General features: G+C 60.0%; 51 protein-coding genes (2 of these 51 cut by a window edge). 27 read left to right on the forward strand and 24 right to left on the reverse strand.

What is annotated here, in order from left to right:
• The 4 genes from BMH52_RS17620 to BMH52_RS17635 form a co-directional block, all read right to left on the reverse strand.
• Positions 1 to 1176, reverse strand: the beginning of a protein-coding gene (locus BMH52_RS17620) for a SpvB/TcaC N-terminal domain-containing protein (protein WP_073844484.1). It extends 3255 nt beyond the left edge of the window; the window shows 1176 of its 4431 coding nt (coding positions 1-1176); the start codon lies at positions 1174 to 1176; the stop codon falls past the left edge of the window.
• Complete coding sequence (locus BMH52_RS17625; protein ID WP_073844486.1) at positions 1173 to 5852, reverse strand: neuraminidase-like domain-containing protein; 4680 nt, start codon at positions 5850 to 5852, stop codon at positions 1173 to 1175. Before BMH52_RS17625 ends, BMH52_RS17620 begins: the two co-directional genes overlap by 4 nt.
• A 34-nt stretch (positions 5853 to 5886) precedes the next feature.
• Positions 5887 to 8523 (reverse strand): Tc toxin subunit A, encoded by a 2637-nt coding sequence (locus BMH52_RS17630; protein WP_073844488.1) that lies wholly within the window; start codon positions 8521 to 8523, stop codon positions 5887 to 5889.
• 183 nt (positions 8524 to 8706) lie between these two features.
• A complete protein-coding gene (locus tag BMH52_RS17635; protein WP_014718797.1) occupies positions 8707 to 9183 on the reverse strand; it encodes a hemerythrin domain-containing protein in 477 nt (158 codons plus the stop codon).
• A 298-nt stretch (positions 9184 to 9481) separates the two neighbouring features.
• On the opposite strand from BMH52_RS17635, the gene BMH52_RS17640 reads away from it, so the two are divergent.
• A complete protein-coding gene (locus BMH52_RS17640) occupies positions 9482 to 9688 on the forward strand; it encodes a hypothetical protein (RefSeq protein WP_003191730.1) in 207 nt (68 codons plus the stop codon).
• Positions 9689 to 9748: 60 nt separating this feature from the next.
• Here the strand turns inward: BMH52_RS17640 and BMH52_RS17645 are convergent, their stop codons facing one another.
• Both BMH52_RS17645 and BMH52_RS17650 read right to left on the reverse strand, forming a co-directional pair.
• Entirely contained in the window at positions 9749 to 10309 is a 561-nt protein-coding gene (locus BMH52_RS17645; RefSeq protein WP_014718796.1) for a type 1 glutamine amidotransferase domain-containing protein, read from the reverse strand.
• A gap of 30 nt (positions 10310 to 10339) precedes the next feature.
• Positions 10340 to 10843: a DUF4142 domain-containing protein gene (locus tag BMH52_RS17650; RefSeq protein ID WP_020303039.1), complete on the reverse strand. Its 504-nt coding sequence runs from the start codon at positions 10841 to 10843 to the stop codon at positions 10340 to 10342.
• A 196-nt stretch (positions 10844 to 11039) separates the two neighbouring features.
• Between BMH52_RS17650 and BMH52_RS17655 the strand changes: the two genes are divergently transcribed.
• The 3 genes from BMH52_RS17655 (at position 11040) to BMH52_RS17665 (ending at position 15415) form a co-directional block, all read left to right on the forward strand.
• Entirely contained in the window at positions 11040 to 11249 is a 210-nt protein-coding gene (locus BMH52_RS17655; protein WP_057977469.1) for a hypothetical protein, read from the forward strand.
• A 176-nt stretch (positions 11250 to 11425) separates the two neighbouring features.
• On the forward strand, positions 11426 to 12220 hold the full coding sequence (locus tag BMH52_RS17660; protein WP_058410543.1) for a class II aldolase/adducin family protein: 795 nt from the start codon (positions 11426 to 11428) through the stop codon (positions 12218 to 12220).
• A gap of 198 nt (positions 12221 to 12418) precedes the next feature.
• On the forward strand, positions 12419 to 15415 hold the full coding sequence (locus tag BMH52_RS17665; RefSeq protein WP_073844490.1) for an amino acid adenylation domain-containing protein: 2997 nt from the start codon (positions 12419 to 12421) through the stop codon (positions 15413 to 15415).
• Here BMH52_RS17665 and BMH52_RS17670 read toward each other — a convergent pair.
• Positions 15395 to 16240, reverse strand: coding sequence for a helix-turn-helix domain-containing protein (locus tag BMH52_RS17670; RefSeq protein ID WP_038452182.1), 846 nt, complete (start codon positions 16238 to 16240; stop codon positions 15395 to 15397). The two genes, BMH52_RS17665 and BMH52_RS17670, sit on opposite strands and share 21 nt — an antisense overlap.
• Positions 16241 to 16349: 109 nt before the next feature.
• On the opposite strand from BMH52_RS17670, the gene BMH52_RS17675 reads away from it, so the two are divergent.
• The 3 genes from BMH52_RS17675 to glsB all read left to right on the forward strand — a co-directional run bounded on the left by BMH52_RS17675 (position 16350) and on the right by glsB (position 18142).
• Positions 16350 to 16760 carry a hypothetical protein gene (locus tag BMH52_RS17675; protein WP_038450419.1) on the forward strand — a complete coding sequence of 137 codons (411 nt, stop codon included), beginning with the start codon at positions 16350 to 16352 and terminating at the stop codon, positions 16758 to 16760.
• 73 nt (positions 16761 to 16833) lie between these two features.
• A complete protein-coding gene (locus tag BMH52_RS17680; protein WP_014718790.1) occupies positions 16834 to 17178 on the forward strand; it encodes a hypothetical protein in 345 nt (114 codons plus the stop codon).
• Between the two features lie 55 nt (positions 17179 to 17233).
• A complete protein-coding gene (gene glsB, locus BMH52_RS17685; RefSeq protein WP_014718789.1) occupies positions 17234 to 18142 on the forward strand; it encodes a glutaminase B in 909 nt (302 codons plus the stop codon).
• Between the two features lie 103 nt (positions 18143 to 18245).
• Here the strand turns inward: glsB and BMH52_RS17690 are convergent, their stop codons facing one another.
• From BMH52_RS17690 to BMH52_RS17720, 7 genes are all read right to left on the reverse strand, one after another.
• Positions 18246 to 18569: a hypothetical protein gene (locus BMH52_RS17690; RefSeq protein WP_032900699.1), complete on the reverse strand. Its 324-nt coding sequence runs from the start codon at positions 18567 to 18569 to the stop codon at positions 18246 to 18248.
• 404 nt (positions 18570 to 18973) lie between these two features.
• Entirely contained in the window at positions 18974 to 19213 is a 240-nt protein-coding gene (locus tag BMH52_RS17695; RefSeq protein ID WP_032900698.1) for a DUF6124 family protein, read from the reverse strand.
• Positions 19214 to 19657: 444 nt separating this feature from the next.
• Entirely contained in the window at positions 19658 to 20425 is a 768-nt protein-coding gene (mddA, locus tag BMH52_RS17700) for a methanethiol S-methyltransferase (RefSeq protein WP_073844492.1), read from the reverse strand.
• Between the two features lie 121 nt (positions 20426 to 20546).
• Positions 20547 to 21815 (reverse strand): FAD-binding oxidoreductase, encoded by a 1269-nt coding sequence (locus BMH52_RS17705; RefSeq protein ID WP_034135756.1) that lies wholly within the window; start codon positions 21813 to 21815, stop codon positions 20547 to 20549.
• Complete coding sequence (locus BMH52_RS17710) at positions 21812 to 22564, reverse strand: amino acid ABC transporter ATP-binding protein (protein WP_003191712.1); 753 nt, start codon at positions 22562 to 22564, stop codon at positions 21812 to 21814. Before BMH52_RS17710 ends, BMH52_RS17705 begins: the two co-directional genes overlap by 4 nt.
• Positions 22561 to 23229, reverse strand: coding sequence for an amino acid ABC transporter permease (locus BMH52_RS17715; RefSeq protein WP_003191710.1), 669 nt, complete (start codon positions 23227 to 23229; stop codon positions 22561 to 22563). Before BMH52_RS17715 ends, BMH52_RS17710 begins: the two co-directional genes overlap by 4 nt.
• Complete coding sequence (locus tag BMH52_RS17720) at positions 23226 to 24008, reverse strand: ABC transporter substrate-binding protein (protein ID WP_073844494.1); 783 nt, start codon at positions 24006 to 24008, stop codon at positions 23226 to 23228. Before BMH52_RS17720 ends, BMH52_RS17715 begins: the two co-directional genes overlap by 4 nt.
• Positions 24009 to 24223: 215 nt before the next feature.
• Between BMH52_RS17720 and BMH52_RS17725 the strand changes: the two genes are divergently transcribed.
• Positions 24224 to 25003 (forward strand): IclR family transcriptional regulator, encoded by a 780-nt coding sequence (locus BMH52_RS17725; RefSeq protein WP_003191707.1) that lies wholly within the window; start codon positions 24224 to 24226, stop codon positions 25001 to 25003.
• 213 nt (positions 25004 to 25216) lie between these two features.
• On the opposite strand, the gene BMH52_RS17730 is transcribed toward BMH52_RS17725, so the two are convergent.
• Together BMH52_RS17730 and BMH52_RS17735 are read right to left on the reverse strand one after the other, a co-directional pair.
• Complete coding sequence (locus BMH52_RS17730; RefSeq protein ID WP_019817179.1) at positions 25217 to 26461, reverse strand: saccharopine dehydrogenase family protein; 1245 nt, start codon at positions 26459 to 26461, stop codon at positions 25217 to 25219.
• Between the two features lie 28 nt (positions 26462 to 26489).
• Complete coding sequence (locus BMH52_RS17735; RefSeq protein ID WP_019817180.1) at positions 26490 to 27587, reverse strand: carboxynorspermidine decarboxylase; 1098 nt, start codon at positions 27585 to 27587, stop codon at positions 26490 to 26492.
• 344 nt (positions 27588 to 27931) lie between these two features.
• Between BMH52_RS17735 and metE the strand changes: the two genes are divergently transcribed.
• Positions 27932 to 30220: a 5-methyltetrahydropteroyltriglutamate--homocysteine S-methyltransferase gene (gene metE, locus BMH52_RS17740; RefSeq protein WP_072434045.1), complete on the forward strand. Its 2289-nt coding sequence runs from the start codon at positions 27932 to 27934 to the stop codon at positions 30218 to 30220.
• A 249-nt stretch (positions 30221 to 30469) separates the two neighbouring features.
• On the opposite strand, the gene BMH52_RS17745 is transcribed toward metE, so the two are convergent.
• Positions 30470 to 31624, reverse strand: coding sequence for a DUF1624 domain-containing protein (locus tag BMH52_RS17745; RefSeq protein ID WP_038450415.1), 1155 nt, complete (start codon positions 31622 to 31624; stop codon positions 30470 to 30472).
• Between the two features lie 71 nt (positions 31625 to 31695).
• On the opposite strand from BMH52_RS17745, the gene BMH52_RS17750 reads away from it, so the two are divergent.
• Positions 31696 to 32238, forward strand: coding sequence for a DUF924 family protein (locus BMH52_RS17750; RefSeq protein WP_072434047.1), 543 nt, complete (start codon positions 31696 to 31698; stop codon positions 32236 to 32238).
• Here the strand turns inward: BMH52_RS17750 and BMH52_RS17755 are convergent.
• Positions 32235 to 33674: a hypothetical protein gene (locus BMH52_RS17755; RefSeq protein ID WP_014718783.1), complete on the reverse strand. Its 1440-nt coding sequence runs from the start codon at positions 33672 to 33674 to the stop codon at positions 32235 to 32237. The two genes, BMH52_RS17750 and BMH52_RS17755, sit on opposite strands and share 4 nt — an antisense overlap.
• A gap of 146 nt (positions 33675 to 33820) precedes the next feature.
• Here BMH52_RS17755 and yfcF point away from each other — a divergent pair, with 146 nt between their 5' ends.
• Complete coding sequence (yfcF, locus tag BMH52_RS17760; RefSeq protein WP_058410523.1) at positions 33821 to 34453, forward strand: glutathione transferase; 633 nt, start codon at positions 33821 to 33823, stop codon at positions 34451 to 34453.
• Here the strand turns inward: yfcF and BMH52_RS17765 are convergent.
• Positions 34412 to 34696: a hypothetical protein gene (locus BMH52_RS17765; RefSeq protein ID WP_073844496.1), complete on the reverse strand. Its 285-nt coding sequence runs from the start codon at positions 34694 to 34696 to the stop codon at positions 34412 to 34414. The genes yfcF and BMH52_RS17765 overlap by 42 nt on opposite strands.
• A gap of 137 nt (positions 34697 to 34833) precedes the next feature.
• On the opposite strand from BMH52_RS17765, the gene BMH52_RS17770 reads away from it, so the two are divergent.
• Together BMH52_RS17770 and BMH52_RS17775 are read left to right on the forward strand one after the other, a co-directional pair.
• A complete protein-coding gene (locus tag BMH52_RS17770; RefSeq protein ID WP_014718780.1) occupies positions 34834 to 35478 on the forward strand; it encodes a hypothetical protein in 645 nt (214 codons plus the stop codon).
• Positions 35479 to 35523: 45 nt separating this feature from the next.
• Positions 35524 to 35865, forward strand: coding sequence for a hypothetical protein (locus tag BMH52_RS17775; protein ID WP_014718779.1), 342 nt, complete (start codon positions 35524 to 35526; stop codon positions 35863 to 35865).
• A gap of 74 nt (positions 35866 to 35939) precedes the next feature.
• Here the strand turns inward: BMH52_RS17775 and BMH52_RS17780 are convergent, their stop codons facing one another.
• Together BMH52_RS17780 and BMH52_RS17785 are read right to left on the reverse strand one after the other, a co-directional pair.
• Positions 35940 to 36686 carry a creatininase family protein gene (locus BMH52_RS17780; protein ID WP_014718778.1) on the reverse strand — a complete coding sequence of 249 codons (747 nt, stop codon included), beginning with the start codon at positions 36684 to 36686 and terminating at the stop codon, positions 35940 to 35942.
• 30 nt (positions 36687 to 36716) lie between these two features.
• On the reverse strand, positions 36717 to 37445 hold the full coding sequence (locus BMH52_RS17785; protein WP_019817186.1) for a murein L,D-transpeptidase catalytic domain family protein: 729 nt from the start codon (positions 37443 to 37445) through the stop codon (positions 36717 to 36719).
• A 39-nt stretch (positions 37446 to 37484) separates the two neighbouring features.
• On the opposite strand from BMH52_RS17785, the gene BMH52_RS17790 reads away from it, so the two are divergent.
• On the forward strand, positions 37485 to 39086 hold the full coding sequence (locus BMH52_RS17790; protein ID WP_020301790.1) for a murein L,D-transpeptidase: 1602 nt from the start codon (positions 37485 to 37487) through the stop codon (positions 39084 to 39086).
• 7 nt (positions 39087 to 39093) lie between these two features.
• Here BMH52_RS17790 and BMH52_RS17795 read toward each other — a convergent pair whose 3' ends face one another.
• Positions 39094 to 40485, reverse strand: coding sequence for a HAMP domain-containing sensor histidine kinase (locus tag BMH52_RS17795; protein WP_014718775.1), 1392 nt, complete (start codon positions 40483 to 40485; stop codon positions 39094 to 39096).
• Positions 40463 to 41146, reverse strand: a complete 684-nt coding sequence (locus tag BMH52_RS17800) for a response regulator transcription factor (RefSeq protein WP_003191687.1) — start codon at positions 41144 to 41146, stop codon at positions 40463 to 40465. The genes BMH52_RS17795 and BMH52_RS17800 overlap by 23 nt, the downstream gene beginning before the upstream one ends.
• A 375-nt stretch (positions 41147 to 41521) precedes the next feature.
• On the opposite strand from BMH52_RS17800, the gene BMH52_RS17805 reads away from it, so the two are divergent.
• Entirely contained in the window at positions 41522 to 42427 is a 906-nt protein-coding gene (locus BMH52_RS17805; protein WP_034125701.1) for a hypothetical protein, read from the forward strand.
• A gap of 214 nt (positions 42428 to 42641) precedes the next feature.
• Here BMH52_RS17805 and BMH52_RS17810 read toward each other — a convergent pair whose 3' ends face one another.
• Positions 42642 to 43550 carry a MurR/RpiR family transcriptional regulator gene (locus BMH52_RS17810; protein ID WP_043050572.1) on the reverse strand — a complete coding sequence of 303 codons (909 nt, stop codon included), beginning with the start codon at positions 43548 to 43550 and terminating at the stop codon, positions 42642 to 42644.
• A 284-nt stretch (positions 43551 to 43834) separates the two neighbouring features.
• Here BMH52_RS17810 and iolC point away from each other — a divergent pair, with 284 nt between their 5' ends.
• The 12 genes from iolC to BMH52_RS17865 form a co-directional block, all read left to right on the forward strand.
• Positions 43835 to 45772 carry a 5-dehydro-2-deoxygluconokinase gene (iolC, locus tag BMH52_RS17815; RefSeq protein WP_073844498.1) on the forward strand — a complete coding sequence of 646 codons (1938 nt, stop codon included), beginning with the start codon at positions 43835 to 43837 and terminating at the stop codon, positions 45770 to 45772.
• Positions 45773 to 45920: 148 nt separating this feature from the next.
• Positions 45921 to 46808, forward strand: a complete 888-nt coding sequence (gene iolE, locus BMH52_RS17820; RefSeq protein ID WP_019817189.1) for a myo-inosose-2 dehydratase — start codon at positions 45921 to 45923, stop codon at positions 46806 to 46808.
• A 3-nt stretch (positions 46809 to 46811) separates the two neighbouring features.
• On the forward strand, positions 46812 to 47600 hold the full coding sequence (gene iolB, locus BMH52_RS17825) for a 5-deoxy-glucuronate isomerase (protein WP_073844500.1): 789 nt from the start codon (positions 46812 to 46814) through the stop codon (positions 47598 to 47600).
• A gap of 26 nt (positions 47601 to 47626) precedes the next feature.
• A complete protein-coding gene (locus tag BMH52_RS17830) occupies positions 47627 to 48448 on the forward strand; it encodes a TIM barrel protein (protein WP_073844502.1) in 822 nt (273 codons plus the stop codon).
• A 149-nt stretch (positions 48449 to 48597) separates the two neighbouring features.
• The gene (gene iolD / locus BMH52_RS17835) at positions 48598 to 50529 is read left to right on the forward strand and encodes a 3D-(3,5/4)-trihydroxycyclohexane-1,2-dione acylhydrolase (decyclizing) (protein WP_073844504.1); all 1932 of its coding nucleotides are present in this window, start codon (positions 48598 to 48600) and stop codon (positions 50527 to 50529) included.
• Between the two features lie 19 nt (positions 50530 to 50548).
• Positions 50549 to 51559 carry a Gfo/Idh/MocA family protein gene (locus tag BMH52_RS17840; protein WP_073844506.1) on the forward strand — a complete coding sequence of 337 codons (1011 nt, stop codon included), beginning with the start codon at positions 50549 to 50551 and terminating at the stop codon, positions 51557 to 51559.
• 150 nt (positions 51560 to 51709) lie between these two features.
• Positions 51710 to 52738, forward strand: a complete 1029-nt coding sequence (locus BMH52_RS17845) for a Gfo/Idh/MocA family oxidoreductase (RefSeq protein ID WP_032901667.1) — start codon at positions 51710 to 51712, stop codon at positions 52736 to 52738.
• Positions 52739 to 52864: 126 nt separating this feature from the next.
• On the forward strand, positions 52865 to 53041 hold the full coding sequence (locus BMH52_RS29310; RefSeq protein WP_003191673.1) for a hypothetical protein: 177 nt from the start codon (positions 52865 to 52867) through the stop codon (positions 53039 to 53041).
• A gap of 49 nt (positions 53042 to 53090) precedes the next feature.
• The gene (locus tag BMH52_RS17850) at positions 53091 to 54026 is read left to right on the forward strand and encodes a sugar ABC transporter substrate-binding protein (protein WP_014718766.1); all 936 of its coding nucleotides are present in this window, start codon (positions 53091 to 53093) and stop codon (positions 54024 to 54026) included.
• A 65-nt stretch (positions 54027 to 54091) separates the two neighbouring features.
• Positions 54092 to 55645: a sugar ABC transporter ATP-binding protein gene (locus tag BMH52_RS17855; RefSeq protein WP_072434053.1), complete on the forward strand. Its 1554-nt coding sequence runs from the start codon at positions 54092 to 54094 to the stop codon at positions 55643 to 55645.
• Between the two features lie 26 nt (positions 55646 to 55671).
• Positions 55672 to 56694, forward strand: a complete 1023-nt coding sequence (locus tag BMH52_RS17860; RefSeq protein WP_003191668.1) for an ABC transporter permease — start codon at positions 55672 to 55674, stop codon at positions 56692 to 56694.
• 407 nt (positions 56695 to 57101) lie between these two features.
• Positions 57102 to 57309: the 5' portion of a TraR/DksA C4-type zinc finger protein gene (locus BMH52_RS17865; RefSeq protein ID WP_003191666.1), read on the forward strand. It continues 197 nt past the right edge of the window; only the first 208 of its 405 coding nucleotides appear in the window; the start codon lies at positions 57102 to 57104; its stop codon lies off the right edge, out of view.

Raw genomic sequence — 57309 nt, forward strand, 5'->3', positions numbered from 1 at the left:
ATCGTTGACGCCCGCCATGGCGTCGAACGCTTGGTATCGCGCGGCGTCCAGCGTCGGCATGAAGGCGCTGTAGGCCAGTTCCAGGGGCGGCCAGGCACTGGCGTTCCCTTGGGCGTCAAAGGCCTGGTTGTGCACGGCGTTCAGGCAACTGCCGATGGCGTGGCGATGGGTGTACTCCAGCAACAGACGCCGCGTCAGCACCGGCTCGGCGCCCAGGCTCGGCTCGTCGGGGAAGTAATGAAACATCAGCACTTGCTGGCACCGCCGCAGGGTGCCGAGTTCAAAGCCATAGGCATAACTGCTGATCGGGTCGTTGCGGACCGGCCAGGCGTGTTGTTCGGCATAGGTCGGCACTTGGCTCAGGCCAGCGTCGCGTTCGCCATAATCCAGCAGCAGTTCGAAGTGCCATTGCTTGTCAGCGAGGGCGTCCGCGCGCCACAGCGCCAGGTGCTCAAGGGGCTTGAGGTTGCCGTAGCACACCCGCGCCAGATAACGCTGGGCGCGATAGTCCCTGGTGGCGCTTGGTGGCTGGTCGTCGTGTTTGTAGTGGTAATAGATCTGCTCACCCAGCGGGTTGAGGCTTTCCTGCAACAGCCATTGGGCAACACGTAGGCCGTCGTTCGGGTCTGCACAGCGCGCGATCAGGGTCTTGCCGAACAGGTGCACGCAGCCGTCGGCCCCCTGAACCAACCAGAACCCGGCCTTGTCGCTGTCGCAAGACCAATGCTCGATACGGTCGAAGCGCGCTTCTATCACCGGAAAATAGCGCACCACTCGGTGGGGTTCGTCCAGGACCAGGCCGTTATAGTGGTCCCAGGTCGTGGCCTGAATTTCGCCGTCGGCAGCACGCTCAGGGATCATGTCGATGCCTTGGGGGCTGATGAAGCGGTCGTCATCACCGTAGGCCGGTACGCCTTTGCGGGTATCACGGCTGATGGCGCCTGCCGACATCGCCCAGCCGAGGCCGAAGGGCCCGTTGCCTTGGGCGCTGCGATAACCCAGGCTCAGGGCCGGCGTGAAGCCACGGCCCGGCGAAATGGGCAAGGGCACCTCCAGGCACGCCTCACCCCGTGTGCCCACGGCGCCCCATTGCGCGCCGGGGCCCTGGATGGCGCCACCGCCCTTGGGCAGCGCAGGAATCTTCGGTTCCAAGAGTTCGGGCGGCTGCACGCTCATCGTTGACCTCCGGTGTTTTTAGCGGTGTAGCGCAGGTGCACGATGATATCGGTGAGGGATTCGAGCAGGGCGTTTTGCCGGGCATGGTTGGGAAAGGTCAGTTGCCAGGTGGAGATCGCTCCTGTGTATTCGAACGGCAGGTAACGCTCGTCGCTGTCGAAGTTCAAGGTGAACAATCCGCTGTCGTTGAGCCCGCTGGACAGGGCGATTTGCTGTTTGGCGCGCAGGTCTTTTTTTACCGCGGCTTCGGTGTGTCTGGTCGCGGGGGTGAGGTGCGTGGTATTGGCGGTTTGGGTCAGGATGGCCTTGATGTCTTCATAGGGCCCCAGCGTGGCGGGCAGGGACACACTGACGTGCTTGATACGCCGCAAGTAATGGCCTGGGTAGTCGTCGTCAAACAGCTTGAGGGTCAGTTCAAAGGTCAAGGCGCCGGTTTTTACCAGGTCGGCTTTAAGCGCGGCCCAGGGCATGTCACGCGTGGCCACAGGGTCTTGGCTGTGCAGATGGCGCAGCGACACGGTTTTAGTGATCTCCAGCAAACGTTCGTTGTGGGTGAGGTAGGCGTTACTCATGCTCAGTAGGTTTTGCTTGAGCGCTTCCCCGGCGCTGAAGCCGCGATATTGATGGGTCCAATGCTGGGTTTGAATGAAGTGCTTGTCCCACTGAGCCCGTTCTTCCTGCCAGCAGGCCTCGGCCGCCAGGCACAGCGACAGGGTCGAGTCATAGGCTTGGTAGTAGAAAGTGGAAAGTTGGCCATTGAGCCATTGATACAGTTGGGCGTTGGTAAAGCGTTTGCCGAGCTGGTCGTACAGGCTTCGTGCTTGGGCCAGGCTGGTCTGGGCCAGGCCCAGTTGCAAGCGGGTATGGGCTTGCTGTTCGGTGTAAGCCTGCAGCTGGGCGTCGACCTGGGCCAGCTCAAGGCGTGCCTGTTCCAACGAATGGGCCCATTCGGCGGCGCGTCGGGCAAACAGGTCGGTGCGGTCCAGGTGGGCAGCGTTGGCGCGCTTGTCATTGGCAATGCCTTGGGCCGTCGCGTGCAGGGCGTGAAAAGCGCCCTCGTAGCGCACGCCGCCGTTGGAGGTGCCAAAAATATTCGGTATCAGCATCGCCAGCCCCGCGCCGGCTTGTGCCACGGCGGCAGCGGTGTCCCAGCGCGCACTGTCCTGGTACTCCTGGGTGGCCTGGGCCTCGGCCGGGCTGATGCCTCGCTTGAGCTGCTGTTCGAAGAACGCCACCCGCGCTTCGACCATGCGGCGTCCTGCCAGCAGCGCTTGCTGGTTCCTCGCATCGAACTGTACGGCCTGGGCCTGTTGCTCGACGGCCAGCCTCGCCAAGTCCCAGGCTTGCTGCTGCTGGGTTTCCAGGTACTGGGCCTGCTCTTTGCGTTCGAACAACGACAGTAAGGTCGCCCCCAACTGGATCAGGTTGTCGACCGCTTGCAAGGCGTGTCCCAGCAATACCTGGAAGCGATAGTGCGCGGCCTGGGCGGTGCGCAGCGACGGGCGCAGGCTGGCGCCGACCGCCCCTTGCTGGTACGCGGCAAGCAGCGTTTGAGGCGTCAGGGTCGCGGCGTACAGCGGCAGGCTCAAGGGCTTGCCGGTCAGGTCCAGGTGATGGCGCAGGTTGTGCAGGCGAGATTCGATTTTGTCCCAGCGCAGCAGCAGATCAGGGCTCAGGGATCGACACAGCCGCGAGGTGCCCGCAGGTACTGTCGTGCTGTCGAGCGTGGAAGGGTTTTGCAGTTTGTCCAGGGTCGTGGCTGCCCAGGGATCGACCGGGTTGAGCGGCGGTCTTGGCCCGAGCAAGCCCTTGGCGCGGATGTACCACAACTTGGCGTCGGCCAGGCCGTCACGGGTCATTTGCCGGTACGCTGCATCCCCGCGATTGAGCAGGATGTCGACGTACAACAGGTACAGCGCCTGACGAAAATGTACCGCGCTGCTTGTCGCCAATGGGTGGGGCAGGGCAGAGGCGTTGTGGCGTTGTGGCGCACTGGTAAGCAGCGCAGGCAGGCGCCAGAACCCGGATGGGTGTACGGGATCGAACACGTAGCGTATCCACGTTTCGGCCTCGGCGTATTGCTGCTCCTGGTTCAGGCGTTGTGCCAACAGCCAGGGCAGGTAAAGAAACAACTCCCAGTAATAGGTGCCATGGGGGCCGTGGAAGTCCAGTGGACTGGGCTTTTCCTCGCCTGGCAATGGCGGCTCGCGCCAGGCATCCGGGGCCAAGGCAAACAGCTCATGCAAACCTGCGCCCGCGGTTTTTGCCAGCAGCCCGGCCACGCAGGTGTTGGTGCGTATGGGCGCTCGTTTGTTTTCAGGCTTATCGATCGACTCGATCGTGGACCCGTCGAAGTCAATGAATTCTGCCGCGCCATAGGGCGGGGTTGCGAGTCGCCGGATAAACGGAGCCAGTGGAATGATGGGGGTGCTGTTATCGGGCGGCAGGGTGAAGGTCGCGGTTTTCAGCGCGTAGCCCAGGATGATGGGGTCGGGGTAATGCACATCGCTTTCCAGCAGCAAGACGCCGTGAATCAGCGTCAATGTGGAAGCCGTCGTATCAGTGAAGTCCTCGTCGTAGGGGTGTAAGGTCGTGGGGGAGAGTTCGATCTGCGCCTCAAGCGTGTGCGTTTCGGAGAGTTCAGTGAACGTGTCGCGCAGGGTGCGCCGAGAAGCGTCTGCCAGGCCGACGAGTACCGTGTTATTGCGGTGAGGGCTTTCCGGTAAAGCGCTGTGTCCTTGTTTGGGATACATCAACACGGGTTTGTACAGGCGTTGTTTCTGCTGGACCTGGACCTTGTCCAGTACTAAGTCGTAGGCATGGCTGCTGGTCTGCGCCTGATTGTTGTAGAACGACAGGGTGACGGTATAGGTGGCGTCTGGCGTATTGAAAAAATAGTCGAAGGCTTCTTGGCTAATGCGTTGGTCGCGCAGATTGAATGTCGTGCTTTTCGGGTTTTCTTCATCTTTTTCAATTTGCGGCAGGGTAAAGGTCGTCGGCTGATTCGCAGCATTTTTTATAAGTTGGGCATAGCTGACGCCGGTCTCATTGCACTTGAGGGTCAAGTCGATGCGCACGTTGGAGAAGGTTGCCAGCTTGGCGCCCTCCAGGAAAATCTCGGCGGTGGGGCCTAACGCCAGCGTCTCGTTCTGGGCAGGACCGCTGCTGCTGAGGGTGATGGTCAAATTGACCAGTGCGTCTGCCTTGCTGAACCTGACGGTGCGGTGCGGTTCGAAGCGTTTCGCCAGGCGGGTGGTGACCTCCAGTACTGACGTTGTTCGGTTGAACCGAATATCGCTCTCAGCCGAAAGACTGCGGATATGCTGTTGATTGTCTTCGTAGTTCCAGCCATGGGTGGTGCCATGGGGCGCGTCGTTGGTCAGGGAGTGGACTTTGACCTGGACCGTGTCGGGCGCCCTGAATTGAAATCTGGCCCTGTTGTGGTGCCCGAACAGGGCCAGGTAGCGCCCGGCCAGTTCAGCCTCTTTATGCCAGTAGAACATCCGCCGAGTGCTGCCCTGGGTTTCAAGCCAATGGACGTTGAAGTGCTGATCCAGCCGTACCGCTTGAAAGAAATGCCGATGCACGCCGTTGTGCGGGGAAGCCGTTTGATGGTTCGGCTGTGCGCTCAGGCCCAGGAACAGTGACGGCGGTTGGCTTTTTGAATCGAGTACGGCGATGGACGCAGTGGCGCTCATCAGGTCTTCCGAGCTCAAGTCATCCAGGCCCTGTGCCAGGCTGTATTCCTGAATGCAGGCCTGCGGCACGCTCCAACTGTCATCCAGTTTTTTATAGGAAAAGTACAAGCGCAACTGTAGATAGGTGGTCTTTATCCGGGTTTCCAGCCGTTGCTGGTATTCCTTCTCCGATTCAACATCACCGCGCCCGATCCGGGTGATGTCCCTCGACGACGACGTCGGGTTGATGCATTGGGCCCACACCACGAAGAGGCGCCCGTTGAACACCACCGGGCGAATCGTCTGTTCGGGGACGTTATCGTCAATCGACAGCGGGATCTTTTGCCAGGAGGACCAGGCTGGCGGAGTGGTCGCGTCGCCCGAGGCCATTTTCAGCGTGCGCCAGTAATAGGTGTTTTCCGAACTGGGCTTGCCGGTGAAGTAATAAGTGCTGCTGGCAAAGCTGTCTTTATCACCATCGATATAACCATTGAGGGTCTTGATGTTGGCAAGTGCTTCGAAGCGGCTGAGGTAACTGTGGACGGCTGTCTGCAGCGGCGCAGGCTCGATACGAAATTGGTTGAGCTGGTTCTCCAGTTGCCTGAAGTTGTCGCTTTTGCCATGGCGCAATGTAGGGCTCAGGTAGGTGGCCGGGTAGTGCTGAAGTTGCTGGTGGGCACGCCACAGTGAATAGGACAGCAACTGGTCTCGCCACTCGATCTGCTCGACAGCGCTCATGCCCTGTTCGTCGTAGCCGGGCTCCAGGCCCAGGTAAATGCCAGTGATGTACTGCTGCAGGCTGGCAATGGCGCTGGCGACACGGGTGGTGGGCACCGTATGGCGGACCTGGGGGTCGAGCAGCCAATAGGTATAGACATCGTCGACGGTCTTGACGGTATCGGCCACTGCCGTGTCTTCAGGCAGCACGCTGTTGAGGTAGAACCCCAGCATCGCGTCGCGCAGGTGTTCGTTGAGGTGTTGGGTGAGGGTGTCAGACATGGTCATTCCTTGAACCAGGCGAAATACAACGGGGTTAGGGGGCTGTGGCGATCAATGCCGAGCCAACGTGTTGCCAGTCTTCATTCATCAAGGTGGCATGCAGGTCGGCAGCCTTGAGCAAGGCGTTGGCGGAGAGGCCGGTGAGCCTGACGGCTTCATGGCAACGCAGGAGCCAGTCCAGGTCGGCCAGGGTCTTCACCTGTTTGGCAGGCAGGGATTCAACGAGCAGGTTGATTTCATCGACATCCCACTTGAGCAATGCGGCCAGTTGCGAAGTGCAAGCCCCATCGTGAGATACGGCGGAGCCTTCAACGGAGGATGAATTGGCGCGCTGCAAATAAGCGAGCACGCTGTCCTGGGCCAGTCCGTAGGTGCTGAGGCAATGGGCAAAGCGTTGCAGCAGGTACAGCGTGCTCAGCGTCAGCTTGAGCAGCGAGGCCGCGGTGTGGTCCGGGCTCAGCCAGTGCGGATGGAGCACAAAGGCCTGCAAGGCCTCACGGCTCACTGCCAGCCCCAAGGACACTTCGGCATCCGGTAGGCTCAGCAGTACATTTTTGTGCAGCTCCGTGGTGGATTCGGCAGTGGCGGTTCGGGCAATTTGTCGAACCACGAGTTTGCGCCATTGCAGGTACGCGGCGGTGTCACCGGCAAGGTGTGAGGGGGCGTTGAGCAGCGTGTCGATGTTTGCTTTAAGCGGCTGCATTTGTTGGTAGAACGCGCCGAGCTTCTTGGTCACTGCCTGTTTGGCATCGCTGTGCAGAGCCGTGTTGCGTTCTGGGTTGAGGCTCAGCGTCTGGGCTTCGATAAGCTGTACCAGCCCATTGGGCAATTCTTTGGGCGGCGCGGGCTTGAGCAGCGGTTGGCTGTGCAGCAGCCCTTGTACGATGAGGGCATGCCAGGCAATGGGCGCCGCTTTGGTGTCAGGCTCGGGCTGGGGCAATGACAGGTCAGCGAGGTCTTCTTGCGCCAACAGGCCATGCTGAGTCAGTTCGACCACCTCATCGAGTTGGGTGATGTACGTCTGCACGTGGGGCGGTGGGGATTGGGCATCCAATAGCAGTTGACGACGAAGCTGATCAACCGTTTGACCCGTGTCGTTGAGCCAGCGGACCAGCCAGTCCATTTGCATCAGCACATCGAGCAGGTCGGCAGGGGCATTGACGCCCGAGCGACGCAGGCTCGGGTTGACCAGTTGGGTGGTGTAATCCTTACCGCCCAGCAGCGCCGCCATATGGTAGCTGTCGAGCACTGACAGCCCGAACATCCGCGCGATCCGGGTTTGGCGATACAGCGCGCTATAAAACGTCAGCGTCGGGCAAGCAGCGGGTAGATGCAGGCGGGCCTGCTTGATCAGCCAGTGCAACGAGGCCGGGGTGTCGCTCAGGTGCAGGCCGGTGCAGAGCTGGTGGCGCAGGGTTGTCGGGATTTCCTCCCTCAACGCCAGGGTCGGCCTGTCCAGCGTCAATGCCTGGCCTGGCAACGGGCCGGGGTTGAACAACTGGTCGTACAGCGACAGGCGAGTACCGGGTGCCCACACCGGTATTTCATCCAGCACGGCGGCAAAGGCTTGCAATGACAGGCTGTAGCGGCGTTCCAGATAGCGATAGACGCCCAGTGCGCGCAGGGTATTGTCGTTGGCGGGCCGCGCCGGGTCGCCCTCGTGTTCACGCCGCACGACGCTCGTTGACAGGGCGTCGAGTGCGTCGAAGGGCAATTGCGTCCAGCGTTGCAGGCGGATCATTCGGTGCAGGCGCTGGTAACGTTCCCATGAGGTATTGCGCAGGCGCGCAGCACCCTTGTCCTGTGTAGTGATCGACAGGGGCGACTGGGTCGCGCCAGCCTCGGTGATCGGCCCGTTCACGTACGCGGCACCGTCGTGCAGGCGCAGCTTGGCCGGCGGCGTTGGCAGGGCGCTTGCCAGAACATTGCTCGACAGCACCGGCACATACTTGCCGCAGGCCAGTAGCGCTTCGGTCTGATCGGCGGTGAGTCCGGTTTTTTGCAACCAGTGGGGCAACTCCTCAAGGGGCTGCTGCTGGGTGCCATAGTGCTGGGTAAAAAAATCCTCTGCCTGTACGTCTCCTGATCTTTTTAAAAAAGGCTCGGTCAATAACACCTGCTGGGCAGGGCTCAGCCCGGACAGCAAACGTTGCGCTTCATAGGCCTCGTGCCTGACCACGCCGTAAGTGTTTTGCGCGCGCTGGCTGGTGGGCAGCTTGAGGCTGATGCGGTAACTGAGTTCGCCCAATTGTGGCTTGTTGCCGGACAAACCGAGCCAACACTGCCGATGCGCACGTTCGAACGGCAGCACGAAGGGGAAACGTTGCTTGCCGAGCACCTCATCAAGTGAGCGACCGCGGTATTCACGAGGGGTTTTTTTGAGGTGAGCGTCAATCTGGCGGGACAGGGTTTCGTTGATCATCGAGAGTTGAGGAATCACAGCGCTGAGGCTGCGTTCGTCCAGGGGCAGCGTCTTGAGTTCGGGGCGTCGCTGGTCGAGGGTGACCTTGGGCTGTTTGCCTTTACCGCTTTTTTCCAGCGCTTGGGCAAATAGGTATAACGCCTTCAGGTAGGCGATCGGGGAGTCGATTGCCGCCATGGAAGAGGCCGAACACAGCAGGTGCCAGTCCTCTTTGAACAGGTGGGTATAGGTGGGGGAGTGCGTGTCCATTGTGATGAATCTCCTGAAAGCCCCCGGCCACTGCCAAGGGCAATGGCACGCTAGCATGGGGCGCCAGGCCGGCTCGGTCGGCCGGATCGCTGAGTGAGCGAGGAGAAATCATCGGTGCAAATCGATAGCGCGACAGGGCCTGTGGGTCACTGTCGCGCGAACTTTGCTGCGAGGAGGTAGCCGTTACGCGGCCAGCGGTTTTTTCACCATGGCTTTTTTGTGCGCGGCCTTCATCGCTTCCATCTCGGCCCCCAGCTCTTCGAGCAGCGCTTTACCCAGCAGTTTCTTGGCCTGGGGGAACATCTCGGTTTCTTCTTCTTCGATATGGTGCTCAAGCAGCTCCTTGACCACTTTGACGCGACCGGAAAACTCGGTGGAAGATGGGTCGGTCTTTTTCAAGTCCGGCAGGACCAGCGAGTCGACGGTACGGTGCTCTTCCTTGGCTTCGTGGTACATGATGTCCTGTTCCTTGCCACCCGCTTTCCTGAACGCGGGGTAGAGGATTTCTTCTTCAAGTTGGGTGTGCAGGGTGACTTCCATTTCAAGTTTGGCCAGCAACTCGGTGCGCTTTTTCACCCCGCGTTCAGTGGATTCGCTCAACTGGGTCAGCAGGGTCTTGACGCGTTCATGGTCGGCTTTGAGCAGGTCGATGGCATTCATAGGTAACCTCACGGGGGTGTGCGGGCGTGTCGAAGTGCACGCCTCGTGGTGAGGGAGGTTGCATCAGGCGTACCAACTTTTATGGTTATAAATCATATTTAAAATCAGATGGTTATATTTTCATGTGCGCTTGTCGGTCGTGCAGCTTGCATGGTCGGGCCGCGTTGAGGTTGCACAACGCACAGCCGGTTGCTGACACTCCAGCGCAACGGGGGGCCATAAAGTGGGGCCAGGAAAATTCTAATGGAACCCTTGGGGCATCTGCTTGACCTAACGCTTAGACTTCAGGAGGTGAATCATGCAAATTGAATATATCTGGATCGTATTGGCGGTGGTTCTGCTGCTCTTGGAACTCTGGGCGATCAATATAGTGTTGCGCAGCACTGGCGGATGGGAGACCAAGGGGTTGTGGGTTGTGGTGCTGGTGTTCGTGCCGCTGCTGGGGTTGATTGCGTGGGCAATGTTCGGACCCAAGCGTGAAATGGCGCAGCAGCGTAAAAGCTGAAGCGGTGAGTGATAAAAAACAGGCGCCCATGGGGCGCCTGTTTTCATTGCGCTAAGCCGATCAGCCGCCGATGGCCTTGGCAATCGCCTGATTGAACGCCGGTAGGTCGTCCGGCGTGCGCGAGGTGATCAAGGTCCAGCCATTGGCCTGGCACTCTTTAACCTCCGCATCCACTACGCTGGCCGCGCCGGCGTTTTCAAGGTCGATGCGCACGCTTTTATAGGCGGTCAGGGTTTTGCCCTTGACCACGCCAGCGTCGATCAGGGTCCATGGCCCGTGACAGATCGCCGCGATGGTCTTGCCGGCCTGCACGAACTCATTGATCAGGCGCAGTGCGGCAGTATCCTGGCGCAGCGTATCGGCATTCACTGTGCCGCCCGGGATGACCAGCGCATCGAAGTCGGCGCTGACAACATCCGACAGTTGCACGTCTGATTCCACGGTCTGGTCCTTTTCCGTGTCGCCGACAAATGTCTGGGTAGTGCCGCCTTTGCTGGAGGCGTGCGTCACGGTCGCGCCGTAGCCACGCAGCGTTTCCAGAGGCTTGAGCAACTCGTCGCGCTCGATGCCGGTGTTGGAGGTGATGACGAGGATGTGCTTGCCGTTGAGTTGCGAGCTCATGGTCGAGTGTCTCCTTGGGTCATGGATGGTTTAATGGGCGTATTTGGTTTGCAGTTCCTTGGCCATTTTCAGGTGGGCTTCAAGGGTGGGCAGGGTCTTGGTGGCGAAGGCTTTCAGCTCGGGATTGTCCGAGGAGGCCGCTTCTTTCTTGAACAGTTCGACGGTTTTTTCATGGGCCGCTACCTGGTTGTTGGCATAGGCCTTGTCGAAGGATTCATCGCGCATTTCCAGGATGGCTTTCTTCGCCTGGTCGGTGAGCGCGGCGTCATCGGGTACTTCGATATCGAGTTTTTTCGCCAGGGCCATCAGTTCCTGATTGGCCTTGGTGTGGTCTGTGACCATATGCTGGGCGAAGGTCTTTACGTCCGCCGAGCTGCTTTTTTCCAGGGCCAGCTTGCCCGCTTCCACCTCGGTGATACCGCCCTCGGCGGCGTTGTCGACAAAGTCGTTGGAGGTCGCCGCCATCGCGGTGGAAATCGAGCCTGCAATCAGCATGAAGGTAAGGCCCATCGGTTTCATCAGTCGAGTTTTCATGGTGTCTCTCCTTGGAAATGGCGGGATGCCGTTACCTGACTGTTGAATCGAGAGGTGGGTAAAAGGTTTAAATTTTTTTGCGCTTTTTTGCCCAGTGGTGAGGCGAGGCAATTGACTTGAACCAATCCGGATTCCCAGGGTTCTGCTGCATAGGGCCGCCATCTCAGGGGCCTGCCACTGCCAGGAGGATTGCACTGTGACTGATCGTAAAACCGCCGATAAAACCCCCGACCCCGTCAGCTCTGAAGATGCGCAAAAAGGTAATGCCCAGGCCACCAAAGGGCAGACGCTTGAACCTGCGAACCCCAAGACTGACACCATTGACAAAGTCGTGACGCCGACCTCGATCAAGGACATTGAACGGCAAACGGATGCAATCAACGAAAAGCTCAACAACGGGCGTTGAACCTGCTGAGTTGATTGGCGGCGAGGGAGCTTGCTCCCGTGGTGGCGAAAGCTGCCACTGCTGCTTTTTATAAATAAATATAATAATTAGCTTAGATTAAAATGTGCTTTTTATTATTTATGACCATCCCCTAGTCTTGCCTGGAAGTCCCCTAAGGCCATCCAGGAAGATTTGCCATGAGTAGCGTCACGCCGATTTCCAGTGTCTTGAGCAATGTGCGCCAGCGGGTCACACCGCAAGAGTGGGAGGTGCGGGTCAAGTTGGCCGCGGCCTACCGACTGGCGGCGTTGTACAAGTGGACCGATCATATCTACACGCATTTCTCAGCGCGGGTGCCAGGGCCCGAGGCGCATTTCCTGATCAATGCTTTCGGGCTGTTGTTCGACGAAATCAGCGCCTCCAACCTGGTCAAGGTCGATCTGGACGGCACCATCGTCGATGACCCAACGGGCCTGGGGATCAACTACGCCGGCTATGTGATCCACAGCGCCATCCACGGCGCACGCCATGATTTGCAAGCGGTGCTGCACACCCACACCCGCGACGGTATTGCGGTGTCGGCGCAGAAGCAGGGGTTGTTGCCGATCTCCCAGCACGCTATCGCATTCTCGGGGCGTGTGGCTTATCACGGTTACGAAGGGGTGGCGCTGGACCTGGACGAGCGTGAACGGCTGGTGGCGGATTTGGGCGACAAGAGCGTGATGATCCTGCGCAACCACGGCTTGTTGACGGGCGGCGTCAGCGTCGAGCATGCCTTCCAGCAACTACAAAGCCTGGAGCGGGCCTGCAACATCCAGATTGCGGCACAGGCAGCGGGGAATGCCGAGTTGATCTTCCCACCCGCAGAGGTGGTGGCCAAAGTCGAACAGCAGGCCAAGGTGTTCAGCAATGGCGAAGGCCCGGGCGTGGCGCGGCATTGGAATGCGCTGGTGCGCCAGCTTGAGCGTACCGATACCGACTACAAGAACTGAGTCGGATGTGGATTGTTCCCACCCGGAGCGTGGGAGCAATCACTGTAAGGTCGTGATGGGCCACCTTTGGTATCAGAGGCGCATCTCATATAGTAAAAATATATAAAAAACTGTCATTTCCTACAGTTATTCATCTCGGCCAATAAAGAAAAAATAGCCTCTCATTTTTTGGCGTACCCCGTAAAAGAGGTGCTTGAGATGCTGACGGACACGGTGCTGGATTTATTTGCAGATCGTCTCGCTCAGGACGCTACTGCTCTGGCAGTCGTGACCGAGACAGAATGTCTTACTTACGCAGAGCTGGATTACAGAAGCTCTAAAGTTGCGGCCTTTTTGCAGTCCCGCACTATCGGGCGGGGTGACTACGTGCTGGTGCAGGGCGAGCGCTCCATTGAGTTGATCGTTGCATTCCTGGGCGTCATCAAGCGCGGTGCGGCGTTTGTTCCGATGGACCGCCAACTGCCCTATAACCGTAAAGCCTATATCGCCAGGCAATGCGCGGCCTCAATCATCCTTTCCACTCAACGCCATGATGTCGAGCCCTTGCCGGCAACCGAAGTCATAACCGTCAGCGAGCTGCTGAACTCCAGTCAAGTGTTGAGTTATCAGCCTGTTGGTGTCCGAGGCGATGATGCGATTTATGTGATTTTTACCTCGGGCACTACGGGCGAGCCCAAAGGCGTAGTGATCGAACATCACAGCGTCGCGCAATTGATGATGCAGCACAATCGAGATTTGGGTGTGACGTCTTCCAGTCGTTGCAGTTTCATGGCCGCAGTGGGGTTTGATCTTTGCCAACTTGAGATCTGGTCCGCGCTGACGGCAGGGGCCTGTCTGTATGTTCCGGGTCAGGATGCGCTGCTCAATAGCGATGACTACTTGTCATTCTGTGTCGCGAAACAGATCACCCATGGCTTTGTACCCACGTTGAGAATTTATGACGTGCTGAACGCCAGGCAGCCGCAAGGATTAGCCTTGAGCTGTCTTTACACCTGCGGTGAAAAACTCCATCCCGTGGAAGTCGACCATCTGCCTTATCGTGTTTTTGACTGCTATGGCCCCACCGAAACCACTATTTACGTCACTCGTAATGAGGTTCAGAGCAAACGCTTACAAAGGCCTGCATCGATTGGTTATGCGATAGATCACTGCCGCATTCATATTCTGGATGAACACCTCAACGAGCTTGTAGCTGGCGAAGTGGGGGAACTTTGTATTGCCGGGCCGGGCCTTGCTCGGGGTTATTTGGGTGCGCCTGAATTGACTGCGCAGCGCTTTATTTATTCACCCACGCTCAAATGCCGGTTGTACCGCAGCGCAGACCAGGCCCGAGTGTTGGCGGATGGACGGATTCAGTTTCTGGGCCGCATGGATGGGCAAACAAAGATTCGTGGCTACCGTATCGAAACCGGTGAAATAGAGACGCGCCTGCTCAAAGAGCCGAGCATCAACAGCGCGGCGGTGGTGGTGCAAGACACCGGTACACAAGCGCAAAAACGCTTGGTTGCTTTTGTCGTACCGCGCAACAGGCAGGTGCATAGCGGGCGATTGGTTGCAGAGCTGCGACGTAGCCTTGCTATGGATTTGCCTGATTATATGGTGCCCGAGTTATTCCATCGCCTTGACAGGCTACCTGCCAATGCCAATGGCAAGATAGACAGGCCAGCTCTGTTGACTCTATTGCAGGCGATGCCGACCGTAGCGTTGGATATACAACGCTTTACGCCGGGCCCACAAGTTACGTTGGCGAGGGCGTGGTTTGAGGTGTTGGGTCACGCTGATTTTGGCCCCCAAGACAACTTTCTGAAGGTCGGTGGGCACTCCCTGGGCGTGGCAGGATTGGCGGAGAAATTGTCAGTACAGTTCAATATTCACGTGGCGGTGCGCGACATATATGAACATCTGCTATTTGAGGATCTAGCGGCCACATTACACCGACGCACTCAGTCTTTACATGGAGAAAAAGGGGCCGAGCGTGTGCACGCTTTCGAAGCCGATGCGGCGCTCCCGCTGGACATGTGTTTCGCGCCAGGCTTCGAGTCGATGCAATTGAAGAGTCCCGAGCATACCTTACTGACTGGCGCGACCGGGTTTGTCGGTATTCATCTCTTGCACCAACTATTGGCCACCTCAATCGCCCATATTCATTGCCCGATTCGTTGTGACAATACGCCGGCTGGGCTGGTGAGGCTGCAGCAAGTCAGCGAGCGTTACCAAGTGCCCATCAGCGAAAGCGATTGGAAGCGCATTCACGTGTACGTAAGTGACTTGGCGGATGAGCAATTAGGTTTAGGGAAAGAAATGTTCACCCATTTGGCGCGCTGCGTGGATGTGGTCTATCACTCGGCAAGCGCAGTGAATTTCATCATGCCTTACAGCTATATGAGGCGAGATAACGTAGAGGGCCTCAAGCAAATCCTCCATTTTTGCGGTGCGCAAAAGACAAAGGCATTGATGCTGATGTCGACCATCTCAATCTATAGCTGGGGCCATCGTTTCACCCATAAGAGCCATGTGTACGAACAGGATGATATCGACGAAAACTTACCGGCTATTCGCGATGACCTGGGTTATGTACAGAGTAAGTGGGTGATGGAAAAACTCGCAGATCTGGCCGCGTCCCGAGGTCTGCCGTTAATGACCTTTCGGTTGGGTTATGCCACCTGTCATAGCGTGACTGGCGAGTGTGCTCACTACCAATGGTGGGGGCGCTTTATCCGCACCTGCCTGGCGTATGGCGCGGTACCCGATCTGGAGCGTATGCGGGAAGGCTTGACCACTGTGGATTTCATGGTTGAGGCGGTGGCCCATATTTCCCGCGACCCCCAAGCGCTGGGGTTGAAGTTTAACCTGTGCCAACCAGAATCCACCAATCTGGACCTCAAAGCATTTTGTGAGCGGGTGGGCGAGCATTATGGCCGAACGCTTTCGGTTGTCCCGTATAAAAATTGGCTCGCATTGTGGGAACACAACCCCGAAGCATTACTTTACCCATTGCTTGGAATGTTCAAAGACCCGATGCACGCAGATCAGTCCATCCTTGAGCTTTACCAAGAAAATTATTCCTGGGATCGCAGCAACACCGTGCGGTTTCTTGAGGGTAGTGGTATTCGCGAGGCCCAATTCTCTGGCGAAGTATTGGCGCGTTATCTCGACAAGTTAGATCCAAACAGCTCACGTCAAGGCGATAGTTGACGCGTTGCTGTGCGGCCCGACGGTACTGGCACGGTCCGCCAGGTAACGCGCCGGCGGTTGGCCCATGGCCTTGCGGAACATGGTGATAAACCCGCTGGCATTTTCATAACCCAGGTCCAGCGCCACGCTCTGCACACTTTCGCCGTTGGCCAGGCGCTGCAGTGAAAGGATTACATGCAACTGCCGGCGCCAGCGACCGAAGCTCAGGCCGATCTCTTCCAACAACAGGCGGGTCATGCTGCGTTCGCTCATGCCGATGCGCACGGCCCATTCGCCCAGGGTGGATTTATCGCCGGGGTTGGCCAATAAGCTGTTGGCCAGCCGATGCAAGCGGGGGTCTTGGGGCATCGGCAAATGCAGGGCTTCGATGGGGGCCTGGGCCAGCTCGTCGAGTAACGTCGCCACCAGGCGGCCCTGGGCGCCGTCTTCGTCGTAGAGCTGCGGGAAGCTGACCGCCTTGCCGATCAATTCGTGCAGCAATGGCGACACCGACAGCGTGCAACATTGCCGGGGCAGGGCGCTGGCGGCGTTCGGGTTGATCAACAGGCAGTACACATCCGCTTCGCCGGCACCGCGTGCCGCGTGGGTTACTCCGCCGGGAATCCACAACGCGCATTGCGGCGGCACGATCCAGATACCCGCCTCGATCACACAATGCACCACGCCGCGCAAGGTGTAGATCAATTGCCCGTGTTGATGGTGGTGAGGGGTATGTTCCCAGCGTTCGGACGTACTCGAGGCGCCCACTGCAACAATCGAGCGAGGGATCGCGGCGGCGTCGCGGACCCGGCAGGGGTCGTACTGGTCGAGGCGGTGATGAACCATGGTGAGAACTGCCTTGGCTGGATTGCGAAACATTCTGGCTATTCTGTGCAATGCTGTCCAGCGCCACGCGCCCTATGATGAGAATCAATCTCATCAAAGGAGCTTTGCCATGCGACTCGACAGTTCAACTTTCCCGGTGGTGAAAATCTTTTTCGACGCGCCTAGCGAAGGTGCGCCGGAAGACGCCTTCCTGACCTTCGAACGTCTGCTGGCCCGTGAGCAGCCCTTCTTGCTGCTGCACGAAAAAGCCGTGGATGAGAACAATCACGAACACGCCCACGAAGAGCGCAAGCGCGCGTCTATCTGGATGAAGAAAAACAAGGCTGCCTTGCGTGCCTACGTCAAAGGCATGATCCAAGTGGAGCCCAGCGCTGCCAAGCGCCTGGCCCTCAAGCCCTTTGCCGTGACGTTCGGCAAGGCCTGGGGTTACCCGCTGCTGGTGGTGGAGTCCAAGGATCGCGCCTGGGCGTTGGCCCAGGATGTGCTGGATACAGAAGTGTCGGATGTGGCGCATTTCTGAGCCTGGCCAAAGCTCGACAGCGTCCACAATTGAACTACCTTGATTGACGAGCCTTCCCACTCGGTATTCAAGCATGCGCACTTTATGGACGCGGTACCTGGCGTTGCTGGAAAACGACCTGAGCACGCAGATTTTCGACAATGTTAAAAATCTGTTGGTCTGCGCATTGTTGTTTGCGGCGGGGACCAACGCGCTGGTGGGACCGCGCGAGTTGCTGATCGGTATCTTCGCCTCCAGCGTCGCGGGCTGGGGCTTGATTGTGCTGTCGACGGTGCTGATGCTGTTGAACGTCAGCGACGGCATTCGCCGCCTGGCCAAATTGCGTTATCACTTGGCGTTGCAACTGTTGTTGATCCTGATCTACGTGGTGATTGCCGAGCGGGTGGTAGAGATTGTGTGGGTGTTGCGCGCCCATTGACGTATCCTCCGCGCCTCGTTTACCACTGATTCGAACAAAGATGACAGGACAAGCTATGCAGGCGCTGCTGGAGTCGATCCTCGACGAAGTGCGCCCCTTGATCGGCCTCGGCAAAGTCGCCGATTACATTCCCGCGCTGGCCGACGTGCCCGCCAACCAACTCGGCATCGCGGTATACGGCAACGACGGCACGGCCTACTGCGCTGGAGATGCAGACACGCTGTTTTCGGTGCAGAGCATTTCCAAGGTCTTCAGCCTGGTGCAGGCCATCGACCATGGCGGCGAATCCATCTGGGAACGCCTGGGCCACGAGCCCTCGGGGCAGCCGTTCAACTCCATGGTGCAGCTGGAATTCGAACGTGGCCGCCCGCGCAACCCTTTTATCAACGCTGGCGCGCTGGTGATCTGCGACATCAACCAGTCACGCTTCGCCGTGCCTATTCTGTCGATGCGCGACTTTGTACGGCGCCTGTCGGGCAACCCGCAGATCCTGGTCAATAGCGTTGTGGCCGAGTCGGAAGCCCAGCACGGTGCGCGCAATGCGGCCATGGCCTACCTAATGAAGTCTTTTGGCAACTTCCACAATGATGTGGACGCGGTGCTGCACAGCTACTTCAACTATTGCGCGTTGCAGATGAGCTGCCTGGACCTGGCCCGAGCATTCAGCTTTCTGGCCAATGAAGGCGTGAGTGCCCACAGTGGCGAGCAGGTGCTGACGGCGCGCCAGACCAAGCAGGTAAACTCGATCATGGCCACCAGCGGCTTGTACGACGAGGCGGGCAACTTTGCCTACCGCGTGGGCCTGCCGGGCAAGAGCGGGGTCGGCGGCGGGATCGTCGCGGTAGTGCCGGGGCAGTTTACGGTGTGCGTGTGGTCGCCGGAGTTGAACGCGGCGGGCAACTCGCTGGCGGGGATGAAGGCGTTGGAGTTGTTGAGTGAGCGGATTGGGTGGTCGGTTTTTTGAGATCATTCTCACGGGCATGGGGACGAGCATCAGACTGAAGTCGAATCGGCGCTCAAAACGCAGTGCACCAAACTTCATCTCGTTCAGTCTGGGTCGTCATAAATTAGGCGGTCTCTTTGTAGAATTCAGTTTCGATGTCCCCGGTACTGGACGTGCGTTTGGCTGTCCATTTCTCAAAAGAGGGGGATCCGTTAACGTAATCCGCTTCCCAGCGCCACGAACCGCCACTGGTTTCAAACCAGAGCACGGTCTCGTCTCGACCATCTCCGTAAAGGTGATAGTGGCCACTGACGGGCTCCGATATGCTGGTAAGCAAATAATGAAATTCTCCACTGAAGGAACCTGCTGACTCATCGAACTTTTTAATAGCCAGACGGAATACGTTACTGGATCCGCCGTCGTAGTTTCCGGATAGAGAGTAGGTCATGGGCATTTCCTGATAAGTAGCGAGAGAGTAAAGTCATACTGAGTGAAAGTTCTCTTACGAGAACCTGTAGGAAATGACAGTTTTTTATAACGTTACTTCATAAGAATCGCCTTCAGGCTCCCTTTACTGAATGCTTGCGTGGCATATTTCAGTATGTAGATGCCGCTATTCGGTCGGTCCCACGCTCTGCGTGGTAATGCATGCAGCGACGCTCGGCGTCACCTCGCACAGCCTGACGCAGAGCGCCCGGGCATGCAGAGCTTGGGAACGGTCACTGTAGGAGCGAGCTTGCTCGCGAAAAACGCCCAGGCTCTGCGGTCTTCCAGGTTGCCCGCGTCATCGTTGACGATCTTCGCGAGCAAGCTCGCTCCTACAGTGGGTAAGCGCGCGGCGCGAGCATCAGGTCAAGTGGCTGGATGGGTGTCATCCAGCGCCTTGTCCACGAGCAACTGCACACCTTCGAGCATGCGGCAGATGCCCAGCGCTACGTTGCGTTGGGTGCCGTCGATTTCAAAGGCGAGATGAGTAGCGATGTCACTGATGGAGGCTAGATCCTGGGAGGCGTTGATCAACAATGTTTCTGTGCCTAGCTCGGGGCGCACGGTGAAGAGCGTATCTGGGGGATTTGGGGTGTCTTTGATCACGGTGAAACTCCGTCGACAAGTGGAGCCGCCAGCGTTCGCGGTCAAGCGAAGAGGGTGGCAGCTGTACGCGGGTTGACCGACCGGTTGTCAACGAACCCGGCATACCCGAAGGTATCCCGCGCACAACTGCCGCGACACAATACCTCAGGCACAAAAAAACGCCTAAAGAGGTGCAGGGCGTAGCAGTTCGTTAACAAGGTCGGACGGTCAAATCCGGCCGCTGAATTGGCAGCGACGGCCCAGAGGTTAGTCAGTGAAGTTCTGAGCGACAACCTGAAACAGCTGTGGGAAATATCCTAACGCCGCAAATCCTCTGTGGGAGCTGGCTTGCCTGCGATAGCGGTTTTTCAGTGCCGGATGTGCTGGCTGACACAGCGCCATCGCAGGCAAGCCAGCTCCCACATTTTGATCTTTATTGTTCGTGGGAACGATCAGGACAGTGGGTTAGTGGCGGGGCCTGTTGAGACGCGGCACGATCATGCCTACCTCACGCTGATAACGCCGATACCGCTCACCAAACAGCGCCACCAAATCCCGTTCTTCGAAACGGGCGCCGATGAAGAGATACACCGACATCCCCAGCGCAAACAGCAGATGCCCCACAGTCATATGCGGCGTTGCCCAAAAGGCGATCAGGAAGCCCAGGTACAGCGGATGACGCACGACTTTGTAGAGCAGCGGCGTCTTGAATGTCAGGCCCGGCAGTGGGGCGTTGCGCCAGCGATCAATGGCCTGCTTAAGCCCGAACAACTCGAAGTGACTGATCAAGAAAGTTGCCAGCACCACGATGCCCCAGCCCAGCCAGAACAGGCCGGTTAGCAGTGCCTTGGCCCAGGCGGCGTCAACCTCCCAAACGGTGTGCCTAATGGGCCGCCATTGCCAGAACAGCAGCGCGAGCATCAGGCTGGAGAGCAGCACATAGGTGGAGCGCTCCACCGCTGCCGGGGCGAAGACTGCCAGCCAGCGCTTGAAGCGTTTACGCGCCATGGCGCTGTGCTGGACGCCAAACACAATAATCAGTGACGTATTGATCATGAGTGCCAGCGCCCAGTCGATGCGCGCGCCGGAGTCGATGTGTTTGGGTACGACCACAGCCCCCATGAAGCCCATCATGTAAAGCAAGGTGAATAAGAAAACCAGATAGCAGCAGGTGCTATAGACCAGGCCAGCCAAGCGTGCCGTGAAGTTGTTTGAAGAGGTCTGCCGTTTCATGGACGATTCCTTTCGCACATGGTGAATGGGTGAGCCAATCGAGGACTGGCTCGCTCAGACTAACGGCATTCAAGTAGGCGGTAACCTGTTGGAATTGACAGTTTCAAGAGCGATTGGCGATTTAACCGACGTTCAACCGATCCAACAAGCTATACCAGGCCACGCCCGCGCCAATGTAGAACCGCTGCAAGCGATGCAAGGGCAAGCGCTGCAACGGCGTTATCGGGTAGGCGAAGTCTGCCGTGCTGTCGCACAACCGCCCGGCTAATTGCTGGCCCAGGCTGGTACACAACGCGATCCCGCGCCCATTGCAACCCAACGCCAGGGTGAGCCCCGGCGCCGGTTCGTGGACATGGGGCATGAAGTCCCGCGTGATTGCGATGCGCCCGGCCCAGCGGTAGTCGAATTCCAATGGCCCCAGTTGCGGAAACAGCAGCGCCAGGGAGCGCTCCAGGTGGGCAAAGTCGGCCGGTCCGGTGGGGTCGTTGAACAGGCCGCGGCCGCCCATCAGCAGGCGCCCATACGCGTCTTTGCGAAAATACAGCAGCAAGCGTTGCGCGGTCGACACGGTTTCCTGGCCTGGCAAAATGCTTTCGGCTGCGCGGCCACTCAATGGCTTGGTGGCGACGATAAAACTGTTGGCCGCAAGGACGCTCTGGGCCATGCCGGGCCATAAGTGATCGCTGTAGCCATTGGTGGCCAGCACCACTTGATCTGCCGTGACCTGCGCACCGCCGGCTGTCTGCAGTTGCCAAGCCGAACCCTGGCGCTGCAGGCCTGTCACCGCGCTGTGGCCATGCACCCGTGCGCCGGCCGCCAACGCCGCTGCCACCAACCCGCGGGCATACGCCAAGGGTTGAATGGCCCCGGCACGGCCATCCAGCCAGCCGCCGGCAAACGCCGAGCTGCCCATGCGTGACGCCACCGCCGTGGCATCCAGGCGCTGAACTGGTACGCCGCGTCGGGCCCATTGTTCGGCCCGAGCATGCAGCCCGGCCACCGCCTTTTCACTGTACGACACCTGCATCCAGCCCTTGCGCACCGGCGCGCAATCGATGCCATGGCGTTCGATCAGCTTGAACACCAGGTCCGCCGAGTTCGACACCGTGGCGATCAACGGCTCGGCGCGTTCCGGCCCGTACTTCTGTACCAGCTGCTGCGGGTCATATTTGAGCGTGGGGTTGACTTGCCCACCGTTGCGCCCCGAGGCACCCCAGCCTGGCTCATGGGCCTCCAGCACACACACGCGCACGCCACGCTCTGCCAAGTGCAGCGCCGTCGATAAACCGGTATATCCGGCTCCGACAATCGCCACGTCGACCTTCACCGACTCGTTCAATGCCGGTGTTGGCACCACTGACGGCGCAGTCGCCGACCACAACGATTTCATGACAGGCTCCGCGTGTTGCCTGTGGGGTGCAGCACGCGCCGCAGGAAATCCTGGGTACGCGCATGCTGCGGGTTGCCCAGCACCTGTTCAGCGGGGCCGCTTTCGACGATGTAGCCGCCGTGCAGGAAGCACACGCGGTCGGCCACTTCGCGGGCAAAGCCCATTTCGTGGGTGACCACGATCATGGTCATGCCTTCATCGGCCAGGGTGCGCATTACCGCCAGCACATCGCCGACCAGTTCCGGGTCGAGGGCCGAGGTGGGTTCGTCGAATAGCATGGCGTCGGGTTTCATCGCCAGGGCGCGGGCGATGGCAACGCGTTGCTGCTGGCCGCCGGAAAGCTGTTCGGGGTAGGCGTCGGCCTTGGCGCTCAGGCCGACTTTTTCCAACAGCACCAGGGCTTCTTCGCGGACTTGGCGGGGCGATTCGCCTTTGACGTACACCGGGCCTTCCATTACGTTTTCCAGCACCGTGCGATGGGGGAACAGGTTGAAGCGCTGGAACACCATGCCCATGCGGCTGCGCAGAGCGTGTACGGTCTTGCTGCCACGTTGTACGGTTTCGCCGAACACGTTGATATGCCCGCCGTCGTAGGCTTCCAAGGCGTTGATGCAGCGCAGCAGGGTGGATTTTCCCGAGCCCGAGGGGCCGATCAGGCACACCACTTCGCCCTTGGCCACGTCGAGGTCGACGCCGTGCAGGACGTGGTGGTCACCGTAGTGTTTTTGCAGCTGGCGAATCTCGATCATGCTTTTTTCCTCCGGCCCAGGTACTGCTCCATGCGACGCAGGCCATACACCAGTGGCAGGCTCATCAACAGATAGAGCAGGGCGACCAGGGTGTAGACGGTCATGTTCTGGAAGGTCGATGAGGCGATCAGTTGGCCCTGGCGCGTCATCTCGGCGACGGTGATGGTCGACACCAGCGAGGAGTCCTTGAGCATCATCACCAGGGTGTTGCCGTAGGGCGGCAGGGCGATGCGAAACGCCTGGGGCAGGATCACCCGGCGCATCATCAGCCCCGTGCGCATCCCTAAGGCTTCGGCGGCTTCACGTTGCCCTTGTTCGACGGCGATGATGCCGGTGCGGAAGTTCTCCGCCTGGTACGCCGAGTAGGCGATGCCCATACCGATCACCCCGGCATAAAACGCCGTGAGATGGATACCCATGTCCGGCAGCACGAAGTAGATGTAGAACAGCTGCACGATAATCGGCAGCCCCCGGATGACGTTGATGATGGTGCTGGCGGTCCAGGACAGCGCGCGAATCGGCGACAGCTTGAGCAGCGCCAGCACCAGGCCGAGGGCGCTGCTGAGCAGGAACGACAGCACGGTGATCTGGATCGTCACCCAGGCGCCTTGCAGCAGGATCGGCAGGAAGTCCTGGGCGTTCTGCAGGAACTCAGCCAAGTTCATGGGCGCTCCTGGGCGTCCAGCCCCCATTTCTTGAGGATGTTGTCCAGCGTGCCGTCGGCCTTGATACTGGCGATGGCGGTGTTCAGGCGCTCAAGGGTTGCGGCATCGCCCTTGCGCACCACCAGGCACACTTCGCCGACGTTAGTGGGCTTGTAGTCAGGCGCCAGTTTCACGCCTTTGAACAGCTTTTGACGGATCTGGTAGGCCACCACCGGCTGGTCACCCACGGCGGCCTTGATGCGGCCCAGGGACAGGTCGCGAACCATCTCACCGATGGAGTCGTAGGTGCGGATCTCCTTGAAGATGCCCAGCTTGTTCAGTTGGTCGTAGAAGATTGTGCCGGCTTGCACGCCGACGACCTGGCCTTTGAGCGGCATAAGGTCAGGGTAGGCGGCATCGTCGTCGGCGCTGATGATCAGCCCTTCACCATAGGCGTAAACCGGTGCGCTGAAGTCGACCACTTGGGTACGCTCCGGGGTCTTGAGCATGCCGGCGGAAATAAAGTCCAGCTTGCCGGACGTCAGGGACGGGATCAGCGCGGCAAAGTTGGTCTGCTCGATCTGGCTGCTGAACCCGCCGGCCTTGCCGACGGCTTCGGCTACGTCGACCATCACGCCCTGGATGCTGTTGCTCTTGATATCCAGGAAGGTAAACGGCGAACCACTGGCGGTTGCACCGACTTTGTACGAGGACGCACTGCCTGCGTGCGCGACGCTGATGCAGAGCGTGGCGCACAGGCCGAAGGCAAGGCGGCGAAACAAGGGCGAAAGACTGTTCATCGGGTTACTCCAGACGGAAAACGGAAAGTCAGTACCGCAAGCGGCTGCCGATGAAATCGCAAGCTCTATGCCATTTCGAATCAGAAAAATCGTAAATGATGGTAGAAAGTTTTAAAAATGAACCTTTCGTATCGATATGCGATATTTAATGGTCATTAATCAGCTTTTAAGGTAGAAATATCACCACGCCTGAGCCACCTGCCCGCGAGTTCGCCATGTCCGAAGACCGCAACAGTTTGCACAACCAATCCCTGGAAAAAGGCCTGTCGGTGCTCAAGGCTTTTAGCGCACAGCGCCGTAGCATGAGCCTTGCAGAGGTGGCAGAGGCCGCCGGCATGACCAAAAGCTCGGCCCAGCGCATGGTGTTCACCCTCGAAAGCCTGGGTTACCTTCGGAAACACTCGCGCACACGCCATTACCAACTCACCCCTCGGGTATTGGAGCTGGGCTTCAGTTACCTGGATGCGCATTCGTTGATCGAAGTGGCCAACCCGTTCTTGTCCGAGTTGACCCGATTGACCGGCGAGACGTCGTGCCTTACCGAGCCGGCGGGCTACGACATGACGTACATCGCGCGCTTTGTTAGCGCAGGGTTCGTGCCGGTGCATATGCCGATTGGCTCACGGGTGCCGATGTACTGCACGGCGTCGGGGAGGGCGTATTTGAGTGCGTTGCCGCAGGAGGAGGCGTTGGCGTTGATCGAGAACAGCCAGCGAGTGGCGCATACCAGCCGCACGCTGACCGACGTCGAGGCGATCATGGCCTCCTTGGAGCAGGTGAGGGCGCAGGGCTATGCGGTGAACACTCAGGAACTGTTCCTCGGCGACATGACCATCGGCGCGCCGGTGCTGGGCGGCAATGGCCGGCCCGTGGCCGCAGTGCATGTGGTGGCGCCGACCAGCCGCTGGTGCCAGGCGGATGCCGAACGGCAACTGGCGCCGGCGCTGTTGCAGTGCTCAAGGGCGTTGAGTAATTCGGCGCGGAATCTGGAATGAACCGAAGCTCCGTTTGCGCTGCAGATTCAGTGTGGGAGCTGGCTTGCCTGCGAAAGCGTCAGTTCAGTGACAGATTAATTGACTGACACGCCGCCATCGCGGGCAAGCCAGCTCCCACATTTTGATCCTCATTGTTCTTCGCGCTGTAGGTGAGCCCACACAAAAAATGCGCCCCTGGGGGCGCATTCTTTTTGCTCGGTCAGCTATCGCCTATCAGGCCGTCGCATCCCAGGCCCGATCACCGTTCTCGTCTTTGATCCGAGTCGGCAAGCCCATCACATCCAGCGCCTTGAGGAACGGCTCAGCTGGCAGTTCCTCGACGTTGGCCATGTGCTTCACATCCCACTCGCCACGCGCCACCAGCAGTGCAGCGGCTACCGGTGGTACGCCTGCGGTGTAGGAGATGCCCTGGCTGTCAGTCTCGGCATAGGCCTCTTCATGATCAGCCACGTTGTAGATGAACATCTCACGCGGTTGGCCATCCTTGGTGCCTTTGACCAGGTCGCCGATGCAGGTCTTGCCGGTGTAGCCCGGGGCGAGCGAAGACGGGTCGGGCAGCACGGCCTTGACCACTTTCAACGGCACCACTTCCAGGCCTTCGGCGGTCTTGACCGGCTGTTCGGAGAGCAGGCCGAGGTTTTTCAGCACGGTGAACACGTTGATGTAGTGTTCGCCGAAGCTCATCCAGAAACGCACGTTGGGCACGTCGAGGTTTTTCGACAGCGAGTGCACTTCATCGTGGCCGGTGAGGTAGAGGTTCTGCGAGCCAACTACCGGCAGGTCGTCGGTGCGTTTGACTTCGAACATGGTGTTGCTGGTCCACTGGCTGTTCTGCCAGCTCCACACCTGCCCGGTAAATTCGCGGAAGTTGATTTCCGGATCGAAATTGGTGGCGAAGTATTTGCCATGGGAGCCGGCATTGACGTCGAGAATGTCGATCGAATCAATGCGGTCGAAATGCTGTTGCTGCGCCAGCGCGGCATACGCGTTGACGACACCTGGGTCGAAGCCCACGCCAAGGATGGCGGTGATGTTCTTCTGTTTGCATTCTTCCAGGTGGTTCCACTCGTAGTTGCCGTACCACGGCGGGGTCTCGCAGACCTTGCCCGGCTCTTCGTGGATGGCGGTATCGAGGTAAGCCACGCCCGTGTCGATGCAGGCACGCAGTACCGACATGTTGAGGAAGGCGGAGCCGACGTTGATGACGATCTGCGAATCGGTCTCGCGGATCAGGGCCTTGGTCGCTTCCACGTCCAGGGCGTTCAGCGCGAAGGCCTGGATATCGGCGGGAACCTTGAGGCTACCCTTGGCCTTGACGCTGTCGATGATGGCCTGGCATTTGGAGATGTTGCGCGACGCGATAGCAATACGACCGAGTTCGTCGTTGTGCTGCGCGCACTTGTGGGCCACCACCTTGGCGACACCTCCTGCACCAATGATAAGAACGTTCTTTTTCAATTGCTTTATCTCTCCTTTATCCGCCAGCTCAGGACAGGCTGGACAGGTAGTCGTCGTAACCAAATTCACGAACCACCTCGACTGTACCGTCGAGTTGTTTCACTACGATGGACGGCATTTTCAGGCCGTTGAACCAGTTTTTCTTGACCATGGTGTAGCCTGCGGTGTCGATGAACGACAGCCGATCGCCGATGGCCAGCGGACGATCAAATTGATACTCGCCGAAGATGTCCCCGGCCAGGCAGGATTTGCCGCACACCATGTAGGTGTGTTCACCTTCGCTCGGCGCCAGTTTGGCGTTGAGGCGGTAGATCAGCAGGTCCAGCAGGTGGGCTTCGATGGAGCTGTCGACCACGGCGAGATTCTTGCCGTTGTAGAGGGTGTCGAGCACGGTGACTTCCAGGGAGGCGCTGTTGGTGATCGCCGCTTCGCCGGGTTCCAGGTAGACCTGCACGCCGTACTTCTCGGAGAACGCTTTGAGCCGTGCGCAGAATGCATCCAGTGCATAGCCTTCACCGGTGAAATGGATGCCGCCGCCGAGGCTGACCCACTTGACCTTGTGCAGCAGCGCACCGAAGCGTTCTTCGATGGTGCCGAGCATCTTGTCGAACAGGCTGAAGTCGCCGTTCTCGCAGTTGTTGTGGAACATGAAGCCGGAGATCTGATCGATCACGCCATCGATCTTCACCGGGTCCCACTCGCCCAGGCGGCTGAACGGGCGCGCCGGGTCGGCCAGCAGGTAGTCAGAGCTGCTCACCTGCGGGTTCACACGCAGGCCGCGGATCTTGCCTTCGCTGCGTTCGGCAAAACGCTGCAGTTGGCTGATGGAGTTGAAGATGATTTTGTCGCAGTTCTCCAGCATCTCTTCGATTTCATCGTCGGCCCAGGCCACGCTGTAGGCGTGCGCTTCACCTTCGAACTTCTGGCGGCCGAGCTTGAGCTCATACAGCGACGACGAGGTGGTGCCGTCCATGTATTGCTGCATCAAGTCGAATACCGACCAGGTGGCAAAGCACTTGAGCGCCAGCAGAGCCTTGGCGCCGGACTGTTCGCGCACGTAGGCAATCTTCTGCATGTTGACCAGAAGCTTCTGTTTATCGATGAGGTAGTACGGCGTTTTGATCATTTTTGAGAGCCTGCGGCGGTGCCTGCCAAAAAAGGACACGCATTGTGCCCGCACTTGGAACAGATCGAAAGGTTAGCCGGCGGATTTTGCGCGCCACGTTAAGCATAGGGCGTAAGTATGACCGTTCATAAGAATCACCCCGCCCCCTGTGGGAGCGCTCGGGCCTCAGCGAGGCCGCGATGACGCCGGCTCTGGCACTACAAACACCCACAGTAGCGCCGCTAATATCATGCCCACCTAAACATGAGTGAATCTTGTGATGATCTAGAGCAAAATGAGTTTGTCTCAAGACATCCCTCTGCCGACAATGACCGCCATCAATTAGACCATCGGAGTTGTAAGTCATGGCAGTCGCTCATTCCCTCGGGTTTCCACGCATTGGACGCGATCGTGAACTGAAAAAAGCGCAGGAAGCGTTCTGGAAGGGTGAGCTCGACGAAGCCGGCCTGCGCGCCGTTGGCCGTGACTTGCGCAGCACCCACTGGGCGCTGCAACAGCAAGCCGGTATCGAACTGTTGCCGGTCGGTGATTTCGCCTGGTACGACCAGGTGCTGACCCATTCGTTGATGTTCGGTGTGGTCCCTGAGCGGTTCCGCCCGGTCGATGGCCAGGCCACGTTGCATACCTTGTTCGCCATGGCCCGTGGCGTCAGTGACAGCTGCTGCGGCGGTGCCCATGCCCAGGAGATGACTAAGTGGTTCGACACCAACTATCACTACCTGGTGCCGGAGTTCAGCGTCGATCAGCAATTCCACCTGGCGTGGGATCAACTCTTCGAAGAGGTCCAGGAAGCCCTCGACCTGGGGCACAGCGTCAAGCCCGTGGTGATCGGCCCGCTGACCTATTTGTGGCTGGGCAAGGCCAAGGGCGCTGACTTCGACAGGCTCGACCTGCTCGAGCGACTGCTGCCGCTGTATGGCCAGATATTCCAGCGCCTGGCCGAATTGGGCGTGGAATGGGTGCAGATCGATGAGCCAATCCTGGCGCTCGATCTGCCCCAGGACTGGAAGAACGCTTTTGAGCGCGCCTATAACCTGATCCAGCGCGACCCGCTGAAAAAATTGGTGGCCACTTACTTCGGCGGCCTGGAGGAAAACCTTGGCCTGGCTGCCAATCTTCCGGTGGATGGCCTGCATATCGACCTGGTGCGTGCACCGGACCAGTACCCGACCATCCTCGACCGCCTGCCAGCGTACAAGGTGCTGTCCCTGGGCGTGGTCAACGGCCGAAACGTGTGGCGTTGCGACCTGGAAAAAGCCCTGGCCACCTTGCAGCATGCCCATGAGAAGTTGGGCGATCGCCTGTGGGTCGCGCCGTCCTGCTCGCTGCTACACAGCCCGGTGGACCTGGAACGGGAAGACCAGTTGGATGCCGAATTGAAAAGCTGGCTGGCCTTCGCCGTGCAGAAGTGTGCGGAAGTGGCGCTACTGGCCAAGGCCGTTGATCAGCCCGAAGCCCCTGGTGTACTCACCGCCCTGGCTGAGAGCCGCGCGGTGCAGGCAGCTCGCGCCGCATCGTCACGCATTCACAAACCTGCCGTTCAAGCTCGTGTGGCCGCCATCACGGCGCAGGACAGCCAGCGCCAGTCGCCGTTTGCCCAGCGCATCGAAAAGCAACGGGCCGGCCTTAACCTGCCGCTGTTCCCGACCACCACCATCGGCTCGTTCCCACAGACCGCGTCGATCCGCCTAGCGCGCCAATCGTACAAGGCCGGCAAGTTGAACCACGCCGAATACGTCGAAGCCATGCACAGTGAGATCAAGCACGCTGTCGAGGTGCAGGAAAACCTCGGCCTGGACGTGTTGGTGCACGGTGAAGCCGAGCGTAACGACATGGTCGAGTACTTCGCCGAACAACTGGATGGCTACGTGTTTACCCGGTTCGGTTGGGTGCAGAGTTACGGTTCGCGTTGCGTGAAACCCGCAGTGATTGTCGGCGACCTGAGCCGCCCGAACGCCATGACCGTGGAGTGGATTCGCTATGCCCAAGGCCTTACCGACAAGGTGATGAAGGGCATGCTGACGGGCCCGGTGACCATGTTGATGTGGTCGTTCCCACGGGAAGACGTGAGCCGAGAAGTGCAAGCCCGGCAACTGGCCCTGGCGATTCGTGACGAAGTGGTCGATCTGGAAGCCGCCGGCATCAAGATCGTGCAGATCGACGAAGCGGCTTTTCGTGAGGGCTTGCCGTTGCGCCAGGCGCAGTGGCAACCCTACCTCGACTGGGCGACTGAAGTGTTTCGTTTGTGCGCGAGTGGCGTGGGCGATGAAACCCAGATCCACACTCACATGTGCTACAGCGAGTTCAACGATGTGATCGAGTCCATCGCCGCCATGGATGCCGACGTGATCACCATCGAAACCTCCCGCTCGGACATGGAGCTGCTCGACGCGTTCGAAGCCTTCGCCTACCCGAATGAGATCGGCCCGGGGGTCTACGACATCCACTCGCCGCGGGTGCCGGATGCCTCGGAAATGGCCAACTTGCTGCGCAAGGCCGCCAAGCGGATTCCGGCAGAGCGCTTATGGGTGAACCCCGATTGCGGCTTGAAGACGCGGGGCTGGCCGGAGACCGAGGCGGCGCTCATTCATATGGTCACCGCCGCTCGCCAACTGCGTGCTGAACTGGCCTGATTCCTGAGCCCGGGCGCGGTTAAAAACTGTGGGAGCGGGCTTGCTCGCGAATGCGGTCTTCCAGTCACCCCAGCAGTGGCTGGCACACCGTATTCGCGAGCAAGCCCGCTCCCACAGGGGATCTGTGGCAGGCGCTGATTATGTGGGCGATGCGTAACCAGTGTGGGAGCTGGCTTGCCTGCGAAAGCGGTGGTTCAGTTGAATATTTAGTAGCTGACACACCGCCCCGCACAATTTGCCTGCCTCAGGTCAGAGGTATTTGAGCCACGCCAGGTCCCGCCGCCGTGCTTTCAGGCCGGCGAACCAACGTACCGGCAAGTACAGGGCAATCGGCAACAGCAGCGCTGCCAACCACACCGCACCGATACCGTCGAAGCCAAAGTAATTGCCATGGTTGAGGCCAAACAGCGCAACGCAGGCCACATAGAGGATTTTCAGTACATAAAGGTGCAACAGATAAAAGAACATCGGCGCCGCGCCGAACACCGCCAGCACGCCGATCCAGCGCTTATGCCCCGCGCGTTCAAACGCCAGCAGCAACAGCAAGCCAATCCCCAGGGTCAACGCCAGAAACAACAGCGAAGGCGGATACTTGGTGATGTTGAAAAAGCTCATCAGCGTCAGCACGCTGCTGTCATACACCTGCCAAGGCTGCTCGCCATAGCCGTTGAGCGCGCGCAGCAACCCAAAGCCCACCAACGCGCCCACCCCCGCGACCCGTAAATAACGCTGGCGCACAGCCGGCAGCGTGGCATCGGCAAACCATGGTCCGAGGCCGTAACCCAGGGCAATCACACCGATCCATGGCAGCACCGGGTAGGTGGTGCGCAGGCGCAGGTTTTCAGAGACTTCAATCCAGTTGCGTTCATGCAAGATCGTCCACGGCACATGCAACATCGAGCCCGCTGCAACGTGCAACCCATCGAGCAGGTTGTGCCCGGCGATAATCACCAGCGCCAAGCCGATCAGCCAGGCACGCGGTAGCCAAACCAAAGCGGCGAGGGCGATCATGCTGATGCCGATGGCCCAGATCACTTGCATGTAGATCACGCTGGGTGGCAGTTGGAAGGTCCACGCGAAGTTGACCAGGGTGAATTCCAGCACCACCAGGAACAGCCCGCGCTTGAACAAGAATGCCGACACGTCGCGACGACCCTGATATTTCTGGCCGTACAGCCAAGCCGACAATCCGGTGAGCAGCACAAACACCGGCGCGCACAAGTGGGCCAGGGTGCGGCTGAAAAACAACGCAGGCTCGGTGCTGTCTATGCTCATGGGGTCGCTGACCTGGCGGTGCAGCAAGAAGGTTTCACGCACGTGGTCCAGCAACATAAACAGGATCACCAGGCCGCGCAGGGCGTCGATGGACAGCAGGCGTTTGCGTAAAGTCATAGCGTCAGTCATAAGTTAAGGATCACACGCAGGCAAAATATTGACGTTATTCTATAACATTAAGCGAGGCGCTGATGACAAGCATGACCCCACACTCGGCCGAAGCCGTAATCGCGTTCTGGAAACAGGCGGGGCCCAAGCGTTGGTTCGCCAAGGACGACGAGTTCGATGCGACCTTTCGCGACAGCTTCCACGCCACTCATATGCAGGCGGCGCGGCGTGAACTCGAAGACTGGTTGACCACGGCGGATGGCGCGCTGGCGTTACTGATCCTGCTGGACCAGTACCCGCGCAACGCCTTTCGCGGCACGGCGCATATGTTCGCCACCGACCCGCTGGCGCGGTTGTATGCGCGAAAGATGGTGGACGCAGGATTGGATCAACAGGTTGAACCTCTGTTGCGTGCGTTCTGCTATTTGCCTTTTGAACATTCGGAAGACCCCCAGGACCAGCAACGCTCCCTGGCCCTGAACCAGCAGTTGGATGCCAGCACCTACCACTGGGCCAAGGAGCATGCCGACATCATCGAGCGGTTCGGGCGGTTTCCCCATCGTAATGGGGTGTTGGGCAGGACGAGCACCGACGAAGAACGCGCCTTCCTCAAGGCCGGTGGCTTCGCCGGTTAGGCGTGCTCTGGCGCCAGGCTTCGCTGGGCGCCAACACGGCGAAACCGCCGCACACCCTTGAGGTCAATCGCCCATCGCAACGCTTCAGTGGCCGAAGGACGCGGGCCCTGGTTGATCGCCTGTTCATCCTTGCCCAGTGCGCTGAGGTAACCCTGCGTACCGCCGCGTTCGCTCCAATAGTGAGTGTGGCTCAACCAGGATTTGGCCAGCCAGCCTTTGCCATTGCCCACGGTCACCGGCAAGTCCAGCACGCCGCCGCCCATCACGGGCTTGACCGGGCCGCCGACGATATCGCCGAACAGGCCGAAGGGGGCAGGGAAGTACAGGTTGGTCCAGCGCGTGACGGCAAAGGCTGCGGCGTGGTGCAGGTAGTGCGGGGTGAAGGGCTTTTGGCCGAGCATCAGCGGTTGGCGGGCGTTGTAGCCGTAGCCTTGGGTGTCTTCGGTGGGCGGGCAGGCCGGGGCTTCGCGGCGTTCCATACGCTGCTGGAAGTCACTGACGCTGCGGCCCAGCAACAGGCTGGCGTGGGCCATTGGGCTGCCGACCGTGACCAGGTCGGTGATGCGCCAGGGGTTGCCCAGGCCGCGCTGTTCGGCAAAAGCTTCGGTCTGTTGCTGACGAAAATTCAACAGGCTGCTCAGGCTGCCGTCCAGCAAGGCGCCGGCGGCGGGCAGGGCATCCTTGACCACCGGTTGCAGCGGTTCGCGGTTGGCATAACGGGCCGCCAGCTCACGGTTGCTGGGGGTCAGTTGGGTCAGTTGGTCGTGGTATTCATGCCAGAGGTAGCCGACGATGTCATAGGCAATCACGCTGCCCAGGCTGTGACCCACGACGATGATGCGCTCGTAGTCGCCCTGGTTGTGCAGGGCACGCAGCAGGTCTACACCGTCGGCACGGATCTGCTCGCGCACCCTCACGTTCTGCGGGTTGGGGCTGAGGTAGCGTGCGGCGTCTCCCAGGTACGCCAGCGCCGAATAGCGCAGCCCCAGTCCCATGGCCACGAGCAGCAGGGGGATCAGCGCGAAGGGGTTGTCGCTGGGGGGCAATTGGCCCCAGGCCGTGGCCAATGTACCGCTGGCAACCAGCAGCAATAACACCAGCACCGTCCAGCGCGTGCTGCGCCAGATCGGCACGATGGCCTCGGGAATGTCGCGACGCGGGCGCTTGAAGATGTCCCACAGCCAGCCCAGCAGATGGCCGAACTTGGTGCCCTGCATCTTGTGGGCCCAGTAGTACTCATAGAAATCCGTCGAGGTACGGCCCGAGGCCTTCAGTACGCGCAGGTCGAAGTTGCGCGATAGCCGATCCGGCTTGCTCCAGTACAGAGGTTTGCCATCGGGGGTGTCCGTGGGGATCATCGCTTCGACAAAGCCGCGCAAGGTGTCCATTGGGCGCTGCTCGCCGATGCCGTGGATAACCACAACTGCTTGTTTCATGTGCTGTTCCTTCCTTGAAAATCAGCGGTAGCCATAATATTGCCACTAGCCGCGCTATTCCCGCCAGGAATGCCCCCATAAAAACCCTGCATTGTCTTTATCGGCCGGCATCTCGTAGCGTGACGCCTCACCCCAGGAGATTGCCCATGAGCCAAGGCCCGCTGCACCTCTACGTTGATTCGCTGTTTACAAGCCCCTATGCCATGTCGGTGTTTGTCGCCTTGCGCGAAAAAGGCCTGGCGTTCGAGACCCTCACCCTGGACCTCGATGCCGGGCAAACCCAGGCGGCAGATTACGCCCAACGCTCCCTGACCCAGCGAGTGCCGACCTTGGTAGACGGTGATTTTGCATTGTCTGAGTCTTCGGCCATCACCGAGTACCTGGACCAGGCCTACCCCGAAACCCGCGTGTACCCGGCGGATGTGCAACAGCGGGCGAGGGCGCGACAGGTTCAAGCGTGGTTGCGCAGCGACTTGCTGCCGATTCGCCAGGAGCGCTCGACCCTGGTGGTGTTCTGCGGGCAGAAGAGGCCGCCGTTGTCAGCAGAGGCTCAAGCCGCCGCGACCAAGTTGATCAGCGCGGCGCAAGCCTTGCTGGCGGATAACCGCGAGTACCTGTGCGGCCAGTGGTCGATTGCCGATGTGGACCTGGCGGTGATGCTCAATCGCCTGATCCTCAACGGTGACGCCATGCCAGCGCAGCTGGTGGCCTACGCGCAACGCCAGTGGCAGCGGCCGTCAGTGCGCGAGTGGGTCGAGCTGCGACGGCCCGCGCTCTAGCTCTGCCTGCTGGGCAACACGCCGGTCGAGGTCTTCCCAGTCGGCCATGCCCAGCACGCGCATGGTGTTCAAGCCGCGCAAGTATCCGCGCAGTTGCTCGGCGCTGGCGCCGCTTTTCGCGGCGTCGGCATGTGAGTTCAGCAACACGGTTTCGTACTCAACCAGGTAGTCGGCGACTCGCTCGCGAAACTCTGGCAGTACCGCCTCGCGGATACGATCGAAGATTTTCTGGTAGGGCTTCATGGCGGGGTCCTTATAGATTTTATGGGCGGCCTGACACTATCGGTTCAAATGATAGTCACCATCAAGGATCACAAGTTCTGTTTTTTCGCCAAACGCGCAGAATCTGCACATCGAGACGCAGCCAAGGAAAATGCGCGATGAGGACGATTATCCAGTTGGCTTTGATGGCCCTGATGCTGGGCACCGCGGTCATGACCACCCCGGCGATGGCCGATGAAGTGCGTACAGGCCATTTGCTGCCACTGGTGGGTAGCGTAGACTCCCTGCAGCGTGCCCAGTCGGTGGGGGTATTGTTCAGTGAAAACACCCGCGACAACCTCAGCTACCTTGAACGCTACCACGCCATGGCGCAGAACGGCGCCAAGGATGCCCTGGATGGGCGGATTCGCGAGGCGTTCGTCAACAGCTCCGACCCGGAACTGGCGATCGACTGGTTGATGCACTCGTTGCAGGGCACTTTTCTCTCGGTGACGGTCTATAGCAGCCTGGATGAGTTGGTGCAGGCGCACCCGGATGTGGTGGTGGTGCTCGATACCCATAACCAATTGCTCACCCAGCGTAATGACCGGGTCGAAGCACGCTTTGTCGCACGCTTCTACGACGCGAACCTGCAATTTATCGCCAAGGCCGAAGGCTCGGTGGATAAGCACGTGCCGTCAGTGTGGGTACACGACAAGGCGGCGCCGGAGATTGCTGCACTGATCGAGCAACAACGCGATGTACAGCAAGATGCCCTGAAGCAGTTCGATGCGTCGCTCAAGGCCCTGGTTCGCGCAGGTTGATCCGCGATGGTTGTGAACCCTATTTGGTTATTTTCAGGAATGTTTATGCGCTCTTTCTTCGCCTCGGCCCTGGCTTGTGCTTCGTTGCTGCTGACCGGTTGTATCACGGCGCCCAACGCCCCATCGCTGACCCTGCAAACCAACAAGACCCCCGATGGCTATGTGCAATGCGTATTGCCCAAGCTGGAAAAGCACGGCATCACCTCGACCGTCACCCAGAACTCGCGCCACGCCAAGGTGCTGTTGACCAGCAAGATTGCCGCCGATGATGTGCTGGAGGCCTACAAGTCCCAGGACGGCACCAAAGTGTTCCTGTATGAGCGCAAGCCGTTGGCTTCGGCGATCAAGCCATCTAGGCTCGAGCAGGCCGCCCAGGATTGCAAATAAAGCCGGGCACAACGCAAATCCACCCTGTAGGAGCGAGCAAGCTCGCTCCTACAGGGTATTGGCGCCCATTTGGATCAGGGTTTGGCTTCGTTGCTGAAGCTATCGACAGTCTTGACCAATCCCTGCGCCGCCAACGCCACCAACTCACCGCCTTTCTCCACAGTAGCCAACGCCGGGTCCGAGCCCATGCGGCCGTCAGGGAAGCGCGCACGGAAGTCCAGGGCTTCACGGATCGGACCAGTGTTGGCGATTTGCGGTGAGTACTCGGCAGACTTGATCGCATCCGGATACGCCCACTGCGTCACGGCAATTTCCGATGGCGTGGCGTGGCTGCCATGCCCCACCGGGAATTGACGCTGGGCCAGGTCAGTGACGCCTTCCAGGTCCCACCAGTTCACCAGTTTCAGCGCAAACCCGGCCGGGCGGCGGGCGAAGCTGGCTTCGGCGTACAGCTCGGAGAACGCCGCTTCAATCGTGGCGATGTTGCCGCCGTGACCGTTCAGGAACAGGATCTTTTCGAAACCATGCCCGGCCAGCGAGCGCACCCAGTCGCCAATCGCGGCGATAAAGGTGGAAGGGCGCAGGGAGATGGTGCCGGGAAAGCCCAGGTGGTGTTGGGCCATGCCGATATTGAAGGTCGGGCCGACCAGGATGTCGGCGTGCTTCTGGGCGTGGTGGGCGATGATCTCCGGGCACATCCAGTCAGTGCCCAGCAGGCCGGTGGGGCCATGTTGCTCGTTGGAACCGATGGGAATCACCACCGTGCGGCTGCGTTCCAGGAACTGCCCGATTTCGATCCAGGTGGAGGTGTGTAGAAGCATGCGACGTTCTCTTTTATCAGTGGGGACAGGCTATCCGCCACGGATTGTACGACTACTCGCCACCTGTTGGGGTTTGCAATTGAGGTAGGTCGATGACTTCAGCCAGCGCTGGTCGGGGTACCACGAAAACATGAACTGCCCGTCCTTGAGCTTGTCCACCACTTGGCGGGCGACTTGCGGACGCACGGCCGGGCAACCCTGGCTGCGGCCGATACGGCCTTCGCGCTTGCTCCACAATGGGCTGACGTAGTCGGCAGCATGAATCACGATGGCGCGGTCGCGGGCCTGGTCATTGAAGCCGGGTTCCAGACCGTCCATGCGTAGCGAGTAGCCATGGGCGCCCAGGTAGCTTTCCTGGGTGCGGAACAAGCCCAGGCTCGACTGGTGGCTGCCCTCGAGATTGGAGAACTGGGTAGCGAAGTTTTCCCCGGACTTGGCACCGTGAGCCACCAGGTCGCGTAGAACCAAGGTCTTTTTGCGCAGGTCGAAGATCCATAGGCGACGGGCGGTCGAGGGCTGGGAGTAGTCAATAACCGCAAGGCGATCGGAACGCTCCTCGCCGTTATTGACCGCGCACTGCACGGCGCTCAGGGCGCTTTTCAGCACGGTGGGATTGAGTTCTGGAGCCGAGCGCGCCAGGCTGCTATACAGGGAAGGAGAGGTGCCATTGGCGGCGAGCGCAACATTGCTCAATAAAGCCAGGCACCCAGTGATCAAGCCCAGGCTGGTTAGCCTGAGCAGGCGTATAAAAGTCAGCATCTACAGTCGAGTCCCCGCTGTGGAGTGGAGCTAAGTCAATTGTTCAAAAAACACGCATGTTACTTGAGCATTTGCCTGCTCGTTGCACCATTGGTCGCTACAGCCGAAACGCTGCCGGTGGAGCCATTGCCCGTCACCACCCCTGCGCCGGTCGCGCTGGCGCCATTGCAACAGGCGTTAGCGCAGTTGACCAGTGTCTGCCCGCACCTTGCGCCGCGTATCGATGCCGCCGCGCTGGCGCGCCTACAAGCCTTTTACCAGCAGCAGGGCGATGCCCCGCTATGGTCGGCTGACGAACGTCGGCATGCCTTGCACAGCCAGTTGCTGATGCTTGCCGACGATGGCCTGGACCCCACCCACTATAGCTTGCCCGCGGCGGATGCCACGGCCAACGTGCTGTGCAGCGATATCGCCAACAGCCAGCAGTACCTGCAAGCCCTGCAGGATTTGCATTACGGGCGCCTGCAGCAATCGCGCTTTGAGCCCCTCTGGCACTCCCAGCCACCCAGTGGCGATCCGAATACCCAAGTACTGGCGTTCGCCGCCACCGGCCTGCAAGACATGGCCCAAGCCTTCGATCATGCGCGGCCCAGCGCCGATTTGTACCGCAGCCTGCGCAATGCCTATGCCGGCGTGCGCCAGCAGCCGCTGCCCCATTGGGACCCGGTCGCCGAGGGCGCGTTGCTGCGCCCGGGCATGAACGACGCCCGGGTGCCGGAGTTGGCGCGGCGCCTGCACAGCGGTGGCTACCTGGCCCAGTTGCCCAGCGGCAACGGCAAGCAATACCAGGGCGAATTGGTCAAGGCGGTGAAAGCCTTCCAGCTCAGCCACTCGTTGCAGGCCGACGGCGTGGTCGGCGCCGGCACCGTGGCTGAACTCAATATCAGCCCGGCGATGCGTCGTGAACAACTGCGCATCAACCTGGAGCGCTTCCGCTGGCTGGCCCAGGACCTGGAGCCTGAAGGCGTCGTGGTCAATGTGGCCGCCGCGCAACTGAGCGTGTACCAGAGCGGCATCCCGGTGTGGCAAACCCGCCTGCAAGTAGGCCGGGCCGAACGCCAGACGCCATTGCTCAAGTCGCGCATCACCCGGCTGACCCTCAACCCCACCTGGACCATCCCGCCCACCATCATGCGCGAGGACAAGCTGCCCGCCATCCGTCTCAACCCTGAATACCTGCGTCAGCAAAACCTGCAAGTGCTCGACGCCGAAGGTCACCCCTTGACGCCCGACCAGGTCGACTGGGCACGCCCCGGCAATATCCTGCTGCGCCAGCAGGCCGGCCCGCGTAACCCGCTGGGCAAGATTGTGATGCGCTTTCCCAATCCGTATTCGGTGTACCTGCATGACACCCCCAGCCAGCCCTTGTTCACCAAGGGCCCACGGGCGTTCAGTTCGGGATGCGTGCGGGTCGAGCAACCGTTGTTATTGCGCGACCTGCTGGTAACGCCCGCCGAACGCACCCGCACCGATGAGCTGCTGGCGACCGGCGAAACCCATGAATTCAGGCTGGCCACGCCGGTACCGGTGCTGTTGGGGTATTGGACGGTAGAAGTGGATCGTCAGGGCGAGTTGGTGTACGCGCCGGATATTTATGCGCGTGACCCGGTGTTGATCAAGGCCATGGGCAGCGTGCTCTAGGGCGCGCTTATTCCGGCATCAGTTGCTGGCGGCATTCCAGCACCAGGCGGGCGCCGCCCAACTCACTGGTGCCGACCTCCAGCTTGAACCCATGCAAGTTGATGATCGCCGCCACAATCGACAGGCCCAGCCCAAAGCCGCCTTGCTGATCACTCTCATCGACCCGATAGAAACGCTGGAACACCGACGCGCGCTCGGCAGCCGGAATGCCTGGCCCGGAGTCGAGCACTTCGATGCGCGTACTGCCCAGGTCGTTGACTGCTCGCAGGATCACCTTGCCCTTGGGCGGGGTGAACTTGATCGAGTTACTCAGCAGGTTGGCCAGGGCTTCGAATAGCAGCGCACGGTCACCGGTAATCCACGGCAGTGAATCAGGCGCTTGTAACACCAGCTCCAGTTCGCCTTCTTCGGCCAGGGGCAGATAGAAGTCATGCAGCTCGCGCAGCAACGGCAGCGGGTCCAGCACCAGGAAGCCCGAGCGGCGCTGGTGGTCTTCCAGTTCCGAGATGCGCAGCAGCCCGCGAAAACGTGCCATCAGCGTATCGGTCTCGGCGATGGCGTCATCGAGCTTTACCGCGTGGGCCGAGTCTTCCTCGGCTTGTTGCTTGATGCGGTAAAGCTGGGCGCGCAAGCGGGTGAGCGGGGTGCGCAGGTCGTGGGCGATGTTGTCGCACACGCCCTTGACCTCGTTCATCAGTTTTTCGATGCGGTCGAGCATGGCATTGACGATGGCGGCAAGCATGTCCAGCTCGTCGCGCCGGTTGGACAGCGGCAACCGGTGCGTGAGGTCGCCGGCGACAATGGCCTCGGCGCTGGCCTGGATCCCGCGAATACGCCGCAGCGGGCGACGGCGCAGCAGGTGCCAGCCGGCAGCGCCGGGGATGATGGTCAAGGACAGCGCCCACAGTAGGGCGTGCCAGATAATCCGCGTTACCCCGAACAACGAGCCGTTGGCGCGCACCAACACCAGCCAGCGGCCGTCTTCGGTGTGGGTGGCCACGGCGTCGCAGCTGTCCTTGGGCAGCTTGGGATCATCGGATTGCACGCAATTGGTCAGGGCGTAGATCTTGCCATCCAGCGGCAGGTCGGGTGGCACGGCACGGATCGGCCCGCTCAAGGGACGAAATTGCTCATCGAACAGGCCGTAGGCGTCCACGCCCTTCATGTCGAAGGTCATGCTGGTGGTCAGCGCTTCCACCAGTTCTTCGCCGTCGAAACGCTGGAAAAGATGCTGGCGCTGCAACAGGGAATGGCGCGACAAGTCGCTGAGGTAGCCTGAGACCTCGTAGTACAGCACCCCCATGAGGATGCAACTCCACGCCACGAATAACGAACTGTACAGCGCCAGCAAACGGCTGCTGGAAGAGCGCCAGCCTTTAGAGGGGTTCAGCAATGACATATCCCGAGCCTCGTACCGTGCGGATCAGCGGCGTGAGGCCCGGTGGGTCGATTTTCTTGCGCAGACGGCCGATGTGCACGTCGATCAGGTTGGTGCCGGGGTCGAAGTGATAGCCCCAGACTTCCTCGAAAATCATCATCCGCGACAGGATCTGCCCGGTGTTGCGCATCAGGAATTCAAGCAGTTTGTATTCAGTGGGCAGCAGGGTCAGCGGTTGATCGGCGCGGCTGGCTTCGCGGCTGATCAGGTTCAGTTCCAGGTCGGCCACGCGCAGGGCGGTTTCGAATTCCTGGACCGTGCTTTTACGCCGCAGCAGCACTTCGACACGGGCGGCCATTTCATCCGAGGCGAACGGCTTGGTCAGGTAATCGTCGCCGCCGGCACGCAGGCCGCGCACGCGCTCGTCGACATCGGAGAGGGCGCTGATCATCAGGATCGGCGTAGACACCCCAATAGTGCGTAACGTGGTGACGATGGCCAGGCCATCCAGTTCGGGCAGCATGCGGTCAAGGGTGATCAGGTCGTAATCACCACTCACGGCACGGACCAGGCCCTCGCGGCCGTTGTCCACCCAATCTACGTCCAGTCCATGGCTACTCAGCTCGGCGACAATCTCGCGGGCCGTTACGGCGTCATCCTCGATGGTCAAAATGCGGGTCATAGGATTACCTGGTGAGCGTTCACACTAGAAGTGGCGACATTTTGCCAAGAAGTTGCTGAATGTTTCCTAAATAAAACTTCATCTTCTTCAAGCCGACATCACACTGTCGGAGCTGGCTTGCCTGCGATGGCGGCTTACCTGCTGGCATATTCGTTGGCTGCCATGCCGCTATCGCAGGCAAGCCAGCTCCCACAGGGGAGTGCATTACGCCCGCCTAATATCGCCGTTTATTGCAACCTGCATGATCTGGCTAAGTTCAATTTAAATAAATCATTGAAATTAAAGGAATTTAATTTCAATCGCAGCTGGCACGCTGCCTGCACTGTCCGTTTTGAGACTTGTAACATCATTTTTCGTGCCTGGAGCAAAACAACAATGATCACATCCTCATCCACGCTGCAAGAGTCAAGCACGCTCTCCGGGGTTTCCTGGGGGGCGATTTTCGCCGGTGCCGCTGCGGCGGCTGCATTGTCATTGATCTTGGTATTGCTGGGCTTCGGCCTGGGCTTTTCGGCGGTGTCGCCTTGGGCTGACAGCGGTATCAGCGCCAAGGGCCTTGGCATTTCCACAATTGTCTGGCTGGCGTTCACCCAGATCGTTGCGTCGGGCCTGGGCGGTTACATCGCCGGTCGGTTACGGGTGAAGTGGGCCAATATGCACGGCGACGAGGTGTACTTTCGCGACACCGCCCATGGCTTCCTGGCGTGGGCAGTGGCCACATTGATCACGGCGATGCTGGTGGTCGGCTCGGTCAGCAGTGTGGTCAGCGGCGGCGTGAAAGCTGGCGCCAGCGTGGCATCGGGCGCCGCCAGCGGCCTCACCCAAGCTGCCGGCAGCGCGGCAAAAGGTGCCGACAGTGGTGACTTCGGTTATTACGTCGACAGCCTGTTCCGCGATGATCGCCCAGCGGCGGTCAGCGATGATGCAGCCCACGCCGTGGTCGGTCGTATCCTGACGCGTACGTTGAGCAACGACGGCCAACTGGCAGCGGAAGATCGCGCCTACCTGGCCCAACTGATCAGCCAGCGCACCAACCTGAGCCAGGCCGATGCCGAAGCCCGTATCGACAAGGTGTATGGCGATGCGCGCAAAGCCGTTGAAGACGCCAAGCTCAAAGCCAAACAAGCCGCTGACACCGCTGCGAAAGTAGCGGCCTACACCTCGCTGTGGACCTTCGTGGCCTTGCTCATCGGTGCGTTCTTCGCCAGCTTTGCCGCCACCTTCGGCGGTCGCCGCCGGGATGCCGTGGTGTACGTCGAAACCGAAAACTACGTTCGTTAATTCAAGGAGAACATGATGCGCTCATTACTGCTGTGGTTCCTCGGCGTGCCGATTCCGGTGATCATCCTGATCGCGATTTTCATGCACTAATTGTAGGAGCGAGCTTGCTCGCGAAGAACTGCTAGGCGCCGCGCTCATTCAAAATGGCCGCGGCGTTCTTGCGTTTTTCGCGAGCAAGCTCGCTCCTACAGGGGCAGGGGTAGGGCAGGCCCCGTCAGTCGTCGAACCCAACCTGCTCATGAATCTCATCCACCTTCAATTCCAACCGATACGCCACCGCAATGAACAACGCCTGGCACAGGCACAGCGTGGCGCTCAGCGAGCGGAAAGCAAACGAGGAGCCTTCATTGACCAACAGCACCGCATTCGCGCGCTTGGCCAGGGGCGACAGGTTGCTGTCGGTGATGATCAGGGTCTTGGCCTGGTGATGCTGCGCGATGCGCAGGCAGTGCTGGGTCTCTTTGCCGTAGGGCGTGAAGCTGATGGCTATCACCAGGTCATTGGCGCGCACGCTGCGCATCTGCTCGCGATAACTGCCGCCTAGCCCCGAGATCAGGTGGATGCGCTTGTTTGTGTGCTGCAGGTTGTAGACCAGGTAGTCGGCCACCGCAAAGGAGCGGCGCACGCCGACCACGTAGATGTTGTCGGCATTGACCACCAGGTCCACGGCTTTCTCGAAGGCCGTGTCGTCCAGCTCCAGCCCCAAGCGTTCGATGCCCGAGAGGGTGGCGTTGACGCACTCGCGCGCCAGGTCGCCGCCGCTGGCCTTCTGGGACTTGTTGGCGATCATGCTGCGGATGCGCTGTTGGTAGTTCTGTACCGGCGTGGTCTTGTGGGTATACGCCTCACGAAACAGCGCCTGCATCTCACTGAACCCACTAAAGCCGAAACGCTGGGAGAACCGCACGATGGCCGAGGGGTGCACTTCGCATTCCCGGGCGATGTCGCTGATGCGGTCGACCATGATCCGGTCGCTCTGCTGGCTCATGTAGCTGGCGATACGCTTGAGCTGGCGCGGCAGGCTCTCGTATTCGTCGGTGATCAGCTGCAACAGGCGTTCGGCATTGATCGGAGGGCTGGCGACAGTTTCTTCCAGGGTGGTCTCGGGATCGGTGCGGGACATGGGCAATCCTTCTGGCGTGTTCGTCTGATGCGCTGATAGGTGGCGCAAGTCTACAGGGTAGGCGCAAAAAAATACCCCGGGATCACGGCCCGCGTGGCCTGCTGAAACGATGCATGGGCGCTGGCGTGCCGCTATCCTGAGGTATTGGAAAAAATATTCCACTAAAAATAATTATGGAATAAATATTGATTGCTGCCACCGGACGTTCTAGTCTGCTCCCACCAAGAGCGTTTGCCGTCGCCACGGCGGCACAGCGCAGGCTGATAAAAATAACAGGAGCCAGCATGGGCCAGACTCGTTTTGCCAGTGGGCGTCAATTGGATCTGATTTGCCTCGGGCGCCTGGGCGTCGATCTCTATGCGCAGCAAGTCGGTGCGCGGCTTGAGGATGTGTCCAGCTTCGCCAAGTATCTGGGCGGATCTTCCGCCAACATCGCTTTCGGCACGGCCAGGCTGGGGCTTAAGTCGGCGATGCTGAGCCGGGTCGGCGATGACCACATGGGCCGTTTTCTGGTGGAATCCCTGGCCCGCGAAGGCTGTGATGTCAGTGGCATCAAGGTCGACCCTGAGCGCCTCACCGCCCTGGTGCTGCTGGGCCTCAAGGACCGCGAAACCTTCCCCCTGGTGTTCTACCGCGAAAACTGCGCCGACATGGCCCTGCGCGCCGAAGACATCAGCGAAGCCTTTATCGCCTCCAGCAAAGCGTTGTTGATCACCGGTACGCATTTCTCCACCGACGGCGTGTACAAGGCCAGCCTCCAGGCCCTGGATTACGCGGCCAGGCACAACGTCAAGCGCGTGCTGGACATCGACTACCGCCCCGTGTTGTGGGGCCTGGCCGGCAAGGCCGATGGCGAAACCCGTTTCGTCGCCGACCAGAATGTCAGCCAGCATGTGCAGAAGATCCTGCCGCGTTTCGACCTGATCGTCGGCACCGAAGAGGAATTCCTGATTGCCGGCGGCAGTGAAGACCTGCTCTCGGCCCTGCGCACCGTGCGGGAACTGACCCCGGCCACCCTGGTGGTCAAGCTCGGCCCCCAGGGCTGCACGGTGATCCACGGCGCAATCCCGGCGCGCCTGGAAGACGGGGCCATCTATCCTGGCGTGCGGGTTGAAGTGCTCAACGTGCTGGGCGCAGGCGATGCTTTTATGTCGGGCTTTCTCAGTGGCTGGATCAATGACGCCAGCGATGAGCGTTGCAGCCAGTTGGCCAATGCCTGTGGCGGCCTGGTGGTATCGCGCCACGCCTGTGCGCCAGCGATGCCGACCCCCGCCGAACTCGATTACCTGTTCAACAGCCCCGTGCCCATCACCCGGCCGGACCAGGACGTGACCCTGCAACGCCTGCACCGTGTCACGGTGCCGCGCAAGGCCTGGAAGCAACTGTTCGTCTTTGCCTTCGACCACCGCTGGCAATTGGTGGAGCTGGCGCAAAAAGGCGGCCAGGCCCCTGAGCGTATCAGCGACATCAAGCAGTTGTTTATCCAGGCCATCGAACGCGTGCAGCGCAAACTCAGCGAGCAGGGCGTCGAGGCGGATGTGGGCCTGCTAGCCGACCAACGCTTTGGCCAGGATGCACTCAACGCCGCCAGCGGTCGCGGCTGGTGGATCGCTCGCCCGGTGGAAGTGCAGAACTCGCGGCCCCTGGCGTTCGAGCACGGGCGTTCGATCGGCAGCAACCTGATTGCCTGGCCCCAGGAACACATCATCAAGTGCCTGGTGCAGTTTCACCCCGATGACGAGCCGATGCTGCGCCTGGAACAGGAAGCGCAACTCAAGGCGGTGTACGAGGCGTCGCTGGTCAGTGGTCACGAACTGCTGCTGGAAGTCATCCCACCCAAGGATCACCCGTCCACCTACCCGGACGTGCTCTACCGCAGCCTCAAACGCCTGTACAACCTTGGCATTTACCCGGCCTGGTGGAAGATCGAAACCCAATCGGCCGAAGACTGGAAAAAGCTCGACGAACTGATCCAGGAACGCGACCCCTACTGCCGTGGCGTGGTGTTGCTGGGCCTGAATGCTTCCCCCGAGTTTCTCGCCGATGGCTTCAAGCAAGCCAGCCAGAGCAGCACCTGCCGTGGGTTTGCCGTGGGCCGCACGATCTTCCACGAGCCGAGCCGGGCGTGGATGGCGGGGGAGATTGATGATGAAACGCTGATCCAGCAGGTGCAGGCGACCTTCGAACAGCTCATCAATGCCTGGCTCAGCGCCCGACAGTAAATACGATCAAATGTGGGAGCTGGCTTGCCTGCGATAGCAATCTATCCGTTGCAAATGTACTGCCTGACACACCGCTATCGCAGGCAAGCCAGCTCCCACACAAAGCAGATCCCAGTGAATTCTGAAGATAAAAACAAAAGGTGCAGCCATGCCCGCAATCCGAATTGGCATCAACCCGATCTCCTGGAGCAACGACGACCTCCCGGCCCTCGGCGGTGAGACCCCGCTGAGCACGGCCCTGAGCGAAGGCAAGGACATCGGCTACGAAGGTTTTGAACTCAACGGCAAATTCCCCAAGGATGCCAAGGGCGTCGCTGACGTGCTGCGTCCTTATGACCTGGCGCTGGTGTCCGGTTGGTACTCCAGCCGTCTGGCCCACCGTTCGGTGGCTGAAGAAATCGAGGCGATTGCCGCCCATGTCGAACTACTCAAACACAACGGCGCCTCGGTACTGGTATACGGCGAAGTGGCTGACTCGATCCAGGGCTCGCGCATCCGCCTGATCGAGCGCCCGCGTTTTCACAGTGAACAGGCCTGGCAGGCTTACGCCGACAAGCTTACCGAGCTGGCGCGTTTCACCCTGTCCCAGGGCGTGCGCCTGGCCTATCACCACCATATGGGCGCGTACGTCGAATCCCCCGAGGACATCGACCAGTTGATGAAACGCACGGGCCCGGAAGTCGGCTTGCTGTTCGATTCGGGCCACTGCTACATGGGCGGCGGCGAACCCATCGAGGTGCTGCGCAAGCATATCGACCGCGTCTGCCATGTGCATTTCAAGGATGTACGCAAACCCGTGGTGCAACTGGCGCGTAACCAGATGTGGAGCTTCCCGGACTGCATCGTCAACGGCACTTTTACCGTGCCCGGCGATGGTGATATCGACTTCGCACCGTTGCTGGATGTGTTGCTCGCGGCGAACTACAAGGGCTGGCTGGTGGTGGAAGCCGAGCAGGACCCGGCCGTGGCGCCCAGCTATATCTATGCCAAGAAGGGTTACGACACCCTGCGTGCGCTTCTCAACCAGAGGACTTGAGTGATGAGCTTGTTGGTCAAAAGCAGCAAACGCGGGCAAACCATGGTTGCCCTGGAGGCGAGTCGCCTGGAGTACGTAGGCTTTGCCGCCTACCGCCTGAGCCTGGGTGAAACCCTGCCGGTCAGTGCGGGCGATCAGGAACTGTGCCTGGTGCTGCTCAGCGGTCGGGTGAATATTGAAGGCGAAGGCTTCAATTGGCAGAACCTGGGGGATCGCCAGTCGGTGTTCGAAGACAAGTCACCGTTCGCCGCCTATTTGCCGCCGGGCACTGACGCCCGAGTCACGGCCCTGAGCGACGTGCAGATTGCCGTCTGCGCAGCGCCGGGTGCTACGGGTTTTGCCCCGCGCTTGATCCGCCCCGAGCAGTGCAAGCGCAGTGTGCGCGGCAAAGGCGCCAATACCCGTTACGTGTGCGATATCCTGCCTGACAGCGAGCCGGCCCATTCGCTGCTGGTGGTGGAAGTGCGCACGCCGTCCGGGCATTCCTCCAGCTACCCGCCGCACAAGCACGACACTGACGACCTGCCGCACCAGAGCTTTCTGGAAGAGACCTACTACCACCAGGTCAACCCGCCCCAGGGCTTCGTGTTCCAGCGTGTGTACACGGATGATCGCAGCATCGACCAGGCCATGGCCGTGGAAAACAGCGACCTGGTGGTGGTGCCCAAGGGGTATCACCCGGTCAGCGTGCCTTACGGCTACGAGTCTTATTACCTCAACGTCATGGCCGGCCCCAAGCGCGCCTGGCATTTCCATAACGACCCGCAGCACAGCTGGCTGCTGGACCTTTAAACGGTTTTGGACGGAGAACAACAACAATGAAGTCGCCGCTACGTTTTGCCCTTAACCGTATGGTCGCGCCTGATTTGCCCCTGGCGGATTTTATCCAGTTGGCCAAAGCCCTTCAGTGCGATGCCATCGAGATCCGCAACGACCTCAAGAACCGCGAGATCGAATACGGCATGTCCGCCACCCGCGTGCGTGAGTTGTGCGCCGCGCAGGGCATCAAGGTGTTGTCGATCAACGCGCTGTACCCCTTTGATGTGTGGAACGACGAACGCCGTGCCCAGGCAATCGAACTGGCCACCTATGCCCGTGAGTGCGGGGCCCAGGGCCTGGTGATGTGCCCGTTCAATCAGCCTGGTGATACGCGCAACGACGCGCAGCGCGCCGCCGGTTTGCGCACGGCGTTGAGCGAGCTGGCGTTGATCCTGCGCGAGTACGGGATTCTGGGTTTCATCGAGCCTCTGGGCTTCACCGTATCCGCCCTGCGCCGCAAGCGCGTGGCAGTGGATGCCATCAAGGCCATCGGTGGCCTGGATGTGTTTCGTGTGGTGCACGACACCTTTCACCATCACCTGGCCGGCGAGCATGAGTTCTTCCCGGAGCTGACCGGGCTGGTGCATATCTCCGGGGTGGAAGACCGCGAGGCGCCGCTCGACTCGATCCGCGACGGCCACCGCGTGCTGGTGGGCGAGGACGATATCCTCGGGAATGCGGCGCAGATCGACACCTTGCTCAGCACTGGCTACAGCGGCTATTTGTCGTTTGAGCCGTTTGCCGAAAGCGTGCATGGGTTGGCGGATATCCGGCAGGCATTGGGCAGCAGCATGGCGTATTTGCAAAAGCCCTTGCCATAACGCGATCAAAAATATGGGAGCTGGCTTGCCTGCGATAGCGGTGTGTCAGGCAATACATGTGCAACTGATAGACCGCTATCGCAGGCAAGCCAGCTCCCACAGTGGATCGGTGTTGAACACTTCAATTGCAGTCACACAAGGTGCAAGTGATGACCACAACAAGATTGACCATGGCCCAGGCCCTGGTGAAGTTTCTGGATAATCAATACATCGAGGTCGATGGCGTACAGAGTAAGTTCGTCGCCGGGGTATTCACTATTTTCGGGCATGGCAATGTGTTGGGCCTCGGCCAGGCTCTGGAGCAGGACAGCGGCGACTTGGTGGTGCACCAGGGCCGCAACGAACAAGGCATGGCCCATGCCGCCATCGGGTTTGCCAAGCAGCACCTGCGCCGCAAGATCTATGCATGCACGGCCTCGGTCGGGCCGGGCGCGGCCAATATGCTCACCGCCGCAGCCACCGCCACCGCTAACCGCATCCCGTTGCTGTTGCTGCCCGGTGATGTCTATGCCAGCCGCCAGCCCGACCCGGTGTTGCAGCAGATCGAGCAATTCCACGACCTGAGCATCAGTACCAACGACGCCTTCCGCTCCGTAAGCAAATACTGGGACCGCATCAACCGCCCGGAGCAACTGATGACCGCGGCGATCCATGCCATGCGCGTGCTGACCGACCCGGCTGAAACCGGCGCGGTGACCCTGGCCTTGCCCCAGGATGTACAAGCCGAAGCCTGGGACTACCCCGACTATTTCCTGCAAAAACGCGTGCACCGCATCGACCGACGCCCGGCCACCAGCGCCATGATCGGTGACGCGCTGGCTGCGTTTCGCGGCAAGCGCAAGCCGCTGATCATTTGCGGCGGCGGGGTCAAGTACTCCGGCGCCAACCAGGCACTGCAAGCCTTTGCCGAGCGTTTCGATATTCCTTTCGCGGAAACTCAGGCGGGCAAGAGCGTCGTGGTTTCCAGCCATCCGTTGAACGTCGGCGGCATCGGCGAAACCGGCTGCCTGGCGGCTAACCTGCTGGCGCCTGAGGCCGACCTGATTATTGGCATCGGCACTCGTTATACCGACTTCACCACCTCGTCAAAATCGCTGTTCAAGCACCCCGAGGTGAAGTTTCTCAACCTCAATATCAGCCCCTGCGATGCGTTGAAGCTGGACGGTGTGCAAGTGCTGGCCGATGCGAAAGTTGCGCTTGAAGCACTGGCCGATGCCCTGGACGATTACCGTTCGGGCTGGGGCGGACAGGTCGCTGACGCGAAGGCGCAACTCGACGCCGAAGTGGACCGCGTGCATCAGGTGCACTACCAGGGCGATGAGTTTGTCCCCGAAGTCGACGACCACCTGGACCGTGCCGTCCTGCGGGAATTCATCGAGCTGACCGGTTCGTGCCTGACCCAAAGCGCGGTGCTCGGCGTGCTCAATGCACGCCTGGCCGATGACGCAATCATCGTGGCTGCCGCCGGCAGCCTGCCCGGCGATTTGCAGCGTGCCTGGCGCAGCAAGGGCGTCAACACCTACCACGTCGAATATGGCTATTCATGCATGGGCTACGAGATCAACGCTGCCCTGGGCGTGAAGCTGGCCGAGCCAAGCAAGGAGGTGTACGCCCTGGTTGGCGATGGCTCCTACATGATGCTGCACTCGGAGCTGGCCACCTCGATCCAGGAGCGCCGCAAGATCAACGTGGTGCTGTTGGATAACATGGCGTTCGGTTGCATCAACAACCTGCAGATCGGCAACGGCATGGACAGCTTCGGTACGGAGTTCCGCTTTCGTAACCCCGAGAGCGGCAAGCTCGACGGCGGCCTAGTGCCGGTGGATTTCGCCATGAGTGCGGCGGCCTATGGCTGCAAGACCTACAAGGTCAGCACGGTAGAGCAGCTGGAAGCGGCCCTGGCCGATGCGCGCACGCAAACCGTCTCGACCCTGATCGATATCAAGGTGCTGCCCAAGACCATGATCCACGGCTACCTGTCGTGGTGGCGGGTGGGTGTGGCGCAGGTGTCCACCAGTGAACGCACGAATGCAGCGGCAAAAAAACTCAATGAACACCTGGCCAAGGCCCGGCAGTACTAACAACAAGAGGAGTGTTTGCATGTCTTTGAAGCTTGGAGTGATTGGTACGGGCGCCATTGGCCGGGACCATATTCGTCGTTGCAGCCAGACCCTGCTCAACAGCCAGGTGGTGGCGGTCACTGATATCAACCTTGATCAGGCTGCCCAGGTGGTGGCGGACTTGAAACTGGATGCCGAGGTGTATCCGGATGGTCAGATGCTGATCAGTTCGCCGGAGGTCGAAGCGATCCTCGTGACCTCGTGGGGCCCCAGCCACGAAGAGTTCGTACTGGCCGCCATCGCCGCCGGCAAACCGGTGTTCTGTGAGAAACCCCTGGCGGTGACGGCCGAGGGCTGCCGCAACATTGTCGAGGCCGAAGTGGCACACGGTAAGCGTCTGGTCCAGGTGGGCTTCATGCGCCCTTATGATCAAGGCTACCGCGCCCTCAAGGCGGTGATCGACAGCGGCCAGATTGGCGAGCCGTTAATGCTGCACTGCGCGCACCGTAACCCCACGGTGGGCGAGAACTACAACACCGGCATGGCGATCACCGATACCCTGATCCATGAGCTGGACGTGCTGCGTTGGCTGCTCAACGACGACTACGTGTCCGTGCAGGTGGTGTTCCCGCGCAAGACCAGCAAGGCGTTGGCGCACCTGCGCGACCCACAGATCGTGCTGCTGGAAACTGCCAAAGGCACGCGTATCGACGTGGAAGTGTTTGTGAACTGCCAATACGGCTACGACATCCAGTGTGAGGTGGTGGGGGAGAGCGGTATCGCCAAGTTGCCGGAGCCATCTCAGGTGCAACTGCGCAGCGACGCGAAGCTGTCCAACGCGATCCTGATGGATTGGAAGGATAGGTTTATCGGTGCCTATGACGTGGAGTTGCAGGCATTTATCGACAGCGTGCTGGCCGGGCAGGTCGGCGGGCCGTCGGCCTGGGATGGGTTTGCGGCGGCGGTGGCGGCAGATGCGTGTATTGAAGCCCAGGGCAGTGGGCAGATTGTGAAAGTCAGCCTGCCAGATCGCCCACACTTCTACGGCTAACTCACTGAAGAAATGTGGTTAACACTGTGGGAGCTGGCTTGCCTGCGATAGCGGTCTATCAGTGGCAGATTCAGTGCCTGACACACTGCTATCGCAGGCAAGCCAGCTCCCACAGTTGCTTGGGTTCCCAAATCAATTCTGGAGTTGAGCATGCGAATCGGACTAGTGGGCTATGGCCACGGTGGGCGCTTTTTTCATGCGCCGCTGATCGCCACCCTGCCTGGCGCCACCTTTGTCGGCGTGGTGACGCGTTCACCCGAACGTCGCCAGCAATTGAGTACTGATCTTCCAGGTGTCAAAGCCTTTGACTCCATCGGCCAGATCGTCGAAGCCGGCGTCGATGCCCTGGTGATTTCCACCACCCTCAAAGGTCGCCCGGCCTTGGTGCTGGAAGCCATCGAGCACGGGGTGGCGGTGGTCAGCGACAAGCCCTTTGCCGCCAACGCCGAACAAGCCCAGGCCCTGATTACCGCTGCCGAGCGTCAGGGCTCGTTGCTCAGTGTTTATCAGAATCGGCGCTGGGATTCGGATTACCTGACCCTGCGCAAACTGATCGACGCTGGCGCCTTGGGCACCATCACCCGCTTTGAATCCCGCGTGGAGCGCTACAGCCCGCAAGCTGTGGGCAATGCCAGCGGTGGAGGATGGCTGCGCGACCTGGGCAGCCATCTGGTGGACCAGGCGTTGCAACTGTTCGGACCGGTGGAGCGGGTGTTCGCCCAATTGCACTACACACCAGAACATCCCACCGTGGACCACGGCTTCTTTGTCTCCCTCACTCATGCCAACGGCGTGATATCGCACCTGTGGGGCAACGCGTTGCAGAACAGCCAGGCGCCGCGATTTCGCGTCAGTGGCAGCCTGGGTTGCTACACCATCGACGGCCTGGACGGCCAAGAAGAAGTGCTGCTGGCCGGCAAGTCGCCGAAAACCGAAGGTGACCACTGGGGCGCTGAGGAGCACCGACGCTGGGGCTGGTTCGAACAAGGGTCGGAGCGTGAGCGGGTGCCGTCGGAGAAGGGCTGCTGGCCCCAATTCTATCGGCAGTTGCAAGCGGCCGTGGTGGGGCAGGGGCCGCTGCCGGTCAACGCCTATGACGCCCTGGAAACCACCCGTATATTGGATGCCGCACGGTTGAGCGCTGAGCGCCAGCAGGTGGTCTCGACAAAAATAGAATAAAATTCTAAAACAAGTTGATATGGAAATTATTTTCTAATACAGTCTTTTCCAGGTTGCATAAAGTACGTCCCGGAACCTACGGGCGACTCAACAAAAACAAGATCAAAAACAACCAGGTACCGTCAGATGAAAATCTTCAACGCTGTACTGCGAGTTTTACGCCCCCTCCAAGCGCCACGCGGACTGCCCCGCGCCCGGCCGTTCTACTTCTCCTTCCTGAATGTGCTGTGCGTCGAAAACCAGGGCGCGCTGGTGTGCTGCATTCCTGGCGCGCCGGTGGTGCGACTGACAGCCGAGTCCTGATCAACGCAACGTCGAAAAAAACCAACAAGAAAGTGGAGACAGACCGTTCATGAAGACCCCGATCCGTTTTACCGCCCTGGCCCTGTCCATGCTGCTGGCCAGTGGCGTTGCCGGCGCCGCCGACCTCAAGGTGGGCGTGACGATGTCCGCGTTCGATGACACCTTCCTCACTTACCTGCGCGAGGACATGGACAAGCAAGCCAAGTCCTATCCAAAAGGCGATGGCGTGCAACTGCAGTTCGAAGATGCCCGCGCCGATGTGGTCAAGCAGTTGAGCCAGGTCGAGAACTTCATCAGCCAGAAGGTCGACGCGATTATCGTCAACCCGGTCGATACCGCGTCGACCAAGAACATCATCAGTGCCGCCACCAAGGCGGGTATCCCGCTGGTGTTCGTCAACCGCCGTCCTGACCAGAAAGACTTGCCCAAGGACGTGGTGGCCGTGACCTCCGATGACGTCGAGGCCGGCCGCCTGCAAATGCAGTACATCGCCGAAAAGCTCGGCGGCAAGGGCAAGATCGTGATTCTTTTGGGCGACCTGGCGAACAACTCCACCACCAATCGCACCAAGGGCGTGAAGGAAGTGCTGGCCAAGTACCCGGACATCAAGATCGAGCAGGAGCAAACCGGCATTTGGTTGCGTGACAGGGGCATGACCCTGGTCAACGACTGGCTGACCCAGGGCCGGGAGTTCAATGCGGTGCTGGCCAACAACGATGAGATGGCGATCGGTGCGTCCATGGCCCTGAGATCGGCCGGCAAGGAAAAAGGCAGCGTGTTGATTGCCGGTGTCGACGGCACGCCCGATGGCTTGAACGCGATCACCAAAGGCGACATGACCGTGTCGGCGTTTCAGGATGCCAAAGGCCAGGCGGTGGGTTCGGTAGAGGCGGCGCGCAAGATGGCCAAGAACGAGCCGGTCGAGCAGAACGTGGTGATCCCGTTCCAGTTGATCACCCCGGACAACGTCAAAGACTTCAAGTAGCCCTGACACCACAACAATAAGCCGGCAGGGCGGTTACGGCCGTCCTGCAGATGGAGTACCTCCCTATGCTTGCTCAAGCCGCCACGTCGCAGCCCGCCGCTCAACCGGCGCTGGCGCTGGACGAACCCTACCTGCTGGAAATCCTCAACATCAGCAAAGGCTTTCCCGGTGTCGTGGCCCTGGACGATGTGCAACTGCGGGTGCGCCCCGGCACGGTGCTGGCGTTGATGGGCGAGAACGGCGCGGGTAAGTCGACGCTGATGAAGATCATTGCCGGCATCTACCAGCCCGACGCCGGCGAGATTCGCCTGCGTGGCAAGCCGATCACCTTTGAAACGCCGCTGGCCGCGCAAAAGGCCGGGATCGCGATGATCCACCAGGAACTCAACCTGATGCCCCATATGAGCATCGCCGAGAACATCTGGATCGGCCGCGAACAGCTCAACAGCCTGCACATGGTCAACCACCGCGAAATGCACCGTTGCACCGCCGAGTTGCTGGCGCGCCTGCGCATCAACCTCGACCCGGAAGAACAGGTCGGCAACCTGAGCATTGCCGAACGGCAGATGGTCGAGATTGCCAAGGCAGTGTCCTACGACTCCGACATCCTGATCATGGATGAACCCACCTCGGCCATTACCGATAAGGAAGTGGCCCACCTGTTTTCGATCATTGCCGACCTCAAGTCCCAGGGCAAAGGCATCGTCTATATCACCCACAAGATGAACGAAGTGTTCGCCATCGCCGATGAAGTGGCGGTGTTCCGCGACGGCCAATACATCGGCTTGCAACGGGCCGACAGCCTGAACAGCGACAGCCTCATCTCGATGATGGTCGGGCGTGAATTGAGCCAGCTGTTTCCGGTGCGCGAAACGCCTATTGGCGAGTTGCTGCTGTCGGTGCGCGACCTGAGCCTGGACGGCGTGTTCAAGGACGTATCGTTCGACCTGCACGCCGGGGAGATCCTCGGTATCGCCGGGCTGATGGGCTCCGGGCGCACCAACGTGGCGGAAACCATTTTTGGTATCACCCCAAGCTCCAGCGGGCAAATCACCCTGGACGGCAAGGCGGTGCGCATTACCGACCCGCATATGGCCATTGAGAAAGGCTTTGCGCTGTTGACCGAGGACCGCAAGCTCAGCGGCCTGTTCCCGTGCCTGTCGGTGCTGGAGAACATGGAGATGGCGGTGCTGCCGCACTATTCGGGCAACGGTTTTATCCAGCAGAAGGCCTTGCGTGCCCTGTGTGAAGACATGTGCAAGAAGCTGCGGGTGAAAACCCCGTCCCTGGAGCAATGCATCGACACCTTGTCCGGTGGCAACCAGCAAAAGGCCTTGCTGGCGCGCTGGCTGATGACCAACCCACGCTTGCTGATCCTCGATGAGCCGACGCGTGGTATCGATGTGGGCGCCAAGGCTGAGATCTATCGCTTGATCGCCTTCCTCGCCAGCGAGGGCATGGCGGTGATCATGATTTCTTCCGAACTGCCCGAAGTGCTCGGCATGAGCGACCGGGTGATGGTAATGCACGAAGGTGAACTGATGGGCACCCTGGATCGCGCCGAGGCGACCCAGGAAAAAGTCATGCAGTTGGCTTCCGGGATGACCGCAGTCCACTGATCTACAGAATAAGAAGGTGATGGGTTATGAACGCAATAACAGACAACAAGCCGGCAACCGCACCGGTCAAGAACCGTCGACGCATGCCCACCGAGCTGAGTATCTTCCTGGTGCTGATCGGTATCGGCCTGGTGTTTGAACTGTTTGGCTGGATCGTGCGCGACCAGAGCTTTCTAATGAACTCCCAGCGTCTGGTGCTGATGATCCTGCAGGTGTCGATCATCGGCCTGCTGGCCATCGGTGTGACCCAGGTGATCATTACCACGGGCATCGATTTGTCGTCCGGCTCGGTGCTGGCCTTGTCAGCGATGATCGCCGCCAGCCTGGCGCAGACCTCCGACTTTTCCCGGGCGGTGTTTCCGTCCCTCACCGATTTGCCGGTGTGGATCCCGGTGGCGATGGGCTTGGGCGTGGGGCTTTTGGCGGGCGCGATCAACGGGAGCATTATTGCGGTCACCGGCATTCCGCCGTTTATCGCAACCCTGGGCATGATGGTCTCGGCCCGTGGCCTGGCGCGCTATTACACCGAAGGTCAGCCGGTGAGCATGCTCTCGGACTCCTACACGGCGATCGGCCATGGCGCGATGCCGGTGATTATCTTCCTGGTGGTGGCGGTGATCTTCCACATTGCCCTGCGTTACACCAAGTACGGCAAGTACACCTATGCCATCGGCGGCAACATGCAAGCGGCGCGCACTTCGGGGATCAACGTCAAGCGTCACTTGATCATCGTCTATAGCATCGCCGGTCTCCTGGCGGGCCTGGCCGGTGTGGTTGCCTCGGCACGTGCAGCGACGGGGCAAGCCGGCATGGGCATGTCCTACGAGCTGGACGCGATTGCCGCCGCAGTGATCGGCGGTACCAGCCTGGCCGGTGGAGTAGGGCGCATCACCGGCACGGTGATCGGCGCGTTGATCCTCGGGGTGATGGCCAGCGGGTTTACCTTTGTCGGGGTGGATGCGTATATCCAGGACATCATCAAGGGCCTGATCATTGTGGTGGCGGTGGTGATCGACCAATACCGCAACAAGCGCAAGCTCAAGCGCTGAGTTCCTGCCCTGTAGGAGCGAGCTTGCTCGCAAAAGCTGCAAAGATAACGCGGGCTTTCTGACTGAACGCGGTGTCCTTGAGTTCTTTGCGAGCAAGCTCGCTCCTACAGGGGATGAGGCACTTTCAACCGTTTGTCTTCTATATAGCTCCACAACACTGAATTTCTTGCTATAAACGCACTCCGATGACCATTCGCCAAGCCCGTCCTGGTGCCTTTGGGGGTTAATCGGGAAAAAATGCCTGTCTTTTCAGTTGCTGCGCCCTCAAGTCGGCCTTAGACTGCCGCCCCTCGTAAATTGAGTGCCGGGTGGCGCTTGAAATGGACGGCGCCCTTCCGAGACCTGCACAGGCCTTGCGGAACGCTCCCTTATTCGCCTTAATGCACGTATTTTTTATAGAGAAATCAATGACAAAGGAAAAGTTGCTGGCCATGCCGGCGGATGACTACATGAATGCCGAACAGCACGCTTTTTTCGAGAAGTTGCTGCAAGACATGAAGGTGGAACACCACGAGCGCATTGAGCAGAACCGTATCGCCATTGAAAGCCTGGACACCCCGGCCGACCCGGCTGACGCGGCTTCTGTCGAAGAAGAGCGCACCTGGCTGGTGAACG

Source organism: Pseudomonas sp. BTN1, from assembly GCF_001907715.1.
Lineage (GTDB): Bacteria > Pseudomonadota > Gammaproteobacteria > Pseudomonadales > Pseudomonadaceae > Aquipseudomonas > Aquipseudomonas paracarnis.

Coding starts and splice junctions, on each gene's coding strand:
- BMH52_RS17625 (WP_073844486.1), bottom strand. CDS start 5,852: ATGTCTGACACCCTCACCCAACACCTCAACGAACACCTGCGCGACGCG.
- BMH52_RS17630 (WP_073844488.1), bottom strand. CDS start 8,523: ATGGACACGCACTCCCCCACCTATACCCACCTGTTCAAAGAGGACTGG.
- BMH52_RS17635 (WP_014718797.1), bottom strand. CDS start 9,183: ATGAATGCCATCGACCTGCTCAAAGCCGACCATGAACGCGTCAAGACC.
- BMH52_RS17640 (WP_003191730.1), top strand. CDS start 9,482: ATGCAAATTGAATATATCTGGATCGTATTGGCGGTGGTTCTGCTGCTC.
- BMH52_RS17645 (WP_014718796.1), bottom strand. CDS start 10,309: ATGAGCTCGCAACTCAACGGCAAGCACATCCTCGTCATCACCTCCAAC.
- BMH52_RS17650 (WP_020303039.1), bottom strand. CDS start 10,843: ATGAAAACTCGACTGATGAAACCGATGGGCCTTACCTTCATGCTGATT.
- BMH52_RS17660 (WP_058410543.1), top strand. CDS start 11,426: ATGAGTAGCGTCACGCCGATTTCCAGTGTCTTGAGCAATGTGCGCCAG.
- BMH52_RS17665 (WP_073844490.1), top strand. CDS start 12,419: ATGCTGACGGACACGGTGCTGGATTTATTTGCAGATCGTCTCGCTCAG.
- BMH52_RS17670 (WP_038452182.1), bottom strand. CDS start 16,240: ATGGTTCATCACCGCCTCGACCAGTACGACCCCTGCCGGGTCCGCGAC.
- BMH52_RS17675 (WP_038450419.1), top strand. CDS start 16,350: ATGCGACTCGACAGTTCAACTTTCCCGGTGGTGAAAATCTTTTTCGAC.
- BMH52_RS17680 (WP_014718790.1), top strand. CDS start 16,834: ATGCGCACTTTATGGACGCGGTACCTGGCGTTGCTGGAAAACGACCTG.
- glsB (WP_014718789.1), top strand. CDS start 17,234: ATGCAGGCGCTGCTGGAGTCGATCCTCGACGAAGTGCGCCCCTTGATC.
- BMH52_RS17690 (WP_032900699.1), bottom strand. CDS start 18,569: ATGACCTACTCTCTATCCGGAAACTACGACGGCGGATCCAGTAACGTA.
- mddA (WP_073844492.1), bottom strand. CDS start 20,425: ATGAAACGGCAGACCTCTTCAAACAACTTCACGGCACGCTTGGCTGGC.
- BMH52_RS17705 (WP_034135756.1), bottom strand. CDS start 21,815: ATGAAATCGTTGTGGTCGGCGACTGCGCCGTCAGTGGTGCCAACACCG.
- BMH52_RS17710 (WP_003191712.1), bottom strand. CDS start 22,564: ATGATCGAGATTCGCCAGCTGCAAAAACACTACGGTGACCACCACGTC.
- BMH52_RS17715 (WP_003191710.1), bottom strand. CDS start 23,229: ATGAACTTGGCTGAGTTCCTGCAGAACGCCCAGGACTTCCTGCCGATC.
- BMH52_RS17720 (WP_073844494.1), bottom strand. CDS start 24,008: ATGAACAGTCTTTCGCCCTTGTTTCGCCGCCTTGCCTTCGGCCTGTGC.
- BMH52_RS17725 (WP_003191707.1), top strand. CDS start 24,224: ATGTCCGAAGACCGCAACAGTTTGCACAACCAATCCCTGGAAAAAGGC.
- BMH52_RS17735 (WP_019817180.1), bottom strand. CDS start 27,587: ATGATCAAAACGCCGTACTACCTCATCGATAAACAGAAGCTTCTGGTC.
- metE (WP_072434045.1), top strand. CDS start 27,932: ATGGCAGTCGCTCATTCCCTCGGGTTTCCACGCATTGGACGCGATCGT.
- BMH52_RS17745 (WP_038450415.1), bottom strand. CDS start 31,624: ATGACTGACGCTATGACTTTACGCAAACGCCTGCTGTCCATCGACGCC.
- BMH52_RS17750 (WP_072434047.1), top strand. CDS start 31,696: ATGACCCCACACTCGGCCGAAGCCGTAATCGCGTTCTGGAAACAGGCG.
- BMH52_RS17755 (WP_014718783.1), bottom strand. CDS start 33,674: ATGAAACAAGCAGTTGTGGTTATCCACGGCATCGGCGAGCAGCGCCCA.
- yfcF (WP_058410523.1), top strand. CDS start 33,821: ATGAGCCAAGGCCCGCTGCACCTCTACGTTGATTCGCTGTTTACAAGC.
- BMH52_RS17765 (WP_073844496.1), bottom strand. CDS start 34,696: ATGAAGCCCTACCAGAAAATCTTCGATCGTATCCGCGAGGCGGTACTG.
- BMH52_RS17770 (WP_014718780.1), top strand. CDS start 34,834: ATGAGGACGATTATCCAGTTGGCTTTGATGGCCCTGATGCTGGGCACC.
- BMH52_RS17775 (WP_014718779.1), top strand. CDS start 35,524: ATGCGCTCTTTCTTCGCCTCGGCCCTGGCTTGTGCTTCGTTGCTGCTG.
- BMH52_RS17780 (WP_014718778.1), bottom strand. CDS start 36,686: ATGCTTCTACACACCTCCACCTGGATCGAAATCGGGCAGTTCCTGGAA.
- BMH52_RS17785 (WP_019817186.1), bottom strand. CDS start 37,445: ATGCTGACTTTTATACGCCTGCTCAGGCTAACCAGCCTGGGCTTGATC.
- BMH52_RS17795 (WP_014718775.1), bottom strand. CDS start 40,485: ATGTCATTGCTGAACCCCTCTAAAGGCTGGCGCTCTTCCAGCAGCCGT.
- BMH52_RS17800 (WP_003191687.1), bottom strand. CDS start 41,146: ATGACCCGCATTTTGACCATCGAGGATGACGCCGTAACGGCCCGCGAG.
- BMH52_RS17805 (WP_034125701.1), top strand. CDS start 41,522: ATGATCACATCCTCATCCACGCTGCAAGAGTCAAGCACGCTCTCCGGG.
- BMH52_RS17810 (WP_043050572.1), bottom strand. CDS start 43,550: ATGTCCCGCACCGATCCCGAGACCACCCTGGAAGAAACTGTCGCCAGC.
- iolC (WP_073844498.1), top strand. CDS start 43,835: ATGGGCCAGACTCGTTTTGCCAGTGGGCGTCAATTGGATCTGATTTGC.
- iolE (WP_019817189.1), top strand. CDS start 45,921: ATGCCCGCAATCCGAATTGGCATCAACCCGATCTCCTGGAGCAACGAC.
- iolB (WP_073844500.1), top strand. CDS start 46,812: ATGAGCTTGTTGGTCAAAAGCAGCAAACGCGGGCAAACCATGGTTGCC.
- BMH52_RS17830 (WP_073844502.1), top strand. CDS start 47,627: ATGAAGTCGCCGCTACGTTTTGCCCTTAACCGTATGGTCGCGCCTGAT.
- iolD (WP_073844504.1), top strand. CDS start 48,598: ATGACCACAACAAGATTGACCATGGCCCAGGCCCTGGTGAAGTTTCTG.
- BMH52_RS17840 (WP_073844506.1), top strand. CDS start 50,549: ATGTCTTTGAAGCTTGGAGTGATTGGTACGGGCGCCATTGGCCGGGAC.
- BMH52_RS17845 (WP_032901667.1), top strand. CDS start 51,710: ATGCGAATCGGACTAGTGGGCTATGGCCACGGTGGGCGCTTTTTTCAT.
- BMH52_RS29310 (WP_003191673.1), top strand. CDS start 52,865: ATGAAAATCTTCAACGCTGTACTGCGAGTTTTACGCCCCCTCCAAGCG.
- BMH52_RS17850 (WP_014718766.1), top strand. CDS start 53,091: ATGAAGACCCCGATCCGTTTTACCGCCCTGGCCCTGTCCATGCTGCTG.
- BMH52_RS17855 (WP_072434053.1), top strand. CDS start 54,092: ATGCTTGCTCAAGCCGCCACGTCGCAGCCCGCCGCTCAACCGGCGCTG.
- BMH52_RS17860 (WP_003191668.1), top strand. CDS start 55,672: ATGAACGCAATAACAGACAACAAGCCGGCAACCGCACCGGTCAAGAAC.